This is a genomic window from Atopobium sp. (assembly GCF_034113385.1).
Taxonomy (GTDB): domain Bacteria; phylum Actinomycetota; class Coriobacteriia; order Coriobacteriales; family Atopobiaceae; genus Atopobium.
In genome coordinates, this window is sequence record NZ_JAXEXL010000027.1 from 1 (window position 1) to 43446 (window position 43446).

General features: G+C 45.5%; 44 protein-coding genes. 10 read left to right on the forward strand and 34 right to left on the reverse strand.

The features are described from left to right. Nucleotides 1–168 precede the first annotated feature (168 nt). Nucleotides 169–582: a helix-turn-helix domain-containing protein gene (locus SPD80_RS07130; RefSeq protein WP_022349661.1), complete on the forward strand. Its 414-nt coding sequence runs from the start codon at nucleotides 169–171 to the stop codon at nucleotides 580–582. 618 nt (nucleotides 583–1200) lie between these two features. On the opposite strand, the gene guaA is transcribed toward SPD80_RS07130, so the two are convergent. Next, the gene (gene guaA, locus SPD80_RS07135; protein ID WP_320829138.1) at nucleotides 1201–2814 is read right to left on the reverse strand and encodes a glutamine-hydrolyzing GMP synthase; all 1614 of its coding nucleotides are present in this window, start codon (nucleotides 2812–2814) and stop codon (nucleotides 1201–1203) included. Between the two features lie 177 nt (nucleotides 2815–2991). Here guaA and SPD80_RS07140 point away from each other — a divergent pair, with 177 nt between their 5' ends. Next, nucleotides 2992–4470, forward strand: a complete 1479-nt coding sequence (locus SPD80_RS07140; RefSeq protein WP_320829140.1) for an LCP family protein — start codon at nucleotides 2992–2994, stop codon at nucleotides 4468–4470. A 71-nt stretch (nucleotides 4471–4541) separates the two neighbouring features. Here the strand turns inward: SPD80_RS07140 and ychF are convergent, their stop codons facing one another. The 9 genes from ychF to SPD80_RS07185 all read right to left on the reverse strand — a co-directional run bounded on the left by ychF (nucleotide 4542) and on the right by SPD80_RS07185 (nucleotide 13446). Beyond that, nucleotides 4542–5606 (reverse strand): redox-regulated ATPase YchF, encoded by a 1065-nt coding sequence (ychF, locus tag SPD80_RS07145; protein WP_320829142.1) that lies wholly within the window; start codon nucleotides 5604–5606, stop codon nucleotides 4542–4544. Between the two features lie 74 nt (nucleotides 5607–5680). Continuing rightward, the gene (locus tag SPD80_RS07150; protein WP_320829144.1) at nucleotides 5681–7333 is read right to left on the reverse strand and encodes a 4Fe-4S binding protein; all 1653 of its coding nucleotides are present in this window, start codon (nucleotides 7331–7333) and stop codon (nucleotides 5681–5683) included. 212 nt (nucleotides 7334–7545) lie between these two features. Then, a complete protein-coding gene (locus tag SPD80_RS07155; protein ID WP_320829146.1) occupies nucleotides 7546–8487 on the reverse strand; it encodes a transketolase family protein in 942 nt (313 codons plus the stop codon). After that, the gene (locus tag SPD80_RS07160) at nucleotides 8484–9314 is read right to left on the reverse strand and encodes a transketolase (protein ID WP_320829148.1); all 831 of its coding nucleotides are present in this window, start codon (nucleotides 9312–9314) and stop codon (nucleotides 8484–8486) included. The genes SPD80_RS07155 and SPD80_RS07160 overlap by 4 nt, the downstream gene beginning before the upstream one ends. A gap of 86 nt (nucleotides 9315–9400) precedes the next feature. Further along, the gene (locus SPD80_RS07165; RefSeq protein ID WP_320604345.1) at nucleotides 9401–10087 is read right to left on the reverse strand and encodes a transaldolase family protein; all 687 of its coding nucleotides are present in this window, start codon (nucleotides 10085–10087) and stop codon (nucleotides 9401–9403) included. Between the two features lie 53 nt (nucleotides 10088–10140). Next, nucleotides 10141–10593, reverse strand: a complete 453-nt coding sequence (locus SPD80_RS07170) for a PTS sugar transporter subunit IIA (RefSeq protein ID WP_320829150.1) — start codon at nucleotides 10591–10593, stop codon at nucleotides 10141–10143. A gap of 68 nt (nucleotides 10594–10661) precedes the next feature. Then, nucleotides 10662–11936, reverse strand: coding sequence for a class II D-tagatose-bisphosphate aldolase non-catalytic subunit (locus SPD80_RS07175; protein WP_320829152.1), 1275 nt, complete (start codon nucleotides 11934–11936; stop codon nucleotides 10662–10664). Nucleotides 11937–11960: 24 nt separating this feature from the next. Beyond that, nucleotides 11961–13046 (reverse strand): PTS fructose transporter subunit IIC, encoded by a 1086-nt coding sequence (locus SPD80_RS07180; RefSeq protein ID WP_320829154.1) that lies wholly within the window; start codon nucleotides 13044–13046, stop codon nucleotides 11961–11963. 76 nt (nucleotides 13047–13122) lie between these two features. Next, nucleotides 13123–13446 carry a PTS fructose transporter subunit IIB gene (locus SPD80_RS07185; RefSeq protein ID WP_320604337.1) on the reverse strand — a complete coding sequence of 108 codons (324 nt, stop codon included), beginning with the start codon at nucleotides 13444–13446 and terminating at the stop codon, nucleotides 13123–13125. Nucleotides 13447–13774: 328 nt separating this feature from the next. On the opposite strand from SPD80_RS07185, the gene SPD80_RS07190 reads away from it, so the two are divergent. Then, nucleotides 13775–14809, forward strand: coding sequence for a LacI family DNA-binding transcriptional regulator (locus SPD80_RS07190; protein WP_320604334.1), 1035 nt, complete (start codon nucleotides 13775–13777; stop codon nucleotides 14807–14809). 33 nt (nucleotides 14810–14842) lie between these two features. Here the strand turns inward: SPD80_RS07190 and SPD80_RS07195 are convergent, their stop codons facing one another. The 22 genes from SPD80_RS07195 to SPD80_RS07300 form a co-directional block, all read right to left on the reverse strand. After that, complete coding sequence (locus SPD80_RS07195; RefSeq protein ID WP_320604332.1) at nucleotides 14843–15592, reverse strand: tryptophan synthase subunit alpha; 750 nt, start codon at nucleotides 15590–15592, stop codon at nucleotides 14843–14845. A 24-nt stretch (nucleotides 15593–15616) separates the two neighbouring features. Continuing rightward, nucleotides 15617–16897 (reverse strand): PTS ascorbate transporter subunit IIC, encoded by a 1281-nt coding sequence (locus tag SPD80_RS07200; RefSeq protein ID WP_320604330.1) that lies wholly within the window; start codon nucleotides 16895–16897, stop codon nucleotides 15617–15619. Between the two features lie 12 nt (nucleotides 16898–16909). Further along, nucleotides 16910–17188: a PTS sugar transporter subunit IIB gene (locus tag SPD80_RS07205; protein WP_320604328.1), complete on the reverse strand. Its 279-nt coding sequence runs from the start codon at nucleotides 17186–17188 to the stop codon at nucleotides 16910–16912. Continuing rightward, nucleotides 17188–19302: a BglG family transcription antiterminator gene (locus SPD80_RS07210; protein ID WP_320604326.1), complete on the reverse strand. Its 2115-nt coding sequence runs from the start codon at nucleotides 19300–19302 to the stop codon at nucleotides 17188–17190. Before SPD80_RS07210 ends, SPD80_RS07205 begins: the two co-directional genes overlap by 1 nt. A gap of 106 nt (nucleotides 19303–19408) precedes the next feature. Then, complete coding sequence (locus SPD80_RS07215) at nucleotides 19409–20191, reverse strand: GntR family transcriptional regulator (protein ID WP_320604324.1); 783 nt, start codon at nucleotides 20189–20191, stop codon at nucleotides 19409–19411. A gap of 36 nt (nucleotides 20192–20227) precedes the next feature. After that, nucleotides 20228–20842, reverse strand: coding sequence for an AAA family ATPase (locus tag SPD80_RS07220; protein WP_320604322.1), 615 nt, complete (start codon nucleotides 20840–20842; stop codon nucleotides 20228–20230). 22 nt (nucleotides 20843–20864) lie between these two features. Continuing rightward, nucleotides 20865–21254: a hypothetical protein gene (locus SPD80_RS07225; protein WP_320604320.1), complete on the reverse strand. Its 390-nt coding sequence runs from the start codon at nucleotides 21252–21254 to the stop codon at nucleotides 20865–20867. Between the two features lie 95 nt (nucleotides 21255–21349). Further along, nucleotides 21350–22657, reverse strand: coding sequence for a PTS ascorbate transporter subunit IIC (locus SPD80_RS07230; protein ID WP_320604318.1), 1308 nt, complete (start codon nucleotides 22655–22657; stop codon nucleotides 21350–21352). A gap of 35 nt (nucleotides 22658–22692) precedes the next feature. Continuing rightward, nucleotides 22693–22992 (reverse strand): PTS sugar transporter subunit IIB, encoded by a 300-nt coding sequence (locus SPD80_RS07235; RefSeq protein ID WP_320604316.1) that lies wholly within the window; start codon nucleotides 22990–22992, stop codon nucleotides 22693–22695. A gap of 57 nt (nucleotides 22993–23049) precedes the next feature. After that, nucleotides 23050–23505: a PTS sugar transporter subunit IIA gene (locus SPD80_RS07240; RefSeq protein WP_320604314.1), complete on the reverse strand. Its 456-nt coding sequence runs from the start codon at nucleotides 23503–23505 to the stop codon at nucleotides 23050–23052. 18 nt (nucleotides 23506–23523) lie between these two features. Next, complete coding sequence (locus SPD80_RS07245; RefSeq protein ID WP_320604312.1) at nucleotides 23524–24465, reverse strand: carbohydrate kinase family protein; 942 nt, start codon at nucleotides 24463–24465, stop codon at nucleotides 23524–23526. Nucleotides 24466–24498: 33 nt separating this feature from the next. Further along, nucleotides 24499–25344, reverse strand: coding sequence for a class II fructose-bisphosphate aldolase (locus SPD80_RS07250; protein WP_320604310.1), 846 nt, complete (start codon nucleotides 25342–25344; stop codon nucleotides 24499–24501). Nucleotides 25345–25559: 215 nt separating this feature from the next. Beyond that, the gene (locus SPD80_RS07255) at nucleotides 25560–26519 is read right to left on the reverse strand and encodes a transketolase family protein (RefSeq protein WP_414429706.1); all 960 of its coding nucleotides are present in this window, start codon (nucleotides 26517–26519) and stop codon (nucleotides 25560–25562) included. Next, nucleotides 26519–27373, reverse strand: a complete 855-nt coding sequence (locus SPD80_RS07260; RefSeq protein WP_320829159.1) for a transketolase — start codon at nucleotides 27371–27373, stop codon at nucleotides 26519–26521. The genes SPD80_RS07255 and SPD80_RS07260 overlap by 1 nt, the downstream gene beginning before the upstream one ends. Nucleotides 27374–27457: 84 nt before the next feature. Continuing rightward, nucleotides 27458–27745: a PTS sugar transporter subunit IIB gene (locus tag SPD80_RS07265; RefSeq protein ID WP_320604234.1), complete on the reverse strand. Its 288-nt coding sequence runs from the start codon at nucleotides 27743–27745 to the stop codon at nucleotides 27458–27460. Nucleotides 27746–27855: 110 nt separating this feature from the next. Then, complete coding sequence (locus SPD80_RS07270; protein WP_320604236.1) at nucleotides 27856–29271, reverse strand: PTS ascorbate transporter subunit IIC; 1416 nt, start codon at nucleotides 29269–29271, stop codon at nucleotides 27856–27858. Between the two features lie 98 nt (nucleotides 29272–29369). Further along, on the reverse strand, nucleotides 29370–29801 hold the full coding sequence (locus tag SPD80_RS07275; RefSeq protein WP_320604257.1) for a PTS sugar transporter subunit IIA: 432 nt from the start codon (nucleotides 29799–29801) through the stop codon (nucleotides 29370–29372). A 381-nt stretch (nucleotides 29802–30182) separates the two neighbouring features. Beyond that, entirely contained in the window at nucleotides 30183–31214 is a 1032-nt protein-coding gene (locus SPD80_RS07280; protein ID WP_320829160.1) for an Abi family protein, read from the reverse strand. A 153-nt stretch (nucleotides 31215–31367) separates the two neighbouring features. Beyond that, nucleotides 31368–33008 carry a chaperonin GroEL gene (gene groL / locus SPD80_RS07285; protein WP_320604241.1) on the reverse strand — a complete coding sequence of 547 codons (1641 nt, stop codon included), beginning with the start codon at nucleotides 33006–33008 and terminating at the stop codon, nucleotides 31368–31370. A gap of 71 nt (nucleotides 33009–33079) precedes the next feature. Continuing rightward, complete coding sequence (gene groES / locus SPD80_RS07290) at nucleotides 33080–33370, reverse strand: co-chaperone GroES (protein ID WP_028263793.1); 291 nt, start codon at nucleotides 33368–33370, stop codon at nucleotides 33080–33082. A 220-nt stretch (nucleotides 33371–33590) separates the two neighbouring features. Continuing rightward, nucleotides 33591–33968 carry a pyridoxamine 5'-phosphate oxidase family protein gene (locus tag SPD80_RS07295; protein WP_320604245.1) on the reverse strand — a complete coding sequence of 126 codons (378 nt, stop codon included), beginning with the start codon at nucleotides 33966–33968 and terminating at the stop codon, nucleotides 33591–33593. A 114-nt stretch (nucleotides 33969–34082) separates the two neighbouring features. Further along, nucleotides 34083–34649 carry a hypothetical protein gene (locus SPD80_RS07300; protein ID WP_320829162.1) on the reverse strand — a complete coding sequence of 189 codons (567 nt, stop codon included), beginning with the start codon at nucleotides 34647–34649 and terminating at the stop codon, nucleotides 34083–34085. A 267-nt stretch (nucleotides 34650–34916) separates the two neighbouring features. On the opposite strand from SPD80_RS07300, the gene SPD80_RS07305 reads away from it, so the two are divergent. The 7 genes from SPD80_RS07305 to SPD80_RS07450 all read left to right on the forward strand — a co-directional run bounded on the left by SPD80_RS07305 (nucleotide 34917) and on the right by SPD80_RS07450 (nucleotide 41206). After that, nucleotides 34917–37049 (forward strand): BglG family transcription antiterminator, encoded by a 2133-nt coding sequence (locus SPD80_RS07305; RefSeq protein ID WP_320829163.1) that lies wholly within the window; start codon nucleotides 34917–34919, stop codon nucleotides 37047–37049. A gap of 24 nt (nucleotides 37050–37073) precedes the next feature. Then, nucleotides 37074–37373, forward strand: coding sequence for a PTS sugar transporter subunit IIB (locus SPD80_RS07310; RefSeq protein WP_320604251.1), 300 nt, complete (start codon nucleotides 37074–37076; stop codon nucleotides 37371–37373). 14 nt (nucleotides 37374–37387) lie between these two features. Then, nucleotides 37388–38671 (forward strand): PTS ascorbate transporter subunit IIC, encoded by a 1284-nt coding sequence (locus SPD80_RS07315; RefSeq protein WP_320829164.1) that lies wholly within the window; start codon nucleotides 37388–37390, stop codon nucleotides 38669–38671. 18 nt (nucleotides 38672–38689) lie between these two features. Beyond that, a complete protein-coding gene (locus tag SPD80_RS07320) occupies nucleotides 38690–39508 on the forward strand; it encodes a transketolase (protein ID WP_320829165.1) in 819 nt (272 codons plus the stop codon). Beyond that, on the forward strand, nucleotides 39508–40431 hold the full coding sequence (locus tag SPD80_RS07325; RefSeq protein WP_320829166.1) for a transketolase family protein: 924 nt from the start codon (nucleotides 39508–39510) through the stop codon (nucleotides 40429–40431). The genes SPD80_RS07320 and SPD80_RS07325 overlap by 1 nt, the downstream gene beginning before the upstream one ends. 168 nt (nucleotides 40432–40599) lie before the next feature. Beyond that, nucleotides 40600–40863: a type II toxin-antitoxin system prevent-host-death family antitoxin gene (locus SPD80_RS07330; protein ID WP_320829168.1), complete on the forward strand. Its 264-nt coding sequence runs from the start codon at nucleotides 40600–40602 to the stop codon at nucleotides 40861–40863. Continuing rightward, nucleotides 40853–41206, forward strand: coding sequence for a type II toxin-antitoxin system RelE/ParE family toxin (locus tag SPD80_RS07450; RefSeq protein ID WP_414429707.1), 354 nt, complete (start codon nucleotides 40853–40855; stop codon nucleotides 41204–41206). Before SPD80_RS07330 ends, SPD80_RS07450 begins: the two co-directional genes overlap by 11 nt. 41 nt (nucleotides 41207–41247) lie before the next feature. On the opposite strand, the gene SPD80_RS07335 is transcribed toward SPD80_RS07450, so the two are convergent. Together SPD80_RS07335 and SPD80_RS07340 are read right to left on the reverse strand one after the other, a co-directional pair. Further along, nucleotides 41248–43188: an NAD(+) synthase gene (locus SPD80_RS07335; protein WP_320829169.1), complete on the reverse strand. Its 1941-nt coding sequence runs from the start codon at nucleotides 43186–43188 to the stop codon at nucleotides 41248–41250. Nucleotides 43189–43206: 18 nt separating this feature from the next. Next, a partial coding sequence (locus SPD80_RS07340) for an amidohydrolase family protein (protein WP_320829171.1) occupies nucleotides 43207–43446 on the reverse strand: 240 nt, incomplete at its 5' end.

Here is a 43446-nt window from a genome sequence, read left to right on the forward strand (position 1 = left end):
TCGGCGTCTTCGCCACCTTCTCGTCCATGGCTCCTCCCATCAATAGCGTACGGATACGTACGGTTTATAGATTGAGAGTAAACGTACAAATCCGTACTGTCAATAGAATTGCGTACATTTGCGTACGCTGATAAGATGTGCTGGTACGTAATTCCAGGAGGAGGGCTCATGTCCGTAGGCGAGAACATAAGGCGGTACCGCAAGTCGCGCGGCATGACGCAGGCGCAGCTCGCCGAGGCGGTCGGCCTGACCGAGGGGGCCGTGCGCCACTACGAGAGCGGCATCCGCGCCGTGAAGCCCGAGCTGCTCGAGTCCATCTCCGCGGCGCTCGGCGTGTCCGTCAACGCCCTCAAGGATTACGGCGTCGAGACTGCGGGCGACCTCATGTCGCTGCTCGTGCGGCTCGAGGACTCCTTCGGCATCGTGCCCGCAGCCGACGGCACGGGCCTCTCCCTGAACCCCAAGGCGCCGCACGCGCCCAAAGCCGCGATGGCGATCGAACTGTGGGCAGAGAAGCGCGCGCAGCTCGAAAACGGCAAGATCGACGCCGACGAATACGAGGACTGGAAAGCCTCGCTGTAGCGGCTCTCCGCATTTCGCGATCAACGCAACCGAATCAGGACGGTGGACCAGGCGGCGAGCGCCGCTCGGGCCTGCGTAAGCTGAGTTTTTACTCCCCATTGCATGCCAAGGCATTTCCGGCGCACCTGGGGAGTAAATGACGCGGTGGCTTACACGGCGGCACGCGGCAGTACGCCGCGGCATTTCCCCTGGTTACTCCCGTTTTCATTGAGGCGGCGAGATTCTTTACTCCCCATTAACCACCTGGGAAAACGCTGTGAGAAGACCGCCGAAAAGCCTATTGAGTTCGATTTGAGTTTCACAGGCCCCGAAACGGCCCCGTTTGGCTCTCGGAGACAAAAATCGCGCGTCTACTCACTTGGGATGAATCCTTACTCCCGTTCCTCCGAATGCCGCACCGTGCCTTGCCGTCTTGAAACACGGGGGAGTAAATTGCGAAATCGCAGGTGAAAGGGAGTAAAACGACAAAGAAAAAGCCTCCGTCCCAACGCGGGAACGGAGGCTCGGTTATCGTATTTACTCACCAACATCGCTGGCGGCTTTGCCATGACTCTCGTACGAAACGAAACTCAGCGGCACAGTGCGGCACTCAAAAATGCAGGTCAGAACCCTATCAGCCTACTCCCACTCAATCGTTGCCGGTGGCTTAGGCGTAATGTCATACACTACGCGGTTCACGCCTTCTACCTCGCTCACCACACGGCCAGAAATACGACCCAAAACATCATATGGCAGCTTTGCCCAATCTGCCGTCATGGCATCGCTGGACTCCACCGCACGCAAAATAACCGTACGACCATAGGTGCGCTCGTCACCCATAACGCCAACAGAGCGAATATCGGGTAGCACGGCAAAATACTGCCAGCACGCATGCTCGGAGTTGCGCTCCCCCGTCTCTTCAAACAAACGCTGATTGTACGCATCCAACTCTTCTCTTACGATAAAATCTGCGTCTTTCAACACAGCGAGTTTCTCGGCAGTAATCTCGCCAATAATACGAATGGCTAAACCAGGACCAGGGAACGGCTGACGATACACCATTGCATCAGGCAAGCCAAGTGCGCTGCCCAGCGCACGAACCTCATCCTTAAAGAAGTGGTCCAAGGGCTCCACCAGGTCAAACCGTACGCCCTCGGGGAACGGAATCAGGTTGTGATGGCTCTTAATGGTAGAAGCCTTGCCGCCCGTCTTGCGCGCGCCAGACTCAATAATGTCGGGGTAAATGGTACCTTGTGCAAGGAACTTTACACCGTCAAGCTTCTGAGCCTCTTCAAAGAAAACCTTCCAGAACTCACGCCCAATAATCTTGCGTTTCTTTTCTGGGTCAGTCACACCAGCTAACAGGCGTGCATAACGCTCTTGGGCATGTACATGCACCAAAGGAATATTAAACTCCTGCGTAAAGACCTTCTCTACATTTTCTGGCTCGCCCTTGCGCAACATACCGTGATTTACAAACACGCACGTAAGCTGATCTCCCACCGCACGATGAACCAAAGCCGCAGTAACAGCAGAATCCACGCCGCCAGAAAGTGCCAAGATTACTTTGTCATCACCAATCTGGGAGCGAATCTCCGCCACCTTGGTCTCAATAACGTTGTCCATGGTCCAAGTGGCCTCAAGACCGCAAATCTTAAACAAGAAGTTGGACAGCATGGTGGTGCCGTACTCTGTATGACGAACCTCAGGGTGGAACTGCGTTGCAAACATCCTGCGCTCTGCATTCTCGTACGCAGCAACGGGACAAGTCTGAGTAGAAGCCGTTATGGTAAAGCCTTCGGGTACCGCATTGACTGCATCACGATGGCTCATCCACACCGTCTGAGCATTCATAGGCGTGCCGTCTAACAGGCAAGACTCACCGCTGCGCACCAGTGTTGCGGGACCATACTCGCCCTTCTCGGTATGAGCAACGCTGCCACCAAGAATCTTTGCCATGATTTGCTCGCCATAGCAAAAGCCCAAAATAGGCAAACCCAAATCAAAAATGGCCGGATCCATATCTGGCGCATCCTGCGCATACACAGAAGCAGGACCACCAGACAAAATAATGGCAGACGGATTCATGGCCACAAGCTCTGCCGCCGTAATATCACAAGGAACAATTTCTGAATACACATGCAGATCACGTACGCGCCGCGCAATGAGCTGACCATACTGAGCACCAAAATCCAACACCACTACCAGCTGGTTTGCGCCTGAATTATGTTCTAAATTCGTGCTATATGGCATTACTGTCCCTCCGATTTGCATTGGTTTTGCGCGTGCTATGTGACAAGATGACGGAATTACACTACTTATCCCGCTGAACCTTTATACTCGTTATGATAGATGAATTACACCACTGAGGCGACAGAGCGCAGCATAATCGCGAAAGTCGCACGACATAGACTACCATAAGGAGCTCGCGTGTCTCGTAAAACCAAGCATGCCGAGAAAATCGAGAAGGAATTAGCGTCTTCGGATGCATCAAACGCAATCTCGCGCGGTGCCGCCGCACTAAACCGCTACACGTCCCTACGCAAAAAGCGCTCTCGCAAATCCATCTTAAAGGGCTGTGCCACGGTGTTTGGCACCACTCTAGCTGCGGTAATTATTGTTGCCTGGATTTACATTAGCGGCATTAACGCCAGCTTGCGCGCGGGTATTGATAACGCACTCCTTAACCAATTGCACGTTACCGAGGCAGGAAATCCGTTTTATATTTTGCTGCTCGGTGTAGATAAAGATCAAAACCGTGTTAACAGCAAGGAATACGGTACGGATGAGCATGCGTATCGCTCCGACTCCATTATGTTGGCGCGCGTTGACCCCAAAAACAAAAAGGTAACGCTGGTTTCTATTCATCGCGATACCCTTGTTGACATGGGCAAAAACGGAAAACAAAAGATTAATGCTGCCTACGCTTTAGGCGGTGCTAGCTACGCCACCGAAGTTATCTCCAAATTTGCAGGCGTGCCCATCTCCCATTATGCAGACATTGACTTTGACAACTTTGTTTCTGTGGTTGATACCATCGGAGGCATTGACGTTAACGTTCCCATTAAGGTAGATGACTCCAAAGGTACTGGTCAAGTCGTAGAAGCTGGTCAACAAACGCTCAACGGCCAGCAGGCTTTAGTGCTGTGCCGTGCTCGTCACGCATATGATGCCTATGGCGACGGTGATATGTACCGTGCCGCTAACCAGCGCATGGTTATTTCTGCTATTGGCAAGAAAATATTACAGCTCGACCCCGTTACCATGGCAACCGTCATTGCAAAGCTCTCTGGCTCCGTTACCACGGACATGGACGTTAATTCCATTATTGGCCTCGCTACGTCCTTACGCGGCCTTAACGCTGCTACAGACATCTACCACGGCATGGAGCCAACCACTTCCAAGTACGTCAATCAGACCTGGTACGAGATTTGTAACACCACCGCTTGGAAAAAGATGATGCAGCGCGTAGACCAAGGCCTGTCCCCGTACGAAAGTGAGGACGATAACCCCACCAAGGGTTTGGCTGGTGTAACGGGCGGCATTAATAACAGCCCCAATGGTAGCGGCTCTTCAAGCAGCAACAGTTCTGGAACAAACAACACCAGCTCTACAACGGATGCAACCGAGTACTCTGGTAGCGTACACGTACTCAATGCTGCTGGTGTAACGGGCCTTGCCGGCAGGATTAGTAACTCGCTCTCTAACCAAGGCTTTAACGCTGTGGCAGACACCGCCAAGAGCAACTACTCCAACACGCTTATTGTGTACAACGGTGACCACGAGGCACGCGCCAACGCCGTTAACAAAGCGTTGGGTGGCGATATCCAAGTCATAAAGAACGATGGTTCATACGACACAAGTTATGACGTCATTCTTATTGTAGGTGCCGATAAGTCCAACGGGTAGTGACGCACACCGATAAGCGAAGTAAGTGCTCGTACCGGGGATAAATACCCAGGTACATACTCGGATACGCGCTACACGTTAAAACGGAAGTGCATAACATCGCCATCGGCAACAACGTATTCCTTGCCTTCCATGCGCAGCTTACCGGCTGCCTTGCAGCCAGCCTCACCACCCAGTGTGACGTAGTCCTCATAGCTCGCAACTTCAGCCTTAATAAAGCCACGCTCAAAGTCAGAGTGAATCACACCGGCTGCTTGGGGAGCTTTTGCACCAACAGGGATGGTCCAAGCCTTAACTTCCATCTCGCCCGCCGTAAAGTAACTCTGCAAACCAAGGAGCTTGTATGCAGCCTGAGCAAGCGTCTCTAGACCGCTTTTCTCAAGACCCAAAGAGTCCAAGTATTCCTTGGCTTCTGCGGGGTCAAGGTCTGCAAGCTCTGCCTCTACCTCGGCGCATACGGCAATAGGTTGTTGACCATCGATGGGAGCAAGTTTTTTACTCAAGCCATCTTCATCCACGTTTGCCACGTACAACACGGGTTTCATAGTAAGCAAAAACAGGTCATGAGCTGCGGCGCGCTCCTCGCGCGTCATTTCCATGGTTGCAGCACGATTGCCTTCGTTGAGCCATGCCTCCAACTTGCGACCAATAGCAAGCTTGGGCAGTACGCCCTTATCGCGCTTAGCTTCCTTCTCAATCTTGGGCAACGCTTTTTCCAACGAGGCAAGATCTGCCAAAATGAGCTCGGTGTTAATGATTTCTACATCGGAAGCAGGGTCCACGCGACCTTCTACATGCACCACGTCGGGGTCGCTAAAATAACGAACCACCTGGCAAATAGCGTCTGTTTCACGAATGTTTGCCAAGAATTGATTGCCCAAGCCTTCTCCCGCATTGGCGCCCTTTACCAAGCCAGCAATATCCACAAACTCAACGGTTGCAGGCACAATCCTGCCAGGATTAACAATCTTGGCCAGCTCGGCCAAACGAGGGTCCGGCACATCCACAATACCCACGTTAGGATCAATGGTTGCAAACGGATAATTTGCAGCTAGACCGCCCTTACGCGTAAGCGCAGTAAACAGGGTCGATTTACCAACATTAGGAAGACCAACAATTCCGATGGACAAAGACATGTCCTTACCTTTCTTTACATATGCCGATGCACTCATGTACTCATGTACTCGTCTAACACGCCTTGACCATACGACTACTTTGCCGACGTTACAACCTGTATTGCCTGCAGAGAAACCCGTCCGCTTGGGACAATCTTGCACACGCGAGGTTGTTCTTCATCCGTAGCACCTTGCTGACATGCAATGGTATCAGAAGCCGACGCCAGCACCTGAGTTGTACGCTGAGTTGCCACAAATACAGGAGGCATAATGGGCTCGTCTGCTGGAGTGCTCGCCGCGGCGTCTGGCGCCTCTGGCACGCCTTTCGCCAGTGCGCCAACATCCGCGCCGGCATCTGCATCCGTTAGTGTACCAGCGTCCGCATCCGTTGGCACCTCACCGCTTTTCTCGGTAGGTGAATCAAACGTAGTCACAGCCTTGATTGCTGCGCCAATACCCTGGGCGGTAATTTGACCGTCCTCGCCATAAGATTCAAGAGCAGCCAAACCACGCATGAGCTGTTGCTTGCCCTGCTCCTTCAGGCGTGCAACCTCTGCCTTCTGACGCTCAAGCGCCTCTTCTGCACGGGCAGCAGCTTCATCTTTAACCACGAGCAACGAAGGATCAACAGGCTCCATAAACAGCGCGTTTGTGGGGCATGTACGAATACAGGCGCTGCAATCCATACAATAAATGGGCTCAACCGTTACATGACCGCGCGTGTCCAAATCCACGCAATGAGTGGGACACACATCCACGCACAGACCGCAGGAGGTGCATTTGGTGCTATCACACACCGCAACCTGGGGTTCAAAGCGGTCTGCCAAACGCGGATGATCTTGCAAGGCGCTTAACACCAGCTGACGCTTTTGTACAATCGTGCGCTTGCGTCGTGCAGAAGTAGAAGACCCCGCAATGCGCTCCAACGAATTTTGCAACTCATTGATTTTTCTGCCATGTGCCTGCAGCTTGCGCTGAACCGCCTGTGCGCTTGCCAGCACGGGATTACTAATTGCCAGCACATTTTGACCAACTTGCATGGCGTTATTTACGAATTGACGTCGCTCGTAGCTGCGCTTCTTTGCATGATTGAGCGCGTTTGGTTGAGTCTCTAGACCCACCGAGCGCCCTGTAAGCTCTTCCGCACGACCAATAAACGACACATAACAGGCCTCACCCGTAGTAGTCTGGCATTTATCGCAAATGCCCTCAGGCAAGTACACGCTCACATTGGGATACTCGACCAAAATGGAAAACCACACTTCAGTGGGCACAGCGCCCACGCATGGCAACAAAATCTCGTTCTCTTCCGGCTTGCGTTTGAGCGCTCGAGTGCAGGTTACATAGCACATCTCGTGAGACGAACAAGCTGTAGCAATATCATCGTACAGCTGGCGCGCGGAATGATGAGAATCCGTAAACGCATCTGTTGGGCATGCCGCAATGCACAGCCCGCACTTACGACAAGCGTCTGACACACGAATTGCACTCTTATCGATAGTAATGGCATCCACGGGGCACACATCTATGCAGGCAGAACAGGTGCCCTCGTCCTGAGTCATGCAGCGCGTGCACGGAATCGTGTTGGCACGCGGACGAAACTTGTAGTCCCCCGGGTTAAACGGCTTGGCCTGCTCGGGGTCAGCGGCAAACATTTCCAGCACGGTATCAAGCGGATTGGACACAGCGTTCCAATCGCTTTGAATGTCAATAAGACTATCGAGAAGATCGTGGTTCTCGTCCGCCATCTACAAGCCCTCCTTCTTGCATGGCCTTCTATTGTAGCAGCGTTGGAGCAGCAAGAACCACGCAGCAATACTTTAGTTTTAGACTTGTCGTGCCATTATTAAAATTAATAATGGCACGACGCAATGCGGACACAAAAACGACTGCCAGATAGTTCTAGCAGTCGCACTAATGATGAATATGACTTTTTTGGCGGGGACCTACTGTAGGAACCTTAGCCTACAAACTCGCTCACTTCACGCTCAATGCCAGCAGCATCTAGGCCATACTTAGCAAGCAGCTCCAATGCGGGGCCAGACTCGCCATACACATCGTGGATACCAATACGACGCATACGCGTTGGCTGCTTCTCACCGAGGCACTCCGCAACGGCAGCGCCCAAGCCGCCCAGGATGGAATGCTCTTCTACCGTTACCACCTTGCCGGTCTTAGCGGCAGAAGCAACAACAAGCTCCTCGTCCAGAGGCTTGATGGTGTGAATGTTAATAACCTCGGCATCAATGCCCTTCTTGGCAAGTGCCTGTGCAGCCTCAAGCGCAGCAGAAACCATAAGGCCAGAGGCAATAATGGTTACGTCGCTACCCTCGCGCAGGACAATACCACGGCCAAGCTCAAACTGGTACGTGTCGGGGTCATTAAAGACAGGTGCAGCTAAACGACCAAAGCGCATATACACAGGACCCTCGTGCTCATAGGCAGCACGAACCATAGCACGTGCCTCTACATCATCCGCAGGAGTCATAACAACCATGCCTGGAATGGTGCGCATCAACGCAATATCCTCATTGCACTGATGTGTAGCGCCATCTTCACCAACAGAAATGCCTGCATGAGTAGCACCAATCTTCACATTAAGGTGAGGATACCCAATGGAGTTGCGAATCTGCTCAAAAGCACGACCAGCAGCAAACATAGCAAAGGTACTTGCAAAAGGCACCTTACCGGTAGTAGCAATACCTGCAGCCAGTCCCATGAGATTGCTCTCTGCAATACCAGCGTCAAAAAAACGCTCGGGAAATGCTGCTTTAAACATGCCCGTCTTGGTAGCAGCGGCTAGGTCCGCATCCAAAACAACAATGTCCTCATGCTCGCGACCGAGCTCTACCAGAGCATTACCGTAGCTGTCGCGCGTAGCAACCTTCTTTACATCGCTCACAGCTGCTCTCCAATCTTTTCTAGCTCAAGAAGAGCCTGCTCGTATTGCTCGTCGTTAGGGGCTTTACCATGCCATCCTACCTGGTCTTCCATGTACGAGACACCCTTGCCCTTAACCGTTTTGCACACAATGGCAACGGGCATATCGCGTACGGCATGCGCCTCTTCAAAGGCAGCCTGCAGCTGCTCAAAGTCATTGCCATCGGCCACAGTAATAACGTGGAAGTTAAACGCGCGGAACTTCTCGTCAATAGGATAGGGTGCATTGACCTCAGTGATTGCACCATCAATCTGCAAGTTATTGTTGTCCACAATAACAATCAGGTTGTCCAGCTTGTGGTTGCCTGCAAACATAGCAGCCTCCCACACCTGGCCTTCCTCAATTTCACCATCACCAAGCAGGGTATATACGCGGAAGTCATCACCATACAACTTGGCGGATGTAGCCATGCCAACCGCAGCAGAGATACCCTGACCCAAAGAACCTGTAGACATGTCTACGCCAGGTGTGTCATGCATATTGGGATGGCCCTGCAAAATGGAACCAACATGGCGCAGCGTGGCCAGCTCCTCCTTAGCAAAGAAGCCCTTCTCTGCCAACGTAGCATACAGACCAGGCGCACAATGTCCCTTGGACAGCACAAAACGGTCGCGTTTGGGATCATGGGGATGTGCAGGATCCACGTTCATCTCTGCAAAGTACAGGTAGGTAAAAATCTCCGTAGCAGACAGCGAGCCACCCGGATGACCAGATTTAGCTGCATGAACGCCAACAATGATGCCCTTGCGAATCTCATTGGCAATCTTTTTTAGCTCAAGAATTTCCATGAATTGCTTTTCTCCTCAAAGCTTCGTAGGTAGTGGCTCAATTAAGCCTGATGCGCCAAGCTCAACAGCACCAGGCCCCACAGCACTTAAGCCTGAGCAACAACCTTAGCCCAATCAGCAGCAAAACCCTCGAGGCCCTTATCGGTAAGAGGATGATGCACGCACTTCTTAAGCGCAGCAAAAGGTACGGTTGCAATATCCGCAGCCATAAGAGCAGCCTGCGTTACGTGGTTAGGCGTGCGCACAGAAGCGGTAATAATCTCGGGGCCGCCCTCCTGCTCCCAGTAGCCATAGTCGTAGTTTTTAACAGCGTCTACGATGGTCTCCAGCTGAGCCAAGCCATCATCTGCAATGTCATCAAAGCGACCAACGAAAGGTGAAATATAACGAGCGCCAGCACGTGCGGCCAACAATGCCTGTGTTGCCGAGAAAATCAGTGTCATGTTTACACGAACACCGCGCTTGGCCAGCTCGTGAGTTGCAGGCAAAGATGCCTCGCAAATAGGCAGCTTAACAACAATGTTAGGAGCCAGTGAGGCCAAGCGAACGCCCTCAGCAATCATGTCCTCGGTAGTCTCTGCGGTAGACTCAGCGGAAACAGGAATGTCCTCGCCAACAATCTTGCAAATCTTGACCATGTGATCTTCAAAATCTGCCAACTTGCCACCCGTACGAGCATACAGGCTAGGATTGGTGGTTACACCGCTCAAAATACCCCAGCTGGCTGCCTCTTCAATATCGTTAAGGTCGGCTGTATCAATAAAAAACTTCATGCGTCATTCTCCTTTTCTTAGACATATAGACACTTAGCCGCAGCCACCATTATCTAACTCTCAAGACCAGCGTTAATAAGCTCGGCAAGAGTCTCAGGGTCATCACTTGCATGGACCGAGTTACGGAAGTTCTCATCCATAAGCATAACAGCAGCCTTGGACAAAAGGCGCAGATGGGTAGTGCCAGCCTCAAGACCAGGAACCAACAAAGCCAATGCTACGTCTACAGGTTGATCATCAAATGAGGGCCACTCTACTGGAGCGGCAAGCTTTACCAACAAAAGGCCAGCTTTGTTAATAACATCGCTCTTTGCATGAGGAACTGCAAAACCGTTTTCCATGCCAGTTGCACCCTCATCTTCGCGAGCCATAAACGCCTTCAAAATAGCATCGGCGTCACCATACCCCAGCTCGGCACCCTTTTGGGAGATAAACTCCAGGGCCTTCTCGCGTGTATCCGCAGCGACATTTACAAATACTTGCTCGGAGCTTACAAACTTTTCCACACATACCTCCCTAAAAAAGAACGGCTAGCATAGGCCAGCCGTTCATACTTCACTGAACTACTCGAAGATTAGCCCTCAAGCGCAGCAACTACACAAGAGGTCAAAGATTCGAGGTTCAAGCACTCTACATACTGGCGAATGGGACGCTTAATGTGATCCACCACATAGCGCTGCCCATCAATGCCAGCGGCCTCAAGGTTAGTGTACAACTTCTCAATCTCTGTCTTAACCTCATCGTCATTAAATACGTAGTGCCCCGATATATCCAGAATTTTTAAAGATAATTCTTCATTGGCAAGGATGTCCTGAACCTGAAGTTTGGTTTGCTCGCCAACCATCCACTTGCGCCAACGCTCGGTCTTAATTGCTTTTATCAGCAATACCTTCTTAAGGTTGGAAGGATTATCGCATAAGCCTTCCTTTACCAGGATATCTTGCACAGCGCACAGCTTAAGATACGCACGCGTTTCCTCGGTACCATATTGAGGAGCTACGTTGGAAGCCGTTACATGAGCGGGAATATGTTCTAGCAGCGTCACATCATCCATGTAGTCAGCATTATGCTCTTTAAGGCCTACACCATAGCGCTTAGCCATATCGGAAAGAGCGCGGGCGTTTTGGAAGTCATAATGACCAACCTGATCAGTGTAACGAGTGAGGGTTCCGGTTTGTCCAACAATAAACGTAGGCATAGGAAGTTTGCGTTTACCAAGTTCTACCTGCAAATACTCGATAAACTCTTCGTACTTATCGGCAGATGTTAAGCCACCGTTGGTCTCTTCTGTACCTACTTCATAGCCAATCTCGGGCAAACCAAGCGCCTTGCGTTGCTGCTCGCAATACTCGATAAGCTCTACCGTGCGGCGTTCAACAACATCTAAAGGAATAACCTTGCCAATAACAAAAGGATCTTTTGTTGGGTCAATCATCAGCAAGTCAAAGCCAGCCTTAATATCTGCAAGATATGAGGCCTTTGCCTTGTCCATAGCCTCGTCTTCAGGAAGATGAGCATTGCGTTCTTCATCGCGCTGCCACGGGCCGCCATGATCGCGGCACAGATAGTACATGCCATCAAAGCCGACCTTATCGGCAACGGCCTTAATGTCTGCAGCAAAGCGACTCTGATTCCAACCGTTAACATAGCCAGCGCCAAACTCGTCTGCATCTACTTGGTTGCGGCTTGCAATAAACATGAGAGGGAAATCATGCTCCTGAGCAAGTTCGAAAGATGCTTGCAGCAAATTAGGTGACATAGGACCAATGCCAAGCATAGTAGATGAACTGCCACCATCTTGCAGTTTGAGCATGCCTTCAACGTACTTCTTGATAGGGAGCTTTTCCATGGGCGTACTTCCATTCTTCCATTCTTATTCAGACTTTGTTTCTGGTGCAGGTTTCATGACAACCATGATGGCGGCGCCAATAAGCGTGCCAATAACAATGTCTAAGCAAAACAAGGCGATGTTGTTGGTGGCAAGAGCAACAATAAAGCCACCGTGAGGAACAAAGCACTCAATACCCTGCAGCATTGCCAAACCCGCGCCAACAGCAGAGCCAATCATGATGCCTGGAAGCGTACGCGCAAGATCCTTTACCGCAAAGGGAATGGCGCCTTCAGTAATGCCAATGCATCCCATAAAGATTGCCGAGATACCCATTTGACGATCTGCATCATCAAACTTGTTTCGAGCGATAAGAGCTGCAACACCGCAAGCCAGAGGAGGGATTGCTACTGCCACACGAAACGCACCATTAGGTCCATATACGCCAGTAGTCATCAAGGCCATGGTGAAGGTGGATGCCGTTTTGTTAACGGGACCACCCATGTCAAAGGCAGTCATCAGACCAATAACAAGGCCCAGCACAACTGCAGAACCACCCTGCAGGCCAGTAAGCAAATCAGTAAGCCAGCCCATAAAGGCACCAAGGGGCAATGCAAGAACGTAGATGTACAGCAAACCCCATACCAACGAGGTAAGAATAGGGATAATCAAGATAGGCATAATGGTGCGAATAACATCATTAACCTGCCAGGTTTTCATCCACTTTACCCAGTAGCCAACACAGATTGCCAAAACCATGCCACCCAAAAAGCCCGTGGACACATCGGTTCCGTTTACCGAAACGGGATTATTAACCAAATATCCCATAACAAAACCTGGCGCTAATGCGGGCTTACCTGCCAGTGAATAAGCAATATAAGCTGTCATGACTGGAATCATCATCTTGATACCAGCCATACCAATAAGGTTAAGATTTTGCATGAAGGGGTTGGTAACCTCCATGCCCTCAGCAGATGCCTTACCAGATGCAAGTGAAAACGCTAGAAAAACACCACCCACTACGACGATGGGGATAAAGTACGAAACACCCGTATTAAAGGCTTTAAGCAAGTCTTTACCTAGGTTATCGAATAATCCCTTCTTGCTCTTCTCTTTTGTCTCCTCAGCCATTTTGTTCCTCTCACAAAAACGACTCACACCAATACAACACGTGATATAAAGATGCGATTATTTACTCTTTTGGTTGCTATTCGCCAAGCAGCTCAAGCAAACGATTGATAACAGCGGCTGCATCGCGAATTACGTCTGCAGAACCCACCGTTAATACGCGATCCTCATCGCGTTTATCATCAAAGCGCTCGTCGCCTTCAATGCCCACATCAATAGCAAGCAGCACGCCATCTGCAGACTCAATATCGTCATCGTCAAGCTCATTGTCGGCGCCATATCCGCCTTGAGTTTCTACTTTGTACTCAAAACCACGCTTTTTGCACTCATCTTCAATGGCCTTTTGCGCCATGAAGGTGTGAGCAATGCCAACAGTACAGGCTGTTACCGCAACAATCTTCACCTCAAAATCCCTCCCCTAAGTTGTGGTACTCCTACCATTCACCCTTGTTACACACGGCTTTAACCCACAGTTTTGTCGTGCATACATGAGGCTTATTTAGTAACACCAAGTCTAGGTTCGAGATTTTTTCGATACAAGAATTATTCCGTAAGCGCAGGTCAAGTACCATTTCTTATCTATTTTAGTTAAACGTTTAACCACGCCGTTTTTATCGATATTCAATATTGTAAATAAAAGTCAAGAAAATATTTGATTTTTCCGCAAGCGGAAATCTTTGGTAGTTCTAGTATCCTAAAACTACCGTTTTGGCTCAGCTTAAAGGAGTGTCATGCCTCGTAATCGAGTAACTATTTCTGACATAGCAAAGCTTGCTGGGACTTCTACAGCTACCGTATCATATTGCATAAATGGACAATTTGACCGCATGAGTGATAAAACGCGCGAAAAGATTGAGCAAGTTATTGTTGCAACTGGATATGTGCCCAATGCACAGTCTCGGATGCTTTCTTCTAAAGAGCCCCACACAGGCGTTATTGCCGTGCTCATCTTGGATAACACAAACGCATGGAGTGGTCAGCTTATTAACGGCATAGAAGAAGTTGCTGCCCAGCATACATATCAAACGGTCCTTTGCAACACGAATTTTCAATCTGAAATTGAATCAATGTATATAGAGAAAATGCTCTCTCTTGGTGTGGATGGCTTTATTGTCCAACCCACTTCTCAATTTATGAAAGTACGCAAGCGCATAGAAGCAGCTGGTAAAAAGGTTGTTTTTTACGATACCGATTTGTATGACTTCAACACATCGTGGATCAAAACCAATTTATATGAAGGCGTATATTCAGCAGTAAGTCACTGTATAGAAGTTGGATATACCTCTTTTATTGTCCTTCATGCAGATAATACCGGCACACCTTTATTTGCCGCCAACAATCGCACCCGTGCCGAACGCATGCAGGGTTTTATTAATGCCGTATCTGCGCATAATTTTAGCTATACGTCCATAGCGGTCACCCATACGTTACCCACGGAAGAGCAGCTCACCAAACAGTTGCAACATGCAATTACACCTTCTCAGAAGACGCTCATTTTTACCCCGCATCAGTGGATGCTTGGTAGAACGTTTAAAGCACTTGAGCCACTTCATCACCTCATTCCCGAGAAAATCGGACTGCTTGGTGTAAATAATCAGGAATGGAGCAGTCTGACCAAACCATCCATTTCCACCATTTTGGAGCCCGTAAGACAAGAAGGTTTTGAAGCATGTCAGATGCTCTTTAATTTAATGGAGCATGATGAAGCAACACCCCTACAAAAAGTGCTTCCCTGCGCAGTATGTTGGCAGGAAAGCACGATGTAGATATATGTTTTGGAAAGTCACTAGAAGACAAGACTACTGTTTTATTAAACCAAGTTCTTGCAAATACGTCTCTGCCGCCGCAACTCCACCATCATTGATGCGCCTCATTAATTCGGAGCCAACAATGATGCCATCAGCACCATTTTGTAGAACACTAAGAGCATCATCCCTTGTTCTAATGCCAAATCCAACATATTTCTTTTTGTCAGTTATCCTGTTCAGATGACCAATAACGTCTATATATTCTGTCTGAAGGGCTCCTTGAGAACCTGTTTTTCCACTACCCGATAAAACATACGCAAACTGACTTGTTCTCTCTGCGTATTTTTTCATCTGTTGGTTAGACAAATCTTTGGAGAAGAGTTGAATTATATTTGGAAAAACGCTTTCTGAATAGCATTCATCTACGCATAACAAGGCATCAAAAAGAGTAGGATCAATACTGCTTAAATCAAAAGTATCAACACCCTCCTTATACGTCATCAGAATTACTTTAAAAGAAAAATAAGAGCGTATTTCTTTTAACTTCTCAATAATTTCTGATTTTGTAAGAGTAGACAATACATGCGCACTTGCTTCTTTTATTACCTCTCCATCTGCAAATGGGTGTTGCACAGGAATACCAAGTTCAACATATCCAATACCATATGCATCAAAAAGCCTAAGCAACTCAAAAAAAGTATTCCAATCAGGGTATCCAAACGTTAAAAAGAGAACAATATTATTTGCCCGAAGAGATAAAGTGGTTTTCTCATTATGCTTGGATAATCCTCTATCGCCCATATCCTTCTCCTTCTTACAAAAATCCTAGAGGGGCAAAATCTGAAGAATCCAACCAAGAATTGGGCCATAGACACAGTAATCCGTCTCAGAGAGAATACGCATAATAGGTGCATAGGAACCAACTATAGGTAGCAGAAGTGCTTGACCAACAATCAGAAGAACACCATTTACTAAAGAGCCAATGATTGCACCACGAACACCACCATGAGCATTTCCAAAAATAGCAGTAGCAGCACCAGTAAAGAATGTAGGGATAAGTGCCGGAAAGACCACTACTGGATAACCAACAGCTGCTAACACAACCATGCCTACGAGACCAGAGCATAGACTGCAGAGAAAGCCGACAATAACACTTGTGGGATAGTTGGGGAACAGTAAAGGAACGTCAAGACCGGGTTTTGCACCTGGAATAATCTTCTCAGCAATACCATGAAAAGCAGGGATGATTTCAGCGAGCATCATGCGCACGCCCGTAATGATAACCGTTATCCACATGCCAAAACTAATACCCTGTAAAATGGAATACACCAAAATGTCTTTACCGCCAGAAATGTTCTCGGTAACCCATGCAGGATTAGCAAAAATGCTTACTACAATAAAGAGAAGTGTCATGACTAAAGTAAGGGCAATGGTCATCTCGCGCAAGAAGGAGAACTGCTTAGGAATTTTGATAGCCTCTAAGTCATTAGACTTATTTCCAAACGTCTTAGCAAGAATTGTGGCCATTAAAAGACCAAAAGAGCTGGAGTGTGCAAGTGTAATCTCTTCTCCACCTTTTACGCCCTGAATACAATAATTAACATATGCACACGTAAACGTCATATACAATCCCAGAAGTACTGATCCCACGCCAACAATACCCCAAAACGGTAAGGATGTGTTGTATTTAAGCAGAGCTGCAAGTAACCCAGAATAGAAAAAAGAAACATGAGCGGAAAGATGAACAAACTTAAAGCGTGTAAAACGTGCTAACAACAAGTTAACGATGAAACCAAAGGCAAAAATAAGTGCAAGCTCAGTACCAATTTCTCCCATATATTCCGCAGATGCTGTTCCTATATCTGTTGCAGCTGCAGCAGCAGTACCAAACGCTTTAGAAATCATAGTCGCTAAAGGCAGCAAAGCGGTACCCAGCGTTTGTCCACCGAGATTAATCATGGTGAAGCCAATCATTGCCTTAATCGCTGAAGGAAGAATTTGGTTCCATTTCTTTCCCATAGCAAGCATGCCAGCAATGATTACAAACCCAATGATAAAAACTGACTGACTAAGATAGTTATTAACTATGTACAGAAATACACTCATTTATACTACCTCCTAGTTACTAGAGGAAATTGTTTTAAGAAGCTGTTCTCTGAGATACGCTTTATCCATCATGTTATCTATACGAATAATGGGAGTCTCAGTTTCTCGCAAAGCATCTGCAAAATCAGAGGTTGTAATAAGTACATCGTATGCACTGGGGTCAACAGAGCCAATATCAGAAGCATCTACCTCTGCCTCTATTCCCTCTGCATCAAGAATTTGTTGTGCAAATAACCGAAGCATCATACTGCTCCCCACCCCTGCACCACACACAGTCACAAGCCTATACATTACTTGCTCCCTTCTATAATTTTGATTATTTCATCTGCGGTACTTGCTGACTTAATTTGCTGAACCTTTGTTTGATCTGCAAGAATTTCTGCAAGCTCTGCTAATGCTTTTAGATGCGTTTGGTGGTCTATAGCACAAAGCGCAATAACTATCTCCACAGGATCATTTGTAGGATGACCAAATATGACGGGATGACTAAGTGTAAGTACGCTAAAGCCAACAGCCTTAGCACCCTTATCTGGTCGAGCATGAGGCATTGCAATTCCTGGTGCTATAACTATATAGGTACCATTTACTTCGACATTTTCTATCATGCCCTCTATATAGGAATTATCTGCAATCCCCTTTTGAACCAAAAGTTTTCCTGCATGACGCACCGCATCATTTCTATCAAGCGCATCATAATTCACTTCTATTAAATCTTTCGTGAGAACTTCATGCAACATAGGCTGATAGCCACCTTTCTCTGCTCTACATTTTTTTGAACCTTCTATGGAGTATCCAAAGTACGTTTCTAAATCATTTTTCAAAAGATTTTTTATGCTCTCGTCTAATGAAGTTCGTTTTGAGATGATTGAAATAATATCGTCTACATCTATAAATTTTATCTGAGAATTAAATATATCTTGTACTTTTTTAAAATCATTTTGTTCAAATTGAGGAGAGACCTCAATTACATCTCTTTTTGGAAATGAGAAGTGGCCTGTAGAAACAATATAATCAACACTGTTGTTTTCAAGCCAACGTCTAGCTTCAGATACTCCATAAACCCCAACTACATTTACATTAAAGTTCGCCTCTAGCTTTGACCTAACCAACTGTGAAGTAGCAAGACCTTCTCGACAAACAACAATAACGCTCGTTTGACGTGTTGCTGCACGTTTATTTCTTTCTAATGATCCTGCAAAAAATAAAACAAAGAACGCGACTTCTTCTACAGGAAAATGAATATCTAATTCCTGTTCAACGATACCAAGACTAGCTTTTACTACATCAAAAAGCTCACTACATTGATTGATAACAAAATCCAACATTGGGTTTTCAATAAAACTATGATTTACAACACGCCAATATGCTGGGCGTAAATGGTTAAGAAGCCCCACACGCAATGCTTCGTCATCAATAAAACCAGCATAAGGAAAGGCATGGGAAACATCCTCAATAAGATTGTCAACAAGAATTCCCATCCTTATCCAGTTTTCCGATACAAGATCATCAAAACATACCACCGATGCCTCGCGTAGCTTGCTTGCCATATATTCCAGCTCATCTTCAGATAACTCCGCTGAAAAAATGCGTTTTAATGTCTTTGAATGGCTTTTTACTATTTCAAGTTCGCGTGTAGCGGCTGTTTTTTGAGGTGAAAATGATATTCCTTTATTAATTCGTATTCTGCAATATGATGCATATGTGGCACACACAAGATAATCGATAGACGTGTCACTAAATTCAACGTGTAAATCTTTACATATCTCTTTTATGAGCTCACGCATTTGAATTGAGAATTCCAGGGAAGATACTAATGAGATTTCTTTAGTCACCGAAAAACTCTGACTTGGAACACTCTCTCCATTTAAATACGCTTCAAATACAGTATTACTGTCATAAAAGAGAAATTCATCGTTTAAAAAGAGTGTAGTAAGCGCACTACGTATATCTTTTTCAAGCCCATCAACCGCATACCCAACAAAAGGAGAAGAGACAAGTTTGATTGAATTCTTAGATAATATTAAATTTATATCTTTTATATCATGTAGTAGCGTATTTCTCGATATATCATAATAGCTCTGTAAGTCTTCAATATTGAACCCATCAGGCAATGTAAGTATTAATTCACCAATCCTAGTTCGACGAAATTCGGGATCAATATAAAAGAGCTCTCTATCGTTAACCAGCTGAGAAAATGCAACAGCATTTGGATTATCATACGAAAGCATGCCACGTTTATTTTGAATATATGTTCTATCGTTGGCACGTAAAAACGTATTGATTCGATTGACATCGTTATATATGGTTCGCGCACTTACCCCAAAACGACTAGCAAGATTGTTCACATGCATGGAAGCATGAGCACAGCAAATCAAATTGTATAGTTGTTCAACTCTAACACCCATAGCTCCTCCTACTTAAATCGTAGTAAAGAAGGAGCATGTAAACAAAACCAGTTTTTTTCAATATTTACGAAATGCCTTACCAGCTCAATCGCTGAGCGCCTTATGTCTATTCAGGCAAACGAGTTGTCAGCTGCATTTCTATGTAATAAAACTCTGGGCGATACCTTGCAACCAGATACTCACGTGGGATATTGTCTTTGTCGTACGTCACACGATAAATTGCAAGCACAGGAGAACCCACTGCTATATCTAATAGCTGCGCAGTATGTTCATCTGCCGCTTCAGCAAAAATCTGCTGGTTTGCAGACGTAAATTCAATATGCCGCACATTTAAATAAAAAGCTCGCAATGATTCAGTAGAAAAATCTCGGTATTCAGCATCGGGAACATAACTTGCTTCCAAAAAAACTGATTCACTGTAATACGTAATGTCACCTGATTTACGTACACGATCAAGCGTAAAGACCAGTGTATTTTCTGGAAGATTGAGTGCTTCTGATACGACTAAAGAAGCTGGTGCTACTTTAGAAGAAATAACTTGCTTAATTGGTGTTGTTGGATCACCCTTCAATTTCTTTAAATAACTGGAAACGTGACTTAAGGCAGTAACTGGTCTGTTAGAAACGACAACGGAACCAATCCCACGCTGACGCTCAATCAGCCCATTATCAACCAATAGTTCCATCGCTTTGCGTACCGTAGCGCGACTAATTTTGTGGATAGAAACGAGTTCCGTCTCCGAAGGAATTAAGTCACCCACCTTATAGACACCATTAGAGATATCTTGAAAAAGAATATTATAAAGTTGATAGTATAATTGCTCATGAGAACGAGTATTTAGTATGCCAGTCTGCAGACTTGCATTTGTTTCTGTTGAATAGGACGTCACGCTCGCCAACTCTCTCAGACTAGATACATTTTACATTCACTTAACAATATACTTATTTACTTGCTTTACAAGCCCCTCAAAATTAACGGTAGCAATATCTGTTGCATCCACTTCAATTAAATCTCCAAGCTGGAATTCACCATACCCTTTTGAAATACAGCGGTTTTTCAAAATATCAAATGTAACCAATTGATCTGCTTGCATACGATTCTTTAAAACATCTCCTTTTTTATAACAAGAAACTAAGTGCCCTAAATGTCGGCTTGGCGACAAATCGCGACTCAATGACCGTTGATATATCCTCTGTAAATTACCAACAAACCTGATAGTAAGAGCAGAGTAGTTATTTTTTTCGCATTCATATAGTAGGAAAGACTTTTGTTTATCACTAAAAGGATAATCAGTAATAACAAGTCCTCCAGCAGCCATTTGCTTCTCAAGACGTTTGTAATAAAGAGGCCAGATTCTTGTTACTTCCAAATCGGCTTTCTCAGCAGCATTTTTAAAACCAACCTCGTCCCAAATCTCTTCTTTAATGTCATCAGGACTAATAATTGGCGCGTTTGGATACAGTTTAAGCAAGCCTTTGCAAAAAGTTGATTTACCCGTTGCTGGATAGCCAGCAAGAATGACCAATATATTCTTCATCATAATCTACTCTACTTATTTAGCCCTATTTACCACGTAGCATATCTTTTGAGCTCTGCATTAGCCCTTGAATCTTATCAAGCCATTTTTTGATATCTGCATCGTTACCTGCAGCTGCTGCTTCAGCACGTTTCTTGTTGTAAAGCTTAGTCAACTCCTTATATGCAGTGCCCATGCGATTAGCTTCCTTGAGGCTAGCCTCAAACGCACTAATAGCTTTATCAACTTCACCAGCGCGTGCAAATAAAGAACCCTGCTCATTAAGCAAGTCAGCTTTTGCTGTACCAGTCGCATTTTTAATACGTTGAGTAAATTGATTAGCTTGAGAAAGGAGTTCTTCAATACTAGGAGTTATTCCCTCATCTTTATTAATCTCTACGCTACTGTTTGAATTCTTTTTAAAAATGTTAAACATAAAATCCCTCCGCTGAGAATGATGGAGCTTCTACACGATAAGAAGCTCCATCGAAAGACGTTCAAGCTGTACTAAAAACGTTACTGAAACAAAAGCTACATAAACAAACCAGTAAGAAGCTTGAGGCCATAAAGTAGGAAACCAGTAAATACAGTATCAACGTCAGTGCAAGTTAGATTCAGAAAACCAATTTGTGCCAACATAGGCGTAAGAAGTGCAGGAATAATCATAATAAAGATGCCATGCACGATACAGCCAATAATTACACCGCGCTTTCCGCCCATTGCATTAGCAAAAATACCAGCTGTTCCACCAGCAAAGAAATTGGACATAACACCTGGGATTACCAAATAGCCGGTAAATGGGGTTATGAGCATGCCAATGATAGAACCAATAGTAGTAAAAATGAAACCAAAAATTACAGAGTTAGGTGCATAAGGGAATAGTACCGGGCAATCAAGAGCAGGTTTTGCACCAGGGACAAGTTTCATAGAGATGCCTTGGAAAGCAGGAACGATGTTATCAAGCAGCTGACGAACACCCATCATAAGGATATATAGACCAATAACAAAGGTGCAGCATTGGATAAATGCCATCACTATAAAGTTAATGCTACTTGAAAGACCAAGTTCATTAACAATAGCAGCGCATTTATCGGGGCCAGCAATAATAGCGGCAACAATATAAAAAGGAAGCATTACAGTAAACACAGCCAGATAAGTATCGTTCAAAAAATCAAGAGACTCGGGCATCTTAATATCTTCGGCAGAGTCTTCAGGATTGCCAACAAGCTTTGCAACACCTGCGGTCACCATATAACCGATAGTACAAAAGTGACCAAGGGCAATGTCATCAGAATCGGTAATCTTACGCATTACTGGCTGTGCAATTGCAGGCATGAATGTTGCGAAGGCACCACCGACAAGAGATGCAAGTAGAATCAGAGGAAGACCAGTAAGACCCAAGAAATAAGAGAAAACAACCGCAAGAGTAGATTCCCAAAGCAATGCCTGACCAGTCAAGAAGATATACTTAAACTTAGTAAAGCGAGCAATTAAGATATTAACAATAAAAATACCTGCAAGAGTAATTGCAATTTCTGAACCAAGGCCAAGATCAGTCATAGCTTGACCATTAATACCCTCAATAGAAGCAACAACAGCACCACCAGAACTACCAAGATTAAATGCTGCATTAAATACACCGCCGAAGTATTTAAGTGAACCTTGGAGCACGCTGGAACCAGCAGACAAAATCATAAAGCCAAACATTGTCTTCATGGTTCCCGCAAACACTTCATTGATTGGTTTCTTCTGTAACGCGAGACCAAGACATGCAATCAAGGCAATAATAATTGCTGCCTGAGTCAAAATGTTGTTAATAATCCACTCCAAAACAACCATGCTTTCCTCCTTTTATAACAAATAACAAGGAACTCTTACTGCAATGCTCCAAGCTCACGTAAAATTGGAGTGAGCTTTTCTGCAATCTCCTGCTTATCGACCAAACGATCAAGAAATACTGTTGGAATGGGTAAATTTTTCTTTTCGATAAGTTTTTGGAAATTTTTACCGGAAACAACAATGTCTACAGTGTCCGCAAGAGCAGAAATGCTGGTCGTATCTGTATGACTAACCTTTGCATCTACACCTAAAGCGTTCATGGCTTGCTCGATTGCCATTTGACATGCGAGACTACTGCCCAATCCAGCTCCGCATACCGCCATAATCTTTACCATTTTATTCCTTCCCTAACATAGAATATGCCGCTACTACAGGTACTTGCACTACTAGATTTACTTTCCTATCAGCATGGAATAAAGTTCTTCCGGAGTACTACAATTCACAAGTGCAGCAACCTTTTCGGGGTCCATGCAAATAGCTGCCAAAAGTTTGATTGCTTCCATATGGGAAGAGGAATCCTCTGCCGAAAGCGCAAATAGAAGACGAACTGGAAAAGAGTCTGCCGAAAAAACAACCGGTTCATGCACCAAAGTAACCGCAAACTGTTTTTTAATGGCACCCTCTTCGGGGCGTGCATGAACAAGAGCTATGTCTTCAGTTAAAACATAATATGGACCAAGCTCTTGAGTATCTTTAATGATATTCTCAGCATAGCGCGACTCTACATAACCATGCTTTTCTAGCAAATTGAGTGACTTTCTAATACCATCCTCCCAGCTATCAACTCTATCTAGAACTTGGATGTTTTCTAGTTTTAATAAGTTTGTGATTTCATCTGAATAAGACATAGAAGGCCAGCTTTCTTATCAAGCTTCGAAAGATTTATAGTTTGGCAACAAGGGAAGAGCAATCCCTCTAGAATCAAGTGCATCTAAAACCTCTTTAAGTAGAGGTATTGATGTTTGACTTCCTAAGCGTGTTACCGAAATAGCCGAAGTCATCGAACTTAAAATCAAACTGTCACGTAAACTCAAGCCAGCGTTCATGCCAAAGGCAAATGCACCATGAAAAATATCACCTGCACCCGTGCTATCAATAACCTTTACGTTAAAGGCTGGCATATGAACAGCAGTATTACCTGTTAGATATACAAGACCAGCTGAACCAAGCGTCACCACCACTTGACAGCCTTCATTGATTTGAGCAATCTTACTCAAATCAGAAGATAACTCTTTACTAGTTATATCTATTGCATGTCCTAAATATTGTTGCGCAAAAGCACTTGAGCAAATTAAATATTCAGACTCTTGAGCAACACGCATTGTTGAGTTACGCATTGTTCCTGCATCAACTATGCTAATGGCCTCGGGGAATGCATGAATTAAATCTAGTGTAGCGTCTGGTTCATGCCCATCCGAGAGAATAACCGTCGGAGCTATATTTGGCAGTTTGGTTGGAACAACTCGATAGGGAGACGGATGATTAAAAATAATGCGCTCCCCTGTTTTATTGTTTACAACAATAAAACTAAATGAGGTCTCCGCATCTGAATCTTCAATGAGCGAATCTGTCATTACGCCATAATCAGAAAGTGAAGCAAGGACCATTTGACCATACGTATCATGGGCAATACGAGATACCAACTGAGTTTCTACTCCCCAAAGAGAGCAAAGACATGCAGAGTTTAGTGCAGGACCGCCAGCACAAGTATTATATTGTTCAAAGCGGTATTTAGTATCTGGTTTGATATCTTCAGAAACCGCCGCGGTAATGTCATACACTGACTGTCCGATACAATAAATACTCATGTCTTCACCTCCTCGAATTACTTGTAATCTCAGTTAATCAATATTTTTAAATAGGGAAATCTTATGCTCAACAATCTCTTGCACGATTTCAAGAGCAGGAACAACATTGTTTCTATTGGATGTATTTTCCTTATTGATGCCATACAGTTCTTTAGATTTACGGTTCCAATTAACCAGTAATTCAGTACCTACGTTAAATTTACGAATGCCAGAATTAATAACATGATGAATATCATCATCAGAAACTCCCGTACCACCATGAATCACTAAAGGGGCTTCTACTGCAGCATGAATAGAATCCAAAACATCAAAATTAATATTAGTCTTGGATTTGTATTGCCCATGGTTTGTACCAATCGCAACAGCTAATGCATCAATGTTGGTCTTATCAATAAATTCCGCTGCATCTTCAGGCTCGGTAAGACGAACTGCATCTGGATTGACCACAATACCATCTTCAGTCCCACCGACAGTACCCAACTCAGCTTCTACAGAAACACCAGCAGCGTGCGCATACTCAACAACGCGCTTAGTCCCAAGAATATTATCTTTAAAGGGAAGAGAGGACCCATCGAACATGACGGACGTATAGCCAGCATCTACTGCCTCACGAATAATGTCCCAGTTCTTAGCATGATCAAGATGAAGAACGACATTAACGCCAAACTCTTTTGCCAGAGAGCTAACAACTGCAACTAAAGTTTTCATACCAACATATTGTGCAGTTCCCTCAGATGTCTGAATAATCACTGGTGTTTTTTGATTGCTAGCAGCCTTAATAATTGCCTGCGTCATTTCTAGATTATGAGTATTAAAAGCGCCTACTGCCATGGTAAGTTGACTAGCTTCTGCAAGAACATTCTTTAAGGTTGTATACATAACATTCTCTTTCTCTAACCTCTTTTGTTGTCGGAAAACACCTATTGTCTGTTTGTCCGTACAATTAAAAAGAATAGCAACTTTTCCGCATCTTTACAACAAAATAGTCAAAATTTGGACTATTTTGTTGGCCTAGAACTATGTTATTATTGCAATACGCCCTAGCGCCAAATAACCAGCACTAGGACGCATCTTCTCTTACATAAATGAACGCTTTACTTAAGAAGTGCCTTCACCGTATCAAGCAAATCATCTGCAGTAAGTTTAAACACCTTTTGCAGATAATCAGGACTACCTACTTGACCAAAGCTCTCCACAACGCCATGGCGTTTGAAAGGCACAGCCACACCATGCTCTGCTAAAACTGCTGCAACTGCATCGCCCAAACCACCAATAACACCGTGATTCTCAAAAGTAACTACTGCTTTCTTGCCAGCTGCTTCACTCAGCACGAGGTTCTCGTCAAGAGGCTTAATACAAAACATGTCTACCACCTCTACCGAGACACCCTGCTGCTCCAATACCTCAGCAACATCTAATGCCTCGCTTACCAGCTGACCTGCCGCAATAATAAGAACGTCACTACCCTTGCAAACAATATTGCCACGACCAAGTTCAAAAGTAGAGCCAGCCTCATATATGTCACGCACTGCCTTACGATTAGCTCGAACGTAGTGCACGCCCTCAAGCTTGACAAACTCGCGAACGATCCAATCCAGCTGTGTTGCATCTGCAGCATCACACACAACAGCGCCAGGGATGGTGCGCATCAATGCGACATCTTCCCACGTAGTGTGGGTTCCACCATTGGTACCCACGCAGAAGCCAGGATCAGAACCATAGATATTAATGGTGTTGTGAGCATATCCACCAGACAAAAATACCTGGTCAAAAACGCGACGAGATACAAACGGTCCAAACGAATGCATAAATGGCTTAAAACCAAGTGTGCTCATACCTGCAGCAACACCAACCATATTGGCCTCAGAAATGCCGCATTGTATAAAACGATTGGGATTGGTCTGAGTAATTTTAGTAAAACCAGAAGCGCCACCAAGATCTGCTTCAAGAGCAACAACGGAATCATTTTTCTTCATAAGATCCTGAAGCGTACTTACTACAACAGCGCGAAGTTCAGGAGAGTTCATACCACGATCCTTAGCAAGGCTAAACATTAGGCCTCACTCCCCTCTAGGATTGCTGCGTACTGCATAAGTGCTTCATCGGCAGCTTGCTTAACTTCAGGAACACTAAACTTAACGGAATGGTTGCCAGCATAGGTCTCAAAAAATGGAATGCCCGCACCTTTAGTGGTATCCAAAACAAGAGCTACTGCAGACTCATTGGTATTCTCGGCAACCGTAAGAGCCTTATCTAAAGCAATCATATCCTGGCCATTAACCTGCTGTGTTGCAAAACCAAAAGCTTCGAGTTTCTTTGCAATATCAAAGGGATTCATGACCTCTTCAAGCGTGCCATCAAGCTGGCGCTTGTTCCAGTCGATAATAACAATGCAGTTGTTAAGCTTATGAGCTGCAAGGTATTGAAATGCCTCCCAGCACTGACCCTCATTAAGCTCGCCATCACCCACAATAAGGTATACGCGCCTATCGGAACCCTTCATGCGCAGAGCAGTAGCAATACCTGCTGCAGTAGAGGTGCCCTGACCAAGAGAACCAGTGGTCATGTCTACACCGGGTGTCTTGATTCGATCTGGATGGGAAGGCAAATTGGTGCCGCCTTGATTAAGAGTGAGCAGTAACTCTCTATCAAAGAAGCCTTTCTCGGCCAAAGTAGCATACCAAGCAGGTCCAGCGTGACCCTTAGAAAGTACTACGCGGTCTCGGTCTTCCCACTCAGGATTGGATGCATCATACCGAAGGTGGTTTCCGTACAGCACGCTCATGAGCTCAACAATGGACATAGAGCCACCTAAATGGCCCGAACCAACTTTCATAAGCATCTGAAGGATGTCTCTGCGGACTTTCACGCAAAACAATGAAAGCTCGTCAAACTTTTTTTGATCCATACCTATCTCCAAAATAAATGCGCTGCAGGAACATGCCCTACAGCGCATACGTACTACAAGATGAGTTTTGGGCAGTTGTGTACGTTACGCCTCGATGTTCTTCTCGCGAAGCTTCTCTTCCAGCTCATTTTTGTCAATGATGTTTTGAAGAACAACAATCTGCTCTGCAGGAACATCCTTAATAAAATCTGCCAAGTCACGACCAACAACAAACAAATCTGCAGCACCAGGCTTTACATCAGAGGTGGTGGAGTGGGATACAGAAATGCCCTCGATGCCCATCTTCTTAAGAACATCTTGGATGTTCATTTCTACCAAAAGGCTTGAGCCCAAACCAGAGCCGCAAGCGCACATAATCTTAGATACCTTCATGCTTCACTCCTTTGTGTAAGCAGACATACTTGCTACCGTACATACATATTTGCCGGGGCACAGCATGCACCCCGGCAAACCTACCAACTCATTATATAGCTATTAAGCCGTTATTCTTGCTCGGTAACAGCCTTCTTAGGTGCAACAAAGTTATAAATAATAGGTGCACAGAATACAACAATGCAAACAACCATAAGCGCCGTGCCCTGAACACTCTGAGCTACGTTACCAAACACAATACCCATCCAAGAGAAGTCAGCATCAGAGAAGGTAGCAGAGGTAAAGCCAAGTGCCGTAAATACAGGCATGCAGATTGCTGGCAAGAAGGTGATGAGAAGACCATGTACAAAGGAACCAGCGATGCAGCCCTTTACACCACCCTCTGCATTACCAAATACACCTGCAGTTGCGCCGCAGAAGAAGTGAGGTACGACACCAGGAAGAATGAGTGCCACAGGAATAGCGCCATTGATGCCCGTGAGCACCAAAAGACCAACAATACCTGCAAGGAAGGATGTCAAGAAGCCAATAATTACTGCATTAGGAGCGTAAGGATAGGCAACGGGACAGTCAATTGCAGGAATAGCACCAGGAACGAGCTTCTCTGCAATGCCCTTAAATGCAGGAACAATCTCGCCAACAATCAGACGAACGCCAGACAAGATGATGTATACGCCACCAGCAAAGCTCATGCCTGCGGTAAGAGCCCATACAATCCAGTTAACGTGAGTCTCGGTGCCAACGTTAAGCAGGTCATTAAGATGTGCAAACTGGGTAGGATCTGCGGTAAGAATACCCTTAGCAACAGCAATGCCTGTTACAACAACAAACAGAACCATCATGGTGATGGAAATAGAAACCGTAGTATCACGCAAGAAGATAAGGCGCTTAGGGAACTTGAGGTCCTCGGTAGACTTACCACCCTTGAATGCCTTACCAACCAAACCTGAAAGTGCGTAGCCAATGCCACCAAAGTGACCAAGTGCAACGCCATCAGTGCCAGTTACCTTCTTAAAAGTGGGCTGGCAATAAGCGGGAGATACAACCATGATGAACGCGAGCAAGCAACCACCAGCAACGATAAGCTGTGCGCCAGACAAACCACCAATGGACAGGATTACAGCAAGCATGCAAGCCATGTACAGCGTGTGGTGACCCGTCAAGAAGATGTAGCGCATGCGAGAGAAGCGAGCCAGCACGATATTAAGAATCATGCCAACGCACATGATAAGTGCGGTGTCAGAGCCAAACTTCTCTAAAGCCATGGAAACAACAGCCTCGTTGTTAGGAACTACGCCCTGCATATTAAAGGCAAAATTAAAAATCTCACCAAATGCAAGCAAGGAACCAGACTGCAAAAAGCCTGCGCCAGCGGACAACACCAAGAAACCAACGATGGTCTTTACCGTGCCCATTACAATGTCTTCAATAGGCTTGCCCTGGAGTGCAAGACCAAGAAGCGCGAGAAGGCCAACAAGAATTGCTGGCGTAGACAAGATGTTGACAATAAAATCTACAACTGCCATGTTTCCCCCTTTAATACGAACTCGCTACTAGATATAAATCGTGCCTATCACAGTTGACGCCCGCTACGTCAAACAATGATCAAATAATAAGGGCTCCGTCACTCTTGAGCCAAGAACAGATCATAAATCTCCTGCTCAGATGTTGCTTCTACAACCTTAGCAATGTTGGCAGGATCTCCAAACATCATAGCAAGTTGGCGCATGACGTTAATATGAGAATCGGAGTCTGTTGCTACCAGCGTGACAAGCAAACGAACATCGGGTCCTTCTTCTTTAAAACGAACAGGCTCACGCAAAACGGTTACAGCCAATTGCTGCTTAAGAGCACCTTGCTCGGGGCGAGCATGTAACAGTGCCAAATCAGGGCATAAAACGAAGTAAGGGCCGAGCTCCTTTGCATTAGCAATAATGCCGTCAATATAACGAGCTTCTGCATAACCGCCATCCACAAGGGGTTGTACGGCGACATGAACGGATTGCTCCCAGTCCTTTACACTCTGCAGAATCTGAACATTCTCGAACTTAAGCATTTCCTTCACAGTAACCTACCCTACGTATACGTTATATGCAGCTAACAAGTACCGTATTGCATTTTAACATTATGTACAGATTATGTAGACGCAAACGAGATAAAAAAGACCCCATGTTGCCATGGGGTCTTTAAACGCACTATATATGCGGATGAACGGGCAAATTGACTCATAGAAAATCAACTAAACAATACTTCTAAAACATTAAGTAAGAATAGCTTTACCGCTTACTAATACAACCCTATGCCCGGATTCAAAATAAAATGAGGGAACCCCAAAAAAGGAATCCCCTCCGCAAAACGGTCGAACCGTTTTTTTATGTACAAAGATACTATACAGAATTAGAAGGTTTTACAAGGAAGGCCTCTACGGAGTCATCATTTAAACATATGGAGAGCTATACCAAGCGCCAATAAGCTTAGCAATAAACTCAAAACTTGCTATAACCTGCGGATTACTCTTGTAGTACTTAGCATTTTTATGCAGCCTATTTGCAAAAATACTTAGCTCTTTTAATCGATGGTTGTAAACGCCCTCTGATGCTACTTCTTGATGTTTATATAAAGTGGTAGCGATTTCTTGCAATCGATCATTACTCAGTCGAGAACGTCTAGTTTGCTTACTTATTCCCTTAATTGGTCCCATTGCTCTGGTAAGGATATACGAACTATGTCGGGCTTTTCCCGCTGTTAAATCATTGAGAATACAATTATTATGTGCACAGGCATTACGCATTGATTTAATGCTTTTAAGAAGATAGAAGTTATTTCTCATACTAGTACCATCAAATTGCTCAGCACAAAACTTATAAAAATCCAAAAAAGTTCCAAACGCAATTACTTCCATAAAGGCCCAAGCTGGATAACAGAAATTTTCATAAGAAGATATCAAATCTGCAATATAAGGACTGGTTTTACCACGATTAATATCATTCTTCACTCTGTTAGTAATTTTTCCATCCTGCTTTATATCGTTACTATTGATATAATCGGCTACTATTCTATAACCGTCTTTTCCTTCATCCTCTATCCGCTTAAGCAATCGCATTTTTTCAAAATGTTCAATGTCTAATGTCATAGGCAACATCTGCTGACGCAAACGAAAATCAATAACTGATAAATCAACCAGCATCGCAAAGTCTAATGAAATATATTTTCCTTCATTTTCTCCAGCATCATATTTTTGGAATGTTTTTCTATATGACTTAAGTCGGAAGTAGTTATTATTTTTCTCTAAATAAGCTTTTGCCTTATCCCTTGGGTAGAGTTCAAACTTTACGCCTTGAGCTTCCAATCGCTGAATCTGTTCCTCAACAGTGAGCCATGGCTTTTTACCTGCATTTATTTGCAAAACAGTAGATGAATCTATTTGATTGATTTTATCGTTGGCGGTACTAGGTTCATCTATCTGCATTATGCCTTCTTTATGTCAATAAATAATGTTAGATGGCCGTAAGGTATTTTTCTGAAAAGACCCCATGTTGCCATGGGGTCTTTAAAACAATTGCTCTGAGCAAGCTGCATACGAACTTATACACTAAGTTATATACAAGATACTAAGCCAACCTTAGTACATGCCGCCGCCCTGGCCGCCCTGTGCAGCTGCAGCAGAGATAGCCTCTTCGATGGTGGTGTTCTTGGGAACATCAGACACGGTGGCCTCAGTGATAAGAATAAGAGATGCCACAGAAGCAGCGTTCTGAAGAGTGGTGCGGGTAACCTTTACAGGATCCAATACGCCCATCTCAATCATGTCACCATAGGTGCCGGATGCGGAGTCAAGACCCTGACCAGCAGGCAAGCCCTTGATTTTCTCTACAACTACAGAGCCCTCATAACCAGCATTGTTAGCAATGGTCTTGACAGGAGCCTCGAGTGCCTTACGGATGATGTCTACGCCGATCTTCTCGTCAGCATCGCCGGTGGTAACCTCGTCCAAGGCAACGGAAGCCTCAATAAAGGCTACGCCGCCACCGGAAACAATACCCTCTTCAACGGCTGCACGAGTTGCCTGAAGTGCATCCTCAATGCGGTGCTTAATCTCCTTGAGCTCAACCTCGGTAGCTGCGCCAACCTTGATGATTGCTACGCCACCAGAAAGCTTAGCCAAACGCTCCTGGAGCTTCTCGCGGTCAAAGTCAGAATCAGTGTGATCAATCTCTGCCTTAATCTGAGAAACGCGCTCGTCAATTGCATCCTTGGAACCAGCGCCACCAACAATAGTGGTGTTGTCCTTGGTAATCTTGACGGACTTAGCGCGACCAAGCATCTCTGCAGAAATGTCAGTCAAAGAAACGCCAAGCTCCTTCATGGCTACCTGGCCGCCCGTGAGAATAGCAATATCCTCGAGCATGCGCTTACGACGATCGCCGTAACCAGGAGCCTTGACAGCAGCAATGTTAAGCGTGCCACGGAGCTTGTTCAAAATAAGGGTGGCCAAAGCCTCACCGTCTACATCCTCTGCAATGATAAGCAAAGGAGAGCCAGACTTCTGGATGCCCTCAAGAACAGGCAGAATATCCTGAATGTTGGAAATCTTCTGGTCAGTCATAAGGATGTAGGGATCCTTAAGCTCAGCCGTCATGTTCTCGCCATCAGTTGCAAAGTAAGGGGAAATATAACCCTTATCAAACTGCATGCCCTCTACGGTATCAATATCCATACCAAAGGTCTGGGACTCCTCAACGGTGATTACGCCATCTTTGCCTACAACATCCATGGCGTCAGAAATCTTCTTACCAATCTCTGGATCACCAGCAGAAATGGTGCCAACAGAAGCAATCTGATCCTTGGTAGAAACTTCTCTCGAAGCAGCTGCCATCTTTGCTACTACAGCAGTAACGGCCTTATCGATGCCGCGACGAATAGCAATAGGATTAGCGCCAGCTGCGACGTTACGAAGACCCTCATTAACAATAACCTGAGCAAGCAATGTTGCGGTAGTGGTGCCATCACCCACGGTGTCATTGGTCTTGGTAGCAACTTCCTTAACCAGCTGAGCACCCATGTTCTCTACTGGGTCAGTAAGTTCAATTTCTTTAGCAACAGAAACGCCATCATTAGTAATGGTAGGAGCACCATAGGTACGCTCAAGTGCAACGTAGCGGCCCTTGGGACCCATAGTGGTAGTTACTGCATCTGCAAGAGTGTTTACACCCTTAGCAAGCCTAGCACGTGCATCAGTGCCAAATTCAATGTTCTTTGCCATTGCAAATTCCTCCGAAAATGATTGTGCTTATGCAAACAATATTTGAAACAATACTTGCCAAGCCTACCGAATTACTCTTCTACAATTGCGTAAATGTCATCAGCGCGAAGTAGCAAGTAATCCTCGCCGTCAATCTTGACATCATTACCGCCAAACTTACCGTAATACACCTGATCGCCTGGCTTAATGTCTAGAGCAATACGCTCGCCCTTATCGTTATACTTACCAGCACCTACAGCGATAACCTCACCCTGCTGAGGCTTCTCTTGAGCGCCACTGGAAATAAACAGACCAGAAGAGGTCTTCTCCTCCTTAGGAGCGGGCTTTACCAAAATGCGATCACCTAATGGCTTGAGCTTCATTGTGAGCCTTCCTTCCCTTGCGCCTGTCAGGCGCGCGACTGTTTAGGCTGGACATTGGACTAATACCGCCAACGTTTAGCCAACTTGCGTTGTTACTGTTGTTGATAGTACCCAGCATGCACGAATATACACAAGTATTTTGAAAAAATCTCTATATGACACACTTAGATTTTCTCCTATGCACACACGTACTAAAGCTGTTGCGTTGGTTACCGACTCTTTAGTTTCCATAGCGTCCGTGTACGCGGCTTTTCTCGCCAGGATGGACGTTGTCCCGTCGTTTACCCGTCATATCAATAACGCGCAGACGGAACACGGTAGTAGCAGCAAGCAGTTTCTCATTTATAGGAAAGTCATCTTCATGAAAGTGGGACAGAAGAACCTTAAGACCGTGAATCTTTTCTTCTTTTGGCACAATCTCAATAAGACCGTGCCCAATCACGCTGGCGTATCCCATGGTACAACTCATGCGGTCGTCATACATGATAAGAGTATGGTTGGTGTCCATCTCGAAGGTTGCCCTGTTATCACGAGCAATAAGCTCCATCTTTTTCCCGCGGTTTGCACCGTGAAACCAGAGATAGTAGGTGTCTCCCAATTTCTACAATCTGGTCTGGGTCTGTAATCTCTCGACCCTTGCGACGCATAATAGCTCCTTATGGCGTACTAACGCACAAACGTACTCGTACTAACACATTAACGCACTGCTGCACTACTCTGCAGGTTGAAGCATGTGTAGGGCAACGGGAATAAGCTGGGCTATCTTGTCAGCTGCTTGTGCAACTTCTTCGCTCGCAATCCCCAGTTGTGCAGTAAGCGCAAGTGACTCTGCAATGGCCTTATTGAGCTCATTATTGGTTGCACCCAACCTTTGTGCACGCTCGGCAAGACTAGCCAACACATGCAGGCTTGCCACCAGCTGAGCAAGTTTAGCGGCGGTAGCTTCTTCAGTCTTCATGAAAGCGATAAGGTCAAAGGGCTTGCCTTGCTCTACGCCTCGGTGGTCTGCAATATGCTTGGCGCGAGCACAAACCCCATCAGTTACTGCCTCTACTTCTGAAAGTGTCGCTTCTCCAAAGCTGAACTTAAGTCCCAAAAATAGTTCTGAGAATGCATGACCACAGGGGATAAAACCAGGCATGGTAGACATAGCATTGCTAAGCGTAATGCCCAAACCAACGCTGTGCGCAAGTAACTTACTTTGAGCGCGGCTCAACGCAACTAATTCTTTAGATTCTGCATCTGACACCGCAGCAACTGCTCCGTGAATGTGTGGCATATATACTCCTAACCTATTTGCATGAATGAATCTGCTCTCTGATTTTGTTCTCTTAGAAGGATAATAAAAGAATTAGTAGGCACCTAAGAACACGAGCAAGTTTCACAACAGAAGAATGCTGCTTAAAACGCGCCTTTTCTCTTTTTAGATGTTCTCCTCTGTACGCGCATATTGCTCAATCTCTAGAACTATTTCACTGTAAAAGTGAACGTAATGCGTATTGAGCCACAAGCTCTCTGCCCCCATAGTTAAAGGTGGTGATGACCTATGAATAGCCGACAAAGAAAAGAATTGCAGCTGCTCATTGAACATGGTTCATTTAGTCTGAGTGAGTTTGCTGATTTGTTTTCCCTTAGTAAAAGGCAGATTCGCTACGATATTGATGAGCTCAACTTGGCACTTGAGCCTACTATTGGTTCAGAAGCCGTAAGTATTTATCGCAATGTTGCTTATCTTCATGCTGATATTACAAGTCAAAGCCTCGTAAAGTCAGAGTTCTTTGATGAGAGACGAGACTTTAGTAAAAATCCGCTCAGCGTAAAAGAACGCATTCTTCTAACCGCATTTTATATTGCTTGGTCTTCTAAACGCTATGTAACCATGCAAGAAATCGCTGACAACTTCTCTGTGAGCTACGACACGGTTGTTCGTGATATGGCGGAAGTGCGTAAATACTATGCAGCTCACAACATACAGGTAATTTCTGAAGCCGGCAAAGGGCTACGCCTTGCGGCAAATGAGTCTACGCGTAGAGAAATCTTATCGTCTCTTGTAAAAGAGTATAAGAATCTCTCTCGCTTTCATATGGCTTTTGATCCACATGATTATGAAGAGTTGTTCCCCTTAGAGAACCTGCAAGAGGTTGCAGCAATTGTAAGTAATGCCGAAGCTTATTGCGCAATCTTGCTTGACGACGCATCCTTTGAAGCAATCATTATCCATATCCTTCTTTCTGTTAAACGCTTTAAGGATGTAGGTGCCACAAACGCGCCCGATACCAATGTACATGCCTCCCAAAGCCAGCTTGATGAAGTACGACGTAACATCGCAAGCTACATTGTTGAGCAGGTAAACAATTACTTTGGCATCAAACTTCCCGATGATGAGCTGCTTTATATAGGCTTACATGTAGGATTATACGGCTGGCGCGTTGAGACAGACACTCCCCACGTCAACACAGCAATCGAGCTCGCCTGTACTGCACTGATTAGTGCGGTTGATGCTTGTATGCAAGCTGGCTTTAAACAGGATAAAAAGCTCTATACCAGTTTGGTCCAGCACATTGCCACGTCAGCAAATCGCAAGACCGCTCATCTTAAGCTTTCCAATCCCTTGCGAGAAGAACTACTTCATGAATACGGTGACTTATACCAGATTATCCGCCAAAAAAGTAACAGCTGTGGTCTTGACCAACTTATCAATCCTACAGAGGATGAACTGTCTTATATCTTAGTGCACTTTGGTGCTGCATTAGCACGCATTCATCGAGCTTATCAGCATAAACCACGCGTTGTTGTGGTATGCGCAACAGGAATTGGCACGGCAGAACTTTTGGCATCAAGGTTGCAGCAACAATTTAGTTTAGACATTGTTTCCATATTGGCTGCACATCGTCTCGTATCCCTACCTCTTGACGAGATTGACCTCATTATATCCACCCTTCCTTCCAGCATCACAAAGGTGACTACACCTTGGCTCAAGGTAGGGCCACTGTTAGATAAGGAAGACTGCACCAAAGTTGCTGCCAAATTAAGTCAGCTTGGCTTCTCTACAAAACAAGATGTTTATGTGGAAGCAGACCTCAGCACAAGTGCAAAAGAGCTCCAAAAAATCTTGTTGGAATACCCGCAGCCACAAGACGAACCAAAACTTATTGCAGCTTTACACAGCTATTTGGAGGCTAAGGACAAAGGAGGTGAGGATCCCATGTTAAGCGATTTATTATGCAAGGACCATATTGTGTTGGACGTTGTTTGTAACGACTGGCAATCATCCGTAGAAGCCGCTGGTCAACCCTTACTTAAAACAGGTGAAATTACTTCATCATATATTGATGAAGTTATTAAGAACATCACTGAGTATGGACCCTATGTTGTTATTACCAAAGGAATTGCGCTAGCACATGCAAGCAGCGCCATTGGTGTCAATAAAACAGGTATGGCACTCGTAAGACTTAAGACACCTGTTACCTATGGAAATACCGCTAATGACCCTGTGAGTTATGTATTTATGCTTGCATCAACCGGGCCAGAAACACATATGACCGCCTTGCAATGTTTGAGCGAACTTCTCCAGGATGAGGCATCAATTGCCTGCATGGCTCATGCAACCGAGCCATCCGAAATCACCGAACAAATTAAACGCTTTGAGAAAACTATAACAGTGACCATTGATTGTTAACTATCACAGAAAGGTGGTAGACCCATGAGCTCTAAAACTTATGAAGCACTTATCGCGTGTCGCACCGGTATGGGCTCGTCGATGATGCTCAAAATCAAGGTGCAACAAGTGGTACATGCACACGATTTTCCCATTGAGCTTCATCATGACACGCTTGATGCCGTGAAGTCATTTAAAGGTGATTTGTTTATTACCATGTCTGATCTCGCAGATGAACTGAAGGATGAAGTGCCTTATGTCATTGGCATTGACAACCTTATGAATAAAGAAGAGATCGCTCAAAAGCTCCAAAAGTTTCTTGATGACCAAGCACGTGAAGCATAAGGAGGTAGACAACAATGGAACTTATCCAAACTATTTTTGAGGTCGTCGCATTTGACGTTTTAGCAAATGCCGCCGTACTGGTCGGTCTTATCGCTATGGTTGGCCTTATGTTGCAACATGAGAAACCCCACAAGATTCTTACGGGTACGCTCAAAACCATTATTGGCTTTTTGGTATTTAATATAGGTACAGCAGCAGTTGCAAGCTCGCTAACAAGTTTTCAAACCCTCTTCCAAGCAGGTTTTGGTATTGAAGGCATTCTACCCCTTGCTGAGGCAATGACCGCCCTAGCGCAAGAAAAATTTGGCGCTATTGTCTCGTTAGTGATGCTCATTGGATTTGTGAGTAACCTGATTGTTGCTCGGATCACACCTTTTAAGAGTATTTTCCTCACAGGTCAACATAACCTTTATTTTGCAGCTCTTATTTCTATTATGTTTAAAGCACTTGGTGTGCCCGACGTTGTAATTATTATTTTTGGTGGCATTATTCTTGGTTTTTGCGCAGCTATATTCCCCGCAATCGCTCAGCCTTACATGGATAAAGTGACAGGCAGCAACGAAATTGCAATTGGTCATTACGTAACATTAGGTTATGCCTTAGCTGGCTGGATTGGATCTAAGGTTGGTAATCCCGAAGAAAGTACTGAGGACATTACACTTCCCGGTTGGCTAAGCATCTTTAAAGACTATGTTATTGGCGTTGCCGTAACAATGATTGTTATTTACTATGTTGCTTGCATTGCAGCAGGTCAAGGCGCTGTAGAGGCGCTATCCAATGGACAGAATTGGCTGGTGTTCCCCCTCTTTGAAGGCCTTAAGTTTGCAGGCGGTTTATATGTGGTAATTACGGGCGTTCGCCTCTTCTTGGGTGAAATTGAAGGTGCCTTTGTTGGCATTTCCGAGAAACTCATCCCCAATGCCAAGCCCGCACTCGACTGCCCCGTTATTTTTGGCTTTGCTCCCACTGCTACTGTCATTGGTTTTATTGCTGCCTACATTGGTGGTCTTCTTTCCATGGCTGTTATGAGTGCTCTTGGAGCTCTTGTAGTAATTCCTGTAGCAGTCCCCTACTTCTTTATTGGCGCTACTGCTGGCGTTTTTGGCAATGCAACTGGTGGCTGGAGGGGTTGCGTTGTTGGTGCCTTTGTTGTAGGTATTTTAATTGCTGTTGGCCCCGCTCTTATCTATTCCGTTATGGCAAATATTGGCCTTACGGGCACAGCTTTCCCAGAGACCGATTTTAACTTTATTGGCCTTTTGATTTGGTATATTGGCCGCCTTTTTGTGGGTGCATAAGAGAGGAGTTTGCGCAGCATGTACACGGCAAAACAACTTGCGATTATCGCACACAACAATAGACGCCGCATTATAGACATGGTTCATGAGGCTGGAGTTGGTCATGTTGGAGGCTCGCTCTCGGTTATTGACGTTCTTACCGCTCTTTACGAGAACGAGATAGACTTTGATGCTCCTCAAAGAGCACGATTGGTGCTTTCTAAAGGGCATTGTACTCCCGCATTGTATGCCGAGTTTACCGAGAAAGGCCTCATTAGCCAAGAAGAATATGCAACATTTCGCCAGTTAGATTCAAAACTGCAAGGCCATCCCTGTGCACGCTATTATCCACAAATTGATGCCACAACTGGCTTGCTTGGTCAGGGTCTTTCCACTGGTTTTGGTATGGCAATGGCCAAGCGAACTAACCATGACAACCACATGGTATATGTCATTGTTGGTGATGGTGAATTACAAGAAGGGCAAAACTGGGAAGCCTTTATGGCAATTGGCCATTATAAGCTTAATAACCTGGCGGTCTTTATTGACCGAAACCAGCTTTCCTCGGGAGGCCCTACCGATGACAATATAACCCTTGAGCCACTGGTAGATAAGCTTAAAGCATTTAACTTTGCTGTCCTTGAGATTGACGGCCACAATATGGATGAGATTCTTGCAGCCATTGATGTTGCAAAAAGCTCCCCGGAACAGCCCTATGCCATTATCTCTAATACGGTTAAAGGCAAAGGCATAAGCTTTATGGAAAACAACCCCGCATGGCACTCCAAGGGAATTAACGACGAACAATACAGGATTGCATTGGCTGATTTAGCGCGTGAAATGGAGGTGTTAGCCTAATGGATTACCAGCTTATTTCTTTGCGCACTCTTGTGGGTGATGCGCTCAATAAGGCATTTGAAAAGCATCCCAATATATTTGTACTCGATGCCGATCTTGCTGGATCAACGACTGCCGCTCAGTTTGCCGCAAAGCACCCCGAGCATTTTATTGAAACCGGCATAGCGGAACAAAATGCTCTGTCTGCGGCAGCTGGCATTGCCACTGAAGGAGGCATTCCTTTCTTCGTGGATTTCTCGCTCTTTATAACAGGTACCTGCTGGACCCAAATCAGACAAGCATGCTATGGCAAGCTTAATGTAAAGATGATTGGCACACATAATGGCATGGACGGTGGATACGACGGCGCTACCCACCATGCTAACGAGGACATCGCACTTATGCGCGTGATTCCCGATATCACCATTCTTGACCCTTCCAATCCTGATGAGTTGTACGATGCCATTGAATGTGCGATTGCCATTGATGGCCCGGTATTTATTCGTACCACGCGCGGTAATGTACCCTATTTGCCGGCTACCCAGAGCATTAATCCTGGTAAAGCACAAATTGTGCGCGATGAAGGCACTGATTTTGCCCTCATTTATGAGGGGTCAACTACCGACCTAGCCATGAGAAGCTTTGAGGCCGCTTGCCAGCACAATCAGAACGGTAAGCTTGTTAATATTTGCAGCATCAAACCAGTTGATACCGAGTTATTGCGCAACCTAGCACAAACCGTTAAGCGTATTGTTACCGTCGAAAATCACAGTATTGTTGGCGGACTGGGAAGTTTAGTAGCAGAAACTATTTGTGATATACCCTTACATGCACCTCTTTATAGGGTTGGCGTTGATGACGTCTTTACGGAATCTGGCCCAGGCGATGCACTCAAAGAAAAGTATGGTCTCACCGTTGATAATGTACTTGCCCAGATTATGTAAGAAGCAGTAGACACTCATAGAACTCATAGCTTGTATTGATTTACGTGCGTGACGTGCTGCTCTGTCAAAGACAAACCGCACCTTTGAACCAGAGATTATATATCCGGTATTCAAGGTGCGGTTTATTGCTGTAAAATAAGACATCATATTGTTCAGCAAGGAGGAAGTATGCCCACCATTATGCCAGTTTCATCTCTACGCAGTTACACTGAAGTGTTGGAAGGCGTTGCTCCTGGCACGCCCGTATTCCTTACAAAAAACGGACAAGGTAGATATGCCATCCTTGACATGGATGACTATGACAGGCTCGCTGCTGAAAACCGCCTACTCTCTGAGCTACAATCGGGCCATACGTCTGGTGAACAAGAAGGGTGGATTGCAAGTGAACATGTCAAGAAGCACTTCGTAGAAAGAGCTGGAGATGGACTGTAGTATCGTTTACGCACCGCTCGCACTCGAAGACCTTGACGATATTTGGAACTACCTCTGTATTGAATGCGAAAATGAGCCTGCAGCCATCAAAGCTACTAACACAATCATGGAGCGCATCGATTCACTATCCAAGTTTCCCGAGTCTGGAACACCACTTGATACTAAATGTATTATCCATTCTCCTTATCGCTTCGTTATATCAAACCACTACCTTGCTTTCTATCACATTGCACACGACTGTATCTATATAGACAGAGTTCTAGATGGTAGGAGCAACTATCTTCAAAAGCTCTTTGGCATAAACGATTCCTCAGTTGATTTCTACAGTCACAAAACAAGGTGAAACTTTTCCGTAAAGCAACGCTATAAAAAATAAGTAAGCTTCTACAGCTGCTCTAATTGATCTAACCATAGCGTTACAACGGCATCAGATGGCATACGTAAATCACCGCGAGGAGATACCGCAACAGAACCAACTTTGGGTCCATCGGGCAAACAGCTCCGCTTAAACTGCTGAGCAAAGAATCTGCGATAAAAGACCTTAAGCCATGACAAAATAGTTATGCCATCATATGCTTGTGCGCCGTGAGTCCCATCAAACGCAATGCGAGCTAAACGATAGATTTTTGCCGGAGCAAAACCACAGCGCAGCATGTTGTATAAGAAGAAATCATGCAGCTCATAGGGACCAACTAAATCTTCGGTCTTTTGCGCAATAGTGCCGTCAGTTTGTGCAGGCAAAAGCTCCGGAGATACAGGCGTTGCCAACACATCCAACAACACCGAAGAAAGTTCCTCGCTCTCGCACTTATCGGCAACATAAGCAACAAGATGGCGCACGAGTGTCTTGGGAATAGACGTGTTAACCGCGTACATGCTCATATGGTCACCGTTGTAGGTTGCCCAACCAAGCGCAAGCTCAGAAAGATCTCCCGTGCCAACAACCAAGCCGTGCTCCTGATTGGCAATATCCATCAAGATTTGCGTACGCTCGCGTGCCTGTGCATTTTCATACGTCACATCATGAACAGATTCATCATGGCCAATGTCCGAGAAGTGCTGACGAACGGCATCTCCAATCGCGACTTCAAGCAAAGTGGCACCCAATGCAGCACTCAACTCAGTTGCATTAGCATGGGTCCGTGCCGTAGTACCAAAACCAGGCATGGTAACGGCAATAATACCCTCATGATCCAAATCGAGAAGATCAAAAGCTCGAGCACATACCAACAATGCCAGAGTGGAATCCAAACCTCCAGATACGCCCACCACTACATGTTCAGAGCGTGTGTGCTGCAAGCGCTTAGCCAAACCGTGTGCTTGGATTTCAAAGATATTCTCACAACGCTCGGCTCGACGGGTTTTATCGGAAGGAACAAAAGGATGAGGATTAACAAAGCGCGTAAGCTGGGTGGTCTCAAGAGGCAGGTTAAACGTGGTAACAAAGTAGTCAGCATGTTCTGGCGTGCCTGCTGTTTGGAAGGTAGAGATACGCCTCCGATCAGCAGCTAAGCGCGAAAGATCAATTTGTGAAATGCATACCTCATCAATAAAAGGTGCAGACTCAGCCAGTATGCTCCCGTTTTCACAAATGAGATTGTGGCCGCCAAAAACAACGTCAGTAGTAGACTCTCCCCAACCTGCGCTGGTATACACATATCCCGCAATGAGGCGCGCACTTTGCCCACGCACAAGGTCACGGCGATAATCCGTCTTGCCTACTATTTCATTTGAAGCAGAAAGGTTACAAATAATGGTTGCACCTGCTAAAGCTGCATCAATAGAAGGTGGATGTGGCACCCACAAATCTTCGCAAATCTCTACCGCGACCGTAAAGTTGGGCATGTCAGGACAGACAAAAAGCTGATGTGTGCCAAAACTTACATCAGACTCACCTGCAAAATCTACCAGACATACGTCATCAGGGCCAACACTAAAGTGACGACTCTCGTAAAACTCGTTATAGGTGGGCAGCGCTTTCTTAGGCACAAGACCCAAGAGCTCGCCATGACAAAAAACAGCGGCACAGTTGTACAACTTACCGTTAACACGCGCAGGCACACCCACCATGATAAGAGCGTCCAGCTGAGCTGTGTTTTTAATAAGATCATGGAGGGCAGCTTCCGAGGCATTAAGCAGCGCATCTTGCCAGAATAAATCCTCGCAGGTGTAGCCCGTTAATCCGAGCTCTGGCAGCACAATAACGCGCGCTCCCGCAGCAACGGCCTTGATGCTAGCGTCCAGTGACTGCTGAGCGTTATAGCTCACGTCAGCCACTTTTATCTGAGGCGTAACGGCTGCAACGCCAATAAATCCATCTTTCATAGCAACCCTTTCCTAAGGCTAGTGAGCGCCGTCAGACGAAGCCCGCTCAAAGACCTTCTCGCCAGCACATACCGTAAGTATAGGGCGTGCGGTCTGCAATTGCTCGTTAGCACAGGTAAGCAAGTTAGTATCCCACACAACAAAATCTGCAAGCATGCCAGATTCCAGCGTGCCCAGCTCATGCGCGCGGCCTGTTGCTGCAGCACTGCCGTGTGTATATGCAGCCAACGCCTGAAGGCGCGTGAGCGAATGCTCAGG

Excerpts from the sequence above, each read along its gene's own strand:
- SPD80_RS07250 (WP_320604310.1), bottom strand. The coding sequence starts at position 25,344 with ATGTATACAACCTTAAAGAATGTTCTTGCAGAAGCTAGTCAACTTACC.
- SPD80_RS07260 (WP_320829159.1), bottom strand. The coding sequence starts at position 27,373 with ATGGATCAAAAAAAGTTTGACGAGCTTTCATTGTTTTGCGTGAAAGTC.
- SPD80_RS07310 (WP_320604251.1), top strand. The coding sequence starts at position 37,074 with ATGAGCTCTAAAACTTATGAAGCACTTATCGCGTGTCGCACCGGTATG.
- SPD80_RS07200 (WP_320604330.1), bottom strand. The coding sequence starts at position 16,897 with ATGAGTGTATTTCTGTACATAGTTAATAACTATCTTAGTCAGTCAGTT.
- SPD80_RS07160 (WP_320829148.1), bottom strand. The coding sequence starts at position 9,314 with ATGGAAATTCTTGAGCTAAAAAAGATTGCCAATGAGATTCGCAAGGGC.
- SPD80_RS07220 (WP_320604322.1), bottom strand. The coding sequence starts at position 20,842 with ATGATGAAGAATATATTGGTCATTCTTGCTGGCTATCCAGCAACGGGT.
- SPD80_RS07195 (WP_320604332.1), bottom strand. The coding sequence starts at position 15,592 with ATGGGCGATAGAGGATTATCCAAGCATAATGAGAAAACCACTTTATCT.
- SPD80_RS07305 (WP_320829163.1), top strand. The coding sequence starts at position 34,917 with ATGAATAGCCGACAAAGAAAAGAATTGCAGCTGCTCATTGAACATGGT.
- ychF (WP_320829142.1), bottom strand. The coding sequence starts at position 5,606 with ATGTCTTTGTCCATCGGAATTGTTGGTCTTCCTAATGTTGGTAAATCG.
- groL (WP_320604241.1), bottom strand. The coding sequence starts at position 33,008 with ATGGCAAAGAACATTGAATTTGGCACTGATGCACGTGCTAGGCTTGCT.
- SPD80_RS07175 (WP_320829152.1), bottom strand. The coding sequence starts at position 11,936 with ATGGAAAAGCTCCCTATCAAGAAGTACGTTGAAGGCATGCTCAAACTG.
- SPD80_RS07315 (WP_320829164.1), top strand. The coding sequence starts at position 37,388 with ATGGAACTTATCCAAACTATTTTTGAGGTCGTCGCATTTGACGTTTTA.
- SPD80_RS07255 (WP_414429706.1), bottom strand. The coding sequence starts at position 26,519 with ATGTTTAGCCTTGCTAAGGATCGTGGTATGAACTCTCCTGAACTTCGC.
- SPD80_RS07165 (WP_320604345.1), bottom strand. The coding sequence starts at position 10,087 with ATGAAGTTTTTTATTGATACAGCCGACCTTAACGATATTGAAGAGGCA.
- SPD80_RS07180 (WP_320829154.1), bottom strand. The coding sequence starts at position 13,046 with ATGGCTGAGGAGACAAAAGAGAAGAGCAAGAAGGGATTATTCGATAAC.
- SPD80_RS07280 (WP_320829160.1), bottom strand. The coding sequence starts at position 31,214 with ATGCAGATAGATGAACCTAGTACCGCCAACGATAAAATCAATCAAATA.
- SPD80_RS07450 (WP_414429707.1), top strand. The coding sequence starts at position 40,853 with ATGGACTGTAGTATCGTTTACGCACCGCTCGCACTCGAAGACCTTGAC.
- SPD80_RS07130 (WP_022349661.1), top strand. The coding sequence starts at position 169 with ATGTCCGTAGGCGAGAACATAAGGCGGTACCGCAAGTCGCGCGGCATG.
- SPD80_RS07270 (WP_320604236.1), bottom strand. The coding sequence starts at position 29,271 with ATGGCAGTTGTAGATTTTATTGTCAACATCTTGTCTACGCCAGCAATT.
- SPD80_RS07210 (WP_320604326.1), bottom strand. The coding sequence starts at position 19,302 with ATGGGTGTTAGAGTTGAACAACTATACAATTTGATTTGCTGTGCTCAT.
- SPD80_RS07335 (WP_320829169.1), bottom strand. The coding sequence starts at position 43,188 with ATGAAAGATGGATTTATTGGCGTTGCAGCCGTTACGCCTCAGATAAAA.
- SPD80_RS07205 (WP_320604328.1), bottom strand. The coding sequence starts at position 17,188 with ATGTATAGGCTTGTGACTGTGTGTGGTGCAGGGGTGGGGAGCAGTATG.
- SPD80_RS07225 (WP_320604320.1), bottom strand. The coding sequence starts at position 21,254 with ATGTTTAACATTTTTAAAAAGAATTCAAACAGTAGCGTAGAGATTAAT.
- groES (WP_028263793.1), bottom strand. The coding sequence starts at position 33,370 with ATGAAGCTCAAGCCATTAGGTGATCGCATTTTGGTAAAGCCCGCTCCT.
- SPD80_RS07330 (WP_320829168.1), top strand. The coding sequence starts at position 40,600 with ATGCCCACCATTATGCCAGTTTCATCTCTACGCAGTTACACTGAAGTG.
- SPD80_RS07325 (WP_320829166.1), top strand. The coding sequence starts at position 39,508 with ATGGATTACCAGCTTATTTCTTTGCGCACTCTTGTGGGTGATGCGCTC.
- SPD80_RS07235 (WP_320604316.1), bottom strand. The coding sequence starts at position 22,992 with ATGGTAAAGATTATGGCGGTATGCGGAGCTGGATTGGGCAGTAGTCTC.
- guaA (WP_320829138.1), bottom strand. The coding sequence starts at position 2,814 with ATGCCATATAGCACGAATTTAGAACATAATTCAGGCGCAAACCAGCTG.
- SPD80_RS07240 (WP_320604314.1), bottom strand. The coding sequence starts at position 23,505 with ATGTCTTATTCAGATGAAATCACAAACTTATTAAAACTAGAAAACATC.
- SPD80_RS07190 (WP_320604334.1), top strand. The coding sequence starts at position 13,775 with ATGCCTCGTAATCGAGTAACTATTTCTGACATAGCAAAGCTTGCTGGG.
- SPD80_RS07300 (WP_320829162.1), bottom strand. The coding sequence starts at position 34,649 with ATGCCACACATTCACGGAGCAGTTGCTGCGGTGTCAGATGCAGAATCT.
- SPD80_RS07265 (WP_320604234.1), bottom strand. The coding sequence starts at position 27,745 with ATGAAGGTATCTAAGATTATGTGCGCTTGCGGCTCTGGTTTGGGCTCA.
- SPD80_RS07320 (WP_320829165.1), top strand. The coding sequence starts at position 38,690 with ATGTACACGGCAAAACAACTTGCGATTATCGCACACAACAATAGACGC.
- SPD80_RS07245 (WP_320604312.1), bottom strand. The coding sequence starts at position 24,465 with ATGAGTATTTATTGTATCGGACAGTCAGTGTATGACATTACCGCGGCG.
- SPD80_RS07230 (WP_320604318.1), bottom strand. The coding sequence starts at position 22,657 with ATGGTTGTTTTGGAGTGGATTATTAACAACATTTTGACTCAGGCAGCA.
- SPD80_RS07275 (WP_320604257.1), bottom strand. The coding sequence starts at position 29,801 with ATGCTTAAGTTCGAGAATGTTCAGATTCTGCAGAGTGTAAAGGACTGG.
- SPD80_RS07150 (WP_320829144.1), bottom strand. The coding sequence starts at position 7,333 with ATGGCGGACGAGAACCACGATCTTCTCGATAGTCTTATTGACATTCAA.